The following is a 55,078-nucleotide window of genomic DNA, read 5'->3' as shown; positions in this document are numbered from 1 at the left end:
CCTTGATGGGTTTCAATGAGAATAATTCTTATTCAATGAATAGCAAGTGCCTATTGGCGGTTTCTGCTTTTTTCTGTGTGGAAATTGTTGTGGGTCAAAAGGGCTGGCCTTTTGATATATGGCGGGCGGGGTGGGGAATCGGGCGGGGGCGGGGAGGGCTTCACCCCGTGGCTGGCACGGGGCGACAGCCTGAATATCAGACCTTGCGGACGAACTCGGACTTGAGCTTCATCGGGCCGATACCGTCGATCTTGCAGTCGATGTCGTGGTCGCCATCGCACAGGCGGATGTTCTTGACCTTGGTGCCGACCTTGACCACCAGCGAGGTGCCCTTGACCTTGAGGTCCTTGATCACGGTGATGGTGTCGCCGTCTTGCAGGACGTTGCCGACCGAGTCCTTTTTCACGGTTTCATCGGATGCGACCTCGGCTTCGCCGTTGGCGGACCATTCGTGGGCGCATTCCGGGCAGACCAGTTGGGTGCCGTCTTCATAGGTGTATTCGGAATTGCATTTCGGGCAGGGTGGCAACGTGCTCACTAAGACTCCTCGGATTCAGGAAGGCTAAAAAAGCGCACATTATATAGGGTTTTGCGTGGGGAAGGGGGGATTCGGGGGAGTGGGCGAGAAAGCATCACGAACAAGCCCGCTCCTGCGCAGGGCAGGAGCGGGCTTGCTTGCAATCGACTCTTAGTGCGTGCGGGCTACAGCGAACTCGCTCAGTTCCACCAGCGCGTCGCGGTATTCGCTCGGCGGCAAGGCTTCCAGGCAGGCGATGGCGCGAGCGACATAGTCGCGGGCCAGTTGCGCGGTGTAGTCCAGGGAACCGGAGGCTTCCACGGCGGCGCGGATGCTTTCCAGGTCTTCGATACCGCCTTTCTGGATCGCCTGGCGCACCAGGGCCGCCTGTTCCGGCGTGCCTTCGCGCATGGTGTAGATCAGCGGCAGGGTCGGTTTGCCTTCGGCCAGGTCGTCGCCGACGTTCTTGCCCAGGGTTTCCGCGTCGCCACGGTAGTCGAGCAGGTCGTCCACCAGTTGGAAGGCCACGCCCAGGTGATCGCCGAAGGTGCGCAGGGCTTCGCTCTGCTCTTCGGTGGCGCCGGCCAGGGCGGCGGCGCTGTGGGTCGAGGCCTCGAAGAGCATCGCGGTCTTGCCGCGGATGACTTCCATGTAGGTTTCTTCGGTGGTGCTGGCGTCCCGGACTTTCGACAGCTGCAGCACTTCGCCTTCGGCAATGATGCGGGTGGCCTGCGAAAGGATCTTCATCACCGGCATCGAGCCCAGCTCGACCATCATCTCGAAGGAACGCGAGTACAGGAAGTCGCCCACCAGCACGCTCGGGGCATTGCCCCACATGGCGTTGGCGGTCGAGCGGCCACGGCGCATGCCGGACATGTCGACCACGTCGTCATGCAGCAGGGTGGCGGTATGCAGGAATTCGATGGTAGCGGCCAGCAGGCGCAGGTCGTCGCCTTCGCGACCCAGGGCCTTGCCACACAGCAGCACCAATAAAGGACGCAGGCGTTTACCCCCGGCCGAGGTAATGTAGTCGCCGATTTTCGATACCAGCGGCACTCGGGAGGTCAGCTGCTTCTTGATGATGCCGTCGACGGCGCTAAAATCGTCCGCCACCGCGCGGTAGAAAGCTTGGGGTTGCATCAGCGACAGGTGCTCCAGAAGGGTTGCGCGGCATGCTAGGACCCACGTCCGGGGCTGTCAAGGCGCGATGGACGGCCCCTTGCATCGCCAAGACAGCTTGCGTACAATCGCGCACCCTGAACTTCCTGGGCAGCACCTGCCTTACGCAATTGCACTTGGGCCGTTCCAGCCCCATGCAGCCATGCCAGCCAATACCTCTTCTTATAAAGAGCTGGGTGAGCAGGATTATCGGAGAAATACCATGTACGCAGTAATCGTTACCGGCGGTAAGCAATACAAGGTCGCTGAAGGTGAATACCTGAAGATCGAAAAACTGGAAATCGCCACTGGCGAATCCGTGACTTTTGACCGCGTTCTGTTGGTTGCCAATGGCGACGACGTGAACATCGGCGCACCTGTTGTTGCTGGCGCAACCGTCAAGGCTGAAGTGATCTCCCAAGGTCGTCACGATAAAGTCCGCATCATCAAGTTCCGTCGCCGTAAGCACCACATGAAGCGTATGGGCCACCGCCAGTGGTTCACCGAGATCAAAATCACCGGTATTCAGGCTTAATTTCAGCCTAATTCCTCACTAGGAGAATTGAACTCATGGCACACAAAAAAGCTGGTGGTAGTACCCGTAACGGTCGCGACTCAGAAGCCAAACGCCTTGGCGTGAAGATGTATGGCGGCCAGGTCATCAAGGCCGGCAACATCATCGTGCGTCAGCGCGGCACCCAATTCCACGCTGGCTACGGCGTTGGCATGGGTAAGGATCACACTCTCTTCGCGAAAATCGAAGGCGTGATCAAGTTTGAAGTAAAAGGCGCCTTCGGTCGTCGTTACGTGAGCGTCGTCGCAGCTTAATTGCGCGATCGCTGGAAAAGCCCTGTCTTGCGACGGGGCTTTTTCGTTTGTGGGGTGAGTCTCTTGCAAAACTGTTTGTATGGGCTGCCAGCGCTGGATGTTACGGCCGTTGATCGGGGTCGCTGCGCTCATTTTTGCAAGAGTCTTATATCTTAGTGTTTTTCGGCTCGCCCATGCGGCGAGAGGCGTTTTGTTATGAAGTTCGTTGATGAAGTTTCGATCCGAGTAAAAGCTGGCGACGGCGGTAATGGCTGCATGAGTTTCCGTCGGGAAAAGTTCATCGAAAACGGTGGTCCGAACGGTGGCGATGGTGGTGACGGTGGCTCGATCTACATGATCGCCGACGAAAACCTCAACACCCTGGTGGACTACCGCTACACTCGCCATTTCGACGCCGAGCGCGGCTCCAATGGCGGTAGTACCGATTGCACCGGCAAGAAAGGTGAGGATCTCGAGCTGCGTGTGCCGGTCGGCACCACGGTGATCGACGCCGGTACCCAGGAAGTGATCGGTGACCTGACCAAGGCTGGCCAGCGTTTGCTGGTAGTGCAGGGTGGCTGGCACGGTCTGGGTAACACCCGTTTCAAATCCAGCACCAATCGCGCGCCGCGCCAGACCACTCCGGGCAAGCCGGGTGAGCAGCGTGACCTCAAGCTGGAGCTGAAAGTGCTGGCGGACGTCGGTCTGCTGGGTTTGCCGAATGCTGGTAAGAGCACCTTCATTCGCTCGGTTTCCGCGGCCAAGCCGAAAGTGGCCGACTATCCGTTCACGACCCTGGTGCCGAACCTGGGCGTGGTCAGTGTCGACCGCTGGAAGAGCTTTGTGATCGCCGATATCCCGGGTCTGATCGAAGGTGCTTCCGATGGTGCGGGCCTGGGGATCCGGTTCCTCAAGCACCTGGCGCGTACCCGTCTGCTGCTGCACCTCGTGGACATGGCGCCGCTGGATGAAAGCAGCCCGGCCGATGCTGCGGAAGTGATCGTCAACGAACTGACCAAGTTCAGCCCGTCCCTGGCTGAGCGTGATCGCTGGCTGGTGCTGAACAAGTGCGACCAGATCCTCGAGGAAGAGCATGAGGCGCGGGTCAAGGAGATCGTCGATCGCCTGGAGTGGACCGGTCCGGTGTACGTGATCTCGGCCATTTCCAAAGACGGTACCGAGCGCCTGAGCCGCGACATCATGCGTTATCTGGAAGATCGCGCCGATCGACTGGCGGCCGACCCGGCTTACGCCGACGAGTTGGCTGAGCTCGATCAGCGCATCGAAGACGAGGCGCGTGCCCAGCTGCAAGCTCTGGACGACCAGCGTGCCCTGCGCCGCAGCGGCGTGAAGAGCGTGCATGACATCGGCGACGATGACTGGGACGAGGAAGATGTGGATGACGAAGATGGTCCGGAAATCATTTACGTCCGCGACTGATTCGTTGCAGTAAACTACAAGCGCCGCTCACTGAGCGGCGTTTTAGTATCCAGGAAACGTAGTATCAAGAAGCTTGGTATCAAGAAACGTAGCCACGAATAACTTATGGGCGCGCTCGGTCGCGTGGCTCTCAAGCTAAGGTTGAAGAAGATGCGGAGTAAGGTGACAGGTGCGCGGCGCTGGGTCGTGAAGATCGGCAGTGCACTGCTGACGGCGGACGGCAAAGGGCTGGATCGCGCGGCAATGAGTGTTTGGGTCGAACAGATGGTGGCCTTGCATGAGGCTGGCGTCGAGCTGGTATTGGTTTCCTCCGGCGCGGTCGCGGCCGGCATGAGTCGCCTGGGCTGGACCGCACGACCGAGTGCGATGCATGAGTTGCAGGCGGCCGCGGCCATTGGCCAGATGGGGTTGGTGCAGGCCTGGGAGTCGAGTTTTGCCGAGCACGGCCTGCACACCGCGCAGATCCTGCTGACCCATGACGACCTGTCCGACCGCAAGCGTTACCTGAACGCCCGCAGCACTTTGCGTGCGCTGGTCGAGCTCAAGGTGATTCCGGTCATCAATGAAAACGACACTGTGGTTACCGATGAGATCCGCTTCGGTGACAACGACACCCTGGCGGCCCTGGTGGCCAACCTGGTCGAGGCCGATCTGCTGGTGATTCTCACCGATCGCGACGGCATGTTCGATGCTGATCCGCGTAACAATCCCGATGCCCAGCTGATTTACGAGGCGCGCGCCGACGATCCGGCGTTGGACGCGGTGGCAGGCGGTACCGGTGGTGCGCTGGGGCGCGGCGGCATGCAGACCAAGCTGCGCGCGGCGCGCCTGGCGGCCCGTTCCGGGGCGCACACCATCATTGTCGGTGGGCGCCTGGAGCGTGTGCTGGATCGCCTCAAGGCGGGCGAGCGCCTGGGCACCTTGCTATCACCCGAGCGCGGCATGCTGGCGGCGCGCAAGCAATGGCTGGCTGGGCACCTGCAAACCCGTGGCACCCTGGTGCTGGATGATGGTGCGGTGTCGGCCTTGTCCCAGGGCAACAAAAGCTTGCTGCCGGTGGGGGTCAAGCTGGTGCAGGGTAGCTTCCGTCGTGGCGAAATGGTGGTGTGCGTGGCGCCGGATGGGCGTGAAATCGCTCGTGGCCTGGCCAACTACAGCGCCCTGGAGGCGCAGAAAATCATCGGTCAGTCCTCTGATGCGATTGTCGGTTTGTTGGGGTACATGGCTGAGCCCGAGCTGGTTCACCGTGACAACCTGATTCTGGTCTAAGGAAAAACCAATGGGTATGGCAAAAGGGTTGTTGGGGTTGCTGTTGTCAATGCCGCTGCTGGCCTCTGCTGAAGAAATCGGCCAGGTGTCGACGGTGTTCAAGTTTGTCGGCCCCAACGACCGCATTGTGGTCGAGGCCTTCGATGATCCGAAGGTGGAGGGTGTGACCTGCTACCTGTCGCGCGCCAAGACCGGTGGCGTGAAGGGTGGGCTGGGTTTGGCGGAGGATCGTGCCGAGGCCTCCATCGCCTGTCGTCAGGTCGGGCCGATCAGCTTCAAGGGCGAGCTCAAGGATGGCGACGAGGTGTTCAAGGAGCGCACTTCGCTGGTGTTCAAGACCATGCAGGTGGTGCGTTTCCTTGACAAGAAGCGCAATACCCTGGTGTACCTGGTCTATAGCGATCGGTTGATCGAGGGCAGTCCGCAGAATGCGGTGACCGCGATTCCGATCCTGCCTTGGGCGCAGAACCCGTAACGGTCTTCAGGGCTTGCTCCTGCAGTGGCTATGCCCTGCCGGGGCTGCCGGTTGATGTTCGATCGCATAACGGTTCGGTGGTCAGGGCGGCAAATCGCAGGCAATAAAAAACCGACCCTGGGGTCGGTTTTTTAACAAGCGTGTCGCTTAGGCTGCAGCAGCGAGCTTCAGAGCCTTGATGTGGCCATTCAGGCGGCCTTTATGGCGAGCAGCTTTGTTCTTGTGGATGATGCCTTTATCGGCCATGCGGTCGATAACTGGCACGGCCAGAACATAAGCAGCTTGCGCTTTTTCAGCGTCTTTTGCGTCGATGGCTTTAACTACATTCTTGATGTAGGTACGAACCATGGAACGCAGGCTGGCGTTGTGGCTGCGACGCTTCTCAGCCTGTTTTGCACGTTTTTTGGCGGAAGGTGAGTTGGCCACCGTCGAGCTCCTCGAAAGACTTTTTGGGAAATAGCAAACAAAATAGGCCGCGAATCATGCCGATGAGTTGAAGGCTTGTCAAGGGCAGCTGATGCGTTCCGCTGAGTGGTTGGATCTGAAGAGGCGGGATATTTATTTCCGGCGCTTGACCTGTAAACTCGCGAGCTTTGGCTCTGTGCTGTTGCGGCGCGGAGTATCGCACAAGTGGGCGCATTGTTCGCCTGCTGTTTATCTACAGGCAAAAAACCTTTCCATGAACCTGCTCAAGTCGTTGGCCGCTGTCAGCTCTATCACCATGCTTTCCCGGGTTCTGGGGTTCGTGCGCGATACCATCATTGCGCGTACGTTCGGCGCCGGCATGGCGACGGACGCTTTCTTCATCGCCTTCAAGCTACCCAACCTGCTGCGTCGCATCTTTGCCGAGGGCGCCTTTTCCCAGGCCTTCGTGCCGATCCTGGCGGAATACAAAAGCCAGCAAGGTGAGGAAGCGACCCGTACCTTTATTGCCTACGTCTCCGGTCTGCTGACGTTGGTACTGGCGCTGGTCACGGCGCTGGGGATCCTTGCCGCGCCCTGGGTGATCTGGGCAACAGCGCCAGGTTTTGTCGACACCCCGGAAAAATTCACGCTGACCACCGATCTGCTGCGCGTGACCTTTCCTTATATATTGCTGATCTCGTTGTCCTCCCTGGCGGGGGCGATCCTCAATACCTGGAACCGCTTCTCGGTCCCGGCGTTCGTGCCGACGTTGCTGAACGTTGCCATGATCGTGTTCTCGGTGTTCCTGACGCCTTATTTCGATCCGCCGGTCATGGCCCTGGGCTGGGCGGTTCTGGCGGGTGGCCTGGCGCAGCTGCTGTATCAACTGCCGCACCTGAAAAAAATCGGCATGCTTGTGCTGCCGCGCCTGAGCCTGCGCGATACCGGGGTCTGGCGGGTGCTGAAGCAGATGCTGCCGGCCATTCTCGGGGTCTCGGTAAGCCAGATTTCGCTGATCATCAACACCATCTTCGCCTCGTTCCTGGTGGCCGGCTCGGTGTCCTGGATGTACTACGCCGATCGCCTGATGGAGCTGCCCTCGGGGGTTCTGGGGGTAGCGCTGGGTACGATCCTGCTGCCGACACTGGCCAAGACTTACGCCAACAAGGACCGGCATGAGTATTCGCGGATTCTCGATTGGGGCCTGCGCCTGTGCTTCATGCTGGTGCTGCCTTGCGCGCTGGCGCTGGGGATTCTGGCCGAGCCGCTGACGGTATCGCTGTTCCAGTACGGCCAGTTCAGCGCCTTCGATGCGTCGATGACCCAGCGTGCGCTGGTCGCGTATTCGGTCGGCTTGCTCGCGATCATTGTGATCAAGGTGCTGGCGCCGGGCTTCTATGCCCAGCAGAACATCCGCACTCCGGTGAAAATCGCGATTTTTACCCTGATCGTCACGCAGTTGCTGAACCTGGCGTTCATCGGTCCGCTGAAACATGCGGGCCTGGCGCTAGCGATCAGCGCCGGGGCCTGTATCAACGCCGGTTTGCTGTTCTATCAACTGCGCAAGCAGCAGATGTTCCTGCCGCAGCCTGGGTGGGGCAAGTTTGCCCTCAAGCTGGTCGTTGCGGTGAGCGTGATGTCGGCGGTGTTGCTGGGGTTGATGCAATTCATGCCGGCCTGGGACCAGGGGCATATGCTTGCGCGTTTCCTGCGTCTGGGCGTGCTGGTGGTGGCGGGCGTAGTGGCCTACTTCGGCATGCTGGCCTTGTTCGGTTTCCGCCTGCGCGACTTCAATCGCAAGGCGTTGCACTGAGGTGCGGGGGCGCTTGAGCGTCAGCGAGGCAGTGGTTTTGTCGGTTCGATCACTTTGGCGCGTGCTGTTGCCTGTCACCGGCCGTCGGGTGTGGTTATAATCGACCACTTTATGAGCAAGAAGCGCGTTATGCAGCTGGTCCGAGGCCTTCACAACCTGCGCCCCCAGCATCGGGGCTGTGTCGCCACTATTGGCAACTTCGACGGTGTTCACCGTGGTCACCAGGCTATCCTGGGCCGGCTGCGTGAGCGTGCGCTTGAGTTGGGCGTGCCCAGCTGCGTGGTGATATTCGAGCCGCAGCCGCGCGAATTCTTCGCTCCGGATACCGCTCCGGCCCGTCTGGCACGCTTGCGCGACAAGCTGCAACTGCTGGCCGAGGCGGGCGTGGACCGGGTCTTGTGCCTGGCGTTCAACCAGCGCTTGAGCAAGCTCAGCGCCAGTGAGTTCGTCGAGACCATCCTGGTCGATGGCCTGGGTGTGCAGCACCTGGAAGTCGGCGACGATTTTCGCTTCGGTTGCGACCGGGTCGGTGATTTCGACTTCCTGCAAAAAGCCGGAATCACCCACGGTTTTACCGTAGAGGCCGCGCAGACTGTCGAGCTGGATGGCCTGCGTGTCAGCAGCACCCAGGTCCGCAATGCCCTGGCGGCTGCCGATTTCGTATTGGCCGAGCGTCTGCTCGGTCGCCCGTTCCGCATTGCCGGGCGGGTCCTGCACGGGCAGAAGCTGGCGCGCCAGTTGGGCACGCCAACCGTCAATGTGCAGCTCAAGCGCCGTCGTGTACCGCTGTCCGGGGTGTACCTGGTCAATGTCGACATCGACGGCAAGACCTGGCCGGGCGTCGCCAATATTGGCGTGCGGCCGACGGTAGCAGGTGATGGCAAGGCCCACCTGGAAGTCCATCTTTTAGATTTTGCCGGCGATCTGTATGACCGGCGTTTGACGGTGGTTTTCCACCACAAGCTGCGTGAAGAGCAGCGTTTCGCCTCTCTGGAGGCGCTGAAGACGGCGATCAACGCGGATGTCGCCGCCGCCCGTGCCGAAGTTGCACGTATCCATAGCGCCAATCGCTAATGAAGAGCCTTAAATGACCGACTATAAAGCCACGCTAAACCTTCCGGACACCGCCTTCCCAATGAAGGCCGGCCTGCCTCAGCGCGAACCGCAGATTCTGCAGCGCTGGGACAGCATTGGCCTGTACGGTAAGTTGCGCGAAATTGGCAAGGATCGTCCGAAGTTCGTTCTTCACGACGGTCCGCCCTACGCCAACGGCTCGATTCACATCGGTCATGCGGTCAACAAGATTCTCAAGGACATGATCATCCGCTCGAAGACCCTGGCGGGCTTCGACGCGCCTTATGTTCCGGGCTGGGACTGCCACGGCCTGCCGATCGAGCACAAGGTCGAGGTCACCCACGGCAAGAACCTGTCCTCGGACAAGACCCGTGAGCTGTGCCGCGCCTACGCCACCGAGCAGATCGAGGGCCAGAAGGCCGAGTTCATCCGCCTGGGTGTGCTGGGCGACTGGGCCAACCCGTACAAGACCATGGATTTTGCCAACGAAGCCGGGGAAATCCGTGCCCTGGCGGAAATGGTCAAGGGCGGTTTCGTGTTCAAGGGCCTCAAGCCGGTGAACTGGTGTTTCGACTGTGGTTCGGCCCTGGCTGAAGCGGAAGTCGAGTACCAGGACAAGAAGTCCTCGACCATCGACGTGGCCTTCCCGATCGCCGACGAAGACAAGCTGGCCGCCGCCTTTGGCCTGGCCAAGCTGAGCAAGCCGGCTTCGATCGTGATCTGGACCACCACCCCGTGGACCATCCCGGCCAACCAGGCGCTGAACGTTCACCCTGAGTTCAACTACGCCCTGGTCGATGCTGGCGACAAGCTGCTGGTCCTGGCCGAAGAACTGGTGGAGTCCTGCCTGGCCCGCTACAACCTGGAAGGCTCGGTGATCGCCACTGCCGCGGGTTCGGCGCTGGAGCTGATCAACTTCCGTCACCCGTTCTACGATCGCCTGTCGCCGGTCTACCTGGCTGACTACGTCGAGTTGGGCGCCGGTACCGGCGTGGTTCACTCGTCGCCAGCCTACGGCGAAGACGACTTCGTGACCTGCAAGCGTTACGGCATGGTCAACGACGACATCCTCAACCCCGTGCAGAGCAACGGCGTGTACGCCAGCTCGCTGGAGTTCTTCGGCGGCCAGTTCATCTGGAAGGCCAACCCGGCCATCGTCGACAAGCTGACTGAAGTCGGTGCGCTGCTGCACACCGAAACCATCAGCCACAGCTACATGCACTGCTGGCGCCACAAGACCCCGCTGATCTACCGCGCCACCGCGCAGTGGTTCGTCGGCATGGACAAGCAGCCAACCAGCGGCAACACCCTGCGCCAGCGCGCGTTGCAGGCCATCGAGGAGACTCAGTTCGTTCCAGCCTGGGGCCAGGCGCGCCTGCATTCGATGATCGCCAACCGCCCGGACTGGTGCATCTCCCGTCAACGCAACTGGGGCGTGCCGATCCCGTTCTTCCTGCACAAGGAAAGCGGCGACCTGCACCCACGCACCGTCGAGCTGATGGAGATCGTTGCCAAGCGCGTCGAACTGGAGGGCATCGAGGCCTGGTTCAAGATGGACGCGGCCGAGTTGCTGGGCGATGAAGCCGCGCAATACGACAAGATCAGCGACACCCTGGACGTTTGGTTCGACTCCGGTACCACGCATTGGCACGTACTGCGTGGCTCGCACCCGATGGGCCACACCAGCGGTCCGCGTGCCGACCTGTACCTGGAGGGTTCCGACCAGCACCGCGGCTGGTTCCACTCGTCCCTGCTGACCGGCTGCGCGATCGATGGCAATGCGCCGTATCGCGAGTTGCTGACCCATGGTTTCACCGTCGACGAGAACGGTCGCAAGATGTCCAAGTCCCTGGGCAACGTGATCGCGCCGCAGAAAGTCAACGACACCCTGGGTGCCGACATCATGCGCCTGTGGGTCTCGGCCACCGACTACTCCGGTGAAATGGCGGTTTCCGACCAGATCCTGCAGCGCAGCGCCGACGCCTACCGGCGTATCCGCAACACCGCGCGCTTCCTGCTTTCCAACCTGAGCGGCTTCAACCCGGCCACCGATATCCTGCCGGCCGAAGAAATGCTCGCCCTGGACCGTTGGGCCGTGGACCGTACCCTGCTGCTGCAGCGCGAGCTGGAACTGCACTACGGCGAATACCGCTTCTGGAACGTCTACTCCAAGGTGCACAACTTCTGCGTGCAGGAGCTGGGCGGTTTCTACCTGGACATCATCAAGGACCGCCAATACACCACTGGCGTCAACAGCAAGGCCCGTCGTTCGTGCCAGACCGCGCTGTTCCACATCTCCGAAGCGCTGGTGCGCTGGATCGCGCCGATCCTCGCCTTCACCGCCGACGAACTGTGGCAGTACCTGCCGGGCGAGCGCAACGAATCGGTCATGCTCAACACCTGGTACCAGGGCCTCAGCGAGCTGCCGGAAGGCTTCGAGCTGGACCGTGCCTACTGGGAGCGGATCATGGCGGTCAAGGTCGCGGTCAACAAGGAAATGGAAATCCAGCGCGCGGCCAAGGCCGTCGGTGGCAACCTGCAAGCCGAAGTGACCCTGTATGCCGAAGAAGCGCTGAGCGCCGACCTGGCCAAGCTGAGCAACGAGCTGCGTTTCGTGCTGATCACCTCCACCGCCAGCGTCGCGCCTTTCGCGCAGGCACCGGCGGATGCGGTGGAAACCGAAGTCGCCGGCCTCAAGCTGAAAGTGGTCAAGTCGAGCTTCGCCAAGTGCGCCCGTTGCTGGCACTGCCGTGAGGATGTCGGCGTGCACCCTGAGCACCCGGAAATCTGCGGTCGTTGCGTCGACAACATCAGCGGCGAAGGCGAGGTTCGTCACTATGCCTAATGCCGCGGGCCGTTTCGGCCGTCTGGGCTGGCTGTGGTTGAGCGTGCTGGTCCTGGTCATCGACCAGGCCAGCAAGCTGCACTTCGAAAGCTCGCTGTCGATGTACCAGCAGATCGTGGTGATCCCGGATTACTTCAGCTGGACCCTGGCCTACAACACTGGTGCGGCATTCAGCTTCCTGGCGGACAGCTCGGGCTGGCAACGCTGGTTGTTCGCCCTGATCGCGGTGGTGGTCAGCGCGGTGCTGGTGGTCTGGCTCAAGCGCCTGGGGCGCAACGAAACCTGGTTGGCGGTCGCCCTGGCACTGGTGCTGGGTGGCGCGCTGGGCAACCTGTACGACCGCATTGCCCTGGGCCATGTGATCGATTTCATCCTGGTGCATTGGCAGAACCGCTGGTATTTCCCGGCGTTCAACTTCGCCGACAGCGCCATCAGCGTGGGTGCGGTGATGCTTGCGCTGGATATGTTCAAAAGCAAGAAAACCGGAGAAGCCGTTCATGACTGAACAGGTATTGGCTGGGCAACGCATCGGCCAGAACACGGAAGTCACTTTGCATTTCGCATTGCGCCTGGAGAACGGCGACACGGTGGACAGCACCTTCGACAAGGCCCCGGCGACCTTCAAGGTCGGTGACGGCAACCTGTTGCCAGGTTTTGAAGCCGCCCTGTTCGGTTTCAAGGCGGGCGACAAGCGCAGCCTGACCATCGAGCCGGAAAACGCCTTTGGCCAGCCGAACCCGCAAAACGTGCAGATCATCCCGCGCTCGCAGTTCCAGGATATGGAGCTGTCCGAAGGCCTGCTGGTGATCTTCAACGATGCGGCGAATACTGAGCTGCCAGGCGTGGTCAAAGCCTTTGATGACACCCAGGTGACGGTTGACTTCAACCATCCGTTGGCCGGTAAAACCTTGACCTTTGATGTCGAGATCATCGACGTTAAAGCGCTTTAAAGGCATCGCGAGCAAGCTCGCTCCTACAAGGATCGTGGTTTTCTGTAGGAGCGAGCCTGCTCGCGATCAACCGCGAAGCGGTTGCCATGATTATTCCTTGCCCGCAAGACACGAGGCACAGCATGCAAATCAAACTCGCCAACCCCCGTGGCTTCTGCGCTGGCGTGGACCGCGCGATCGAAATCGTCAATCGCGCCCTGGAGGTCTTCGGGCCGCCGATCTACGTGCGTCATGAAGTGGTGCACAACAAATTTGTTGTCGAAGACCTGCGCGCTCGCGGAGCGATCTTTGTCGAGGAGCTGGACCAGGTGCCGGATGACGTCATCGTGATCTTCAGCGCCCACGGCGTTTCCCAGGCCGTGCGCAGCGAAGCGGCGGGCCGTGGCTTGAAAGTCTTCGATGCGACCTGCCCGCTGGTGACCAAGGTGCATATCGAAGTGGCGCGCTACAGTCGCGACGGTCGCGAATGCATCCTGATCGGCCATGCCGGCCACCCGGAAGTCGAAGGCACCATGGGGCAGTACGACGCCAGCAACGGTGGCGCGATCTACCTGGTGGAAGACGAGAAAGACGTCGCCGAATTGCAGGTGCGCAATCCTGAAAAGCTGGCGTTCGTCACCCAGACCACCTTGTCGATGGACGACACCAGCCGGGTCATCGATGCCCTGCGCCAGCGTTTTCCGGCCATCGGCGGGCCACGCAAGGACGATATCTGCTACGCCACGCAGAACCGTCAGGACGCGGTCAAGCAACTGGCCGACGAGTGCGATGTGGTGCTGGTGGTGGGCAGCCCGAACAGCTCCAACTCCAACCGCCTGCGTGAGCTGGCCGAACGCATGGCCACACCGGCATACCTGATCGACGGTGCCGAGGATATGCAGCGCAGCTGGTTCGACGGCGTCGAGCGCATCGGCATCACCGCCGGGGCTTCGGCTCCCGAGGTGCTGGTACGGGGCGTGATCGAGCAACTGCACGCCTGGGGTGCCACCGGCGCCGACGAACTGGCCGGTCGCGAAGAAAACATCACCTTCTCCATGCCCAAAGAGCTGCGCGTTCGTTCGCTGCTCTGATCAGCCCTGCCTGTCGCATAACGCCTGCGCGGCCTTGTCGTTGCGCAGGCTGACCCGCCCGCTGCGGGAAAGCACCACCTGGTGCTGGCTCGTTCCCGGGACGGCCCCGCAGATGTGTAGCGTCCCGGCCTGAAAGGCCCCGCTGGGCAGCAGCGGATCGCCCAGGCCACTGAAACGCACGAAATGCTGCACCGGGCGATTGCCGACAACCGCCACCCGGGCGTCTGCCCGGCGTTCAAGCAGCACCGGGTTATCGCTGTCCTGCGAGCCCTCGCCACTGATATCCAGAATGATCCGCCAACCCTGGCTCCAGTCATCGTTCAACCCGTGAATGACGATTCGCTGCTGGCGCAGGATGGCTTCGGTGCGCGCATTGCGGAGGCCGCTGGCAAGCATCTGTGCGGCATCCAGCCGGCATGTCGACTGCAACAGCTCCCCGAATGAGGTGGTGGCGAACAGCATCAACAGGCTGGCAAGCGCCAAGCCCACGATTATTTCGATCAGGCCGAAACCCTTCTGCGGCATGGTTCTCCCTCCATGGAGTGCGACAGGCCCGGACAATCCTTGTCCGGCTATTGAGCAAAACCGCGAACCTTCGGTCTATGAAGGTTCGAAGTGCTAGAGCCAGTTATAGCCGCTGGCCGCTCAAGGGGATGGCATGCGTTACCGCACAGAGGGGTTCACGCTGATCGAATTGCTGGTCGCCCTGGCAGTTTCGGCGGTTTTGTTGACCCTGGTGGTTCCGGCGTTCAGTCAGATGGCGCAGCGCGCCAAGGCCGACAGCGACCTCAGCGAACTGCTGCGCAGCTTGAATTACGCGCGTCTGGAGGCGATCGACCGTGGTTTGCCCATTTATCTGCGCCCGGCCGCCGTGGATTCGGACTGGAGCCGGGGGCTGTCGATTTATCAAGGCGACGGACCGGCGACGAATGTATTGCGGGTTGTTCCCGCGGTCAGTCGTGGCGCCCGGCTGACGCTAACCTCTGAGTTCGACAGCATTGGATTCAACGCGCTGGGTGGCGTATCGGCAGCGGTTCCGCCGGTCATGACCTATGTGCTGGGCGGGCAACACAGGACGATCACGCTGTGCCTGAACGGACGGATAGCGGTAAACGGGGAGTGCCAATGACGGGCAGGAGCGTGCAGGCCGGGATGACGCTGATCGAGGTGCTGGTGGCGGTGCTGATTCTCGGCGTGGGCCTGCTCGGTGCGGCGGCGCTCCAGCTCAATGCCCTGCGTTATACCGACAGTGCATTGATGACCAGCCAGGCCAGCTTCATCGCCTATGACATGCTCGATCGCATCCGCGCCAACAGCGCCGCGGACTACACAGTGGCGGCACCCGACACCGGCAATTTCAGCGTGGTTCGGGACCAGGACCTGTATGACTTCAAGCGCAATGTCGAGAGCTTTGGCGGGCCGAGCGCCGAGGGCCATATCAGCCTCAAGCAGGGCGTGTTCACCATCAGCATCACCTGGGATGACTCCCGCGCCGCCCATGCCTCCGCCCAGTCTGAAGGCTCCCGCAGTTTTGTCTTGAGCAGCCGGGTGGCGGTGGATCCAGGGGATAAGCGATGAGGCGCTGGAACAGCGGTTTCGGCCTGATCGAAATGCTGGTGGCGCTGGCGTTGAGCCTGATCGTGGCCTTGGGCGTGACGCAGATTTTCATCTCGGCCAAAAATACCTACCTCAGCCAGAGCGCCTCGGCCGGCCTGCAAGAGGACGCGCGTTTCGTGCTGAGCAAGATGATCCAGGAAATACGCATGGTCGGCATGTTCGGCTGCCTGCAGAGCATCGCCGATTCCAGCACCGCCTCGGACTTCGCCGGCCATGCACAGACACCGATCCGCTGGGACAACGCCAACCACCGGCTGACGCTGGTCACGGCCGATATCGGCGACAGCGGCGGCGCCCCGACCTGGACCGTGCTGAGCGATTGCCGCAACAGCGCCACCGCCTACACCGGTGCCCGCAAGGCCCCCATGGGGCAGCAGGCGTTTGCGGTGCGGCGCCTGGTGTACAGCCTGAAGAACGATCAACTGCTGATGGGCACCGGCACCGGCACCGGCACCGGCTCCAGTCAGGCGGTGCTGGTGAACAATGTGAGCGCTTTCGATGTGTCGTTCGGCATCGCCAGCACGGCCACGGATGTCGCGGCTTCCCGCTACAGTCGCGATCCAGGCGACCCGGCACGGATCCGCAGCGTGCGCTTGAGCCTGACCCTGAGCGATCCCCAGGCGCGCGTGCGGCCGCAGACGTTCAATGTGGTGGCTGCCTTGCGCAATCGCCTGTTGTGAGTGAGTTGCCGATGACTTCGTATCGAACGGCTCCGGGGGCGCAGCGCGGCATGGCGCTGCTGATGAGCCTGGTGTTCCTGTTGCTGCTGACCTTGATCGGCATTTCGTCGATGCAGAACGCCACGTTGCAGGAAAAGATGTCCGGCGGCCTGTGGCTGCGCAACCAGTCGTTCCAGGCGGCGGAGATGGCCCTGCGCATTGGCGAGAGCGCGGTGCAGCAGGACAGTTATTCGTTACCGGCCTGTACCGGCGGCCAGTGCGCGCCGCCCGGCGAGTCCGCGGTCATCGGCGCCGCGGGCCACAACAGCCATTCGGGCGTGACCTGGATCGCCACCGGTAACGGCTTTTACGGTGTGCAGAACATTGGTACGACGCTGGGGGCGGTCAATGTGCCGAGCAACACTTCCGCGACCCTGTACCGGGTGACCGCTGTCGGGCTGGCCGGCCATTCGCGCAGCGTGCTGGAGAGCATCTATGCCAAGTACTGAAAGGCCTGGGGGATTGCTGGCTGGCGCTTTGCTGAGCCTCTACCTGAGTGCCCCGGCCTACGGTTTCGCCCCGGCCCAGGCGCCCTTGGCGAATGCGGCGGCGGTGGCGCCGAATGTGATGCTGCTGCTCGACGACTCGCAGAGCATGAACAGCATCGTCTATGCCCCCGGCTTCGATCCCGGGCTGGCGCGGGCGCCGGTCAGGCCGTGCCGGATGCAGGCGGGCGAATGCCTGCCCGGAGCCAGTCCGAGCGCGGCGGATTCGATGGCCCTTTCAACGCTGAGCCAGGCGGGCTGTGCCAGCGGCTATGTCGGGTTCTATCGCGGCGCTGCTCGGCCACAGTGCCTCAAGCTGCCAGATCCGGCAGGGCGTGGCAGCACCCGTTATTCGGCTGCCTATTTGGCCTATCTGCTTGCCCTGGCCGACGGCCGCGACCGGGATTTCACCGATGGCTCGATTCCCGCTCAGGACCGGATGGCCCTGGTTCGTGAGGCCGCCAGCAAGCTGGTGGCTGACAACCGCGCGCTGCGCATCGGCCTGGCGAGCTTCAACCCGCCAGCGGGCGGCGATCTGGCGCCGGGTGGGCGTATCGTGCGCGCCATCAGCGATCTGGCACCAGTCAGCGACCAGGTCAGCCAGGCTCAGGCCGACGCTAACTACCAGGCATTGCTGTCCGCCATCGGTGGGCTCAGGGCCTCGGCCGAGGCGCCGCTGGCGGAAACTTATTACGAGATCAGTCGTTATTTTCGTGGCCTGACGCCTTACTACAACCGCACGCCGTCCACCTATGACAGCCCGATCCAGTACCGTTGCCAGCGCAATTACGGCCTGGTGGTGACCGATGGCCTGCCCAGTCATGACCACAGTTTTCCCTCCCGTGAACCCCAGGGGGCGGCCAGCCTGCCTGATTGGGATGGGGTGCCCAATGACGGTATTGATCCTGGCGGCAACGAGGAGGGCAGCAGCCTGTATCTGGATGACATCGCCAAGCTGGCGGTGGATATCGACATGCGCACGGCAGGCATGGATATCGCGGGAAAAAGCTGGGATTCGGCGGGTTTCGTGCAACAGCACATGAACACCTACACCATCGGTCTCAACGTGCAGTATCCGATGCTGGTGGATGCGGCGAACTATGGCCGGGGCAAGTTCTACCCGGTGACCGACAAGGTGGGGCTCGACGCAGCACTGGCCTCGGCCCTGGGCGAGGTTTCGGCTTCCGCGGCCCAGGCTGGGACCGCCACGGCGGGGGCCGCCGGGCTGGCCAGCGGTTCGAGTTATTTCCAGGCGTCTTACGACCCCGGCGATTGGCACGGCACCATCAGGGCGTACGGCATCAGCCCTGCCGGTGCGGTCGATACCGGAACGCCGCTATGGAGCACGGACTCGACCCTGGTTCCCGATGCGTCGCCGGGGATCTTCCAGACCTGGAACAGCGCCACCCGGACCGTCGTTGCCTTGCGCCATGACCAGCTCTCCGGCGTGCAGCTGGCCGCGCTCGCCCAGGATCTGCCGCCCGGTATCAGCGCAGCCGATTTACTGGCCTGGAGCCAGGGGGCCAGCCGGGCAGGGCTCAAGGTGCGTACCCGCTTGCTGGGGGACATCGTCAACTCGCCGCTGGTCATGGCGGAGCCGACCGCGCAGGGTGCCGCCGATCCGCAGGGCGACAGCGACTACAGCGCCTACCTGGCGAGCAAGGCCCAAGGCATGACCCCGAGCCTGTTGGTCAACGCCAATGACGGCCTGCTTTCGCTGATCGACGCGGCGAATGGCCGGCGCCGCTACGCCTATATGCCCTCCAGTGCCTTGCCGCTGCTGCATCACATCGCCGACCCCGGCTATGCCAATGGCGATCGTCACCGGTTCCTGGCCGATGGACCGGTGACGGTAGTCGATGCCCAGCTCGGCACGGCCTGGGCAACCCTGGCGTTGGCGGGCACGGGGGCCGGCGGCAAGGCGTTTTACGCGCTGCAGCTGTATGGCCAGGCCGGCAATACGCCCCAGGCGCTGTGGGAAATTGCCGCGCCTGCATTGGCCGATATCGACCATCCATTCAATGACCTGGGTTATGCCTACGCCCGCCCGGAAGTGGCACGCCTGGCCGACGGGCGCTGGGCGGCCTTCATCGGCAATGGTTATGGCAGCCATTCCGGGGTTGCCGCCTTGTATGTGGTGGATATTCGCGATGGCTCGCTGATCAGGAAAATCCCGGTCGATGGCAATGGGCAGGAGAACGGCTTGTCCTCGGTGAAGTTGCGGGTGGACAGCCAGAATAGAATCCAGGCGGCCTATGGCGGCGACCTCCAGGGCCATCTGTGGAAGTTCGATTTGAGCGGTTCGGCGCCGGACAGCTGGGGCCTGGCTTTTGGCGGTGCTCCGCTGTTCAGCGCTGCGGGCGGTGCGACCCAGCCGATCACCGCGCAACCGTTGCTGGTGGATCATCCCGAGGGCGGCAAGCTGGTGCTGTTCGGCACCGGCAAGCTCAGCGAGCTGGCCGACAAACGCAGCAAGGATGCCCAGGGCTTCTACGCGGTCTGGGATGCCCCGGGCGGGGTGGGCCGGATCACCGTGGCTGATCTGCAGGCGCAAGCGATCACCGGGCTGTTTGCCGGCAGCGCGGGTTCCTATATCACCAGCACCCAGGCGGACGTCAGTTATCCGGCGGAGCAGGGCTGGTACCTGCCGTTGGGGGAGGCTTCAAGCGGTGAGCGGGTGATCAATCCGGCCACGCTGGTGGCGGGTCGCATTGTCTTCAGCACCGCCGCTGTCGAGGCGGGCGACCCTTGTTCCAGCGCGGGCAACGGCAAATTGGTCGAGCTGGACGCATTCAGCGGTAAGATGCAGGGCGACGCCGTGCTCGACACCAATGGCGATGAAGTGGTCGATGGCCTGGACACGCCTTCCAGCGGTGTCATCTTCACCGGCGGCATTCCTGCGTTGAGTGCTGTGCTTAACCGTGCTACCCGAAAAATTGTCAGCGATTCCGGCGGCGGCATCGCCTCCCTGGTCGAGAAACCGGGCGGTGGCAGCCGCCGTATCATGTGGCGACAAATACAGTAAGTGAGAGTGAGGCATGCGTAGATCCAACCAAGGTTTTACCCTGATCGAAATCATGATCGTGATTGCGATCATCGGGCTCGTCGTCACCCTGAGCCTTCCCAGCATCACCGAGTACGTGAAGAAAACCCATCGCACGCAAATCGCCGGCCTGCTGTCGGAGCAGGCACAGAGCCTCGAGCGTTTTCACTCCAAGGGCGGTGTCTACAGCAACGCTCCGGGTCTCAGCGCCGGCAACGACGACTACAGCATCACGCCGGTGCTGGCCGACCAGAGCTTTACCCTGACCGCGACGCCGAAAAGCGAGGGCATGATGGCCGGCGACAAGTGCGGCGAGTTCACCCTTAGCCACACCGGTGCCATGGGCAACAACAACATGGCCGACGGGGTGACCAGCAAAGACTGCTGGGGACGCTGAGCAACCTTGTCGGGTGCGGGTGGCGCCCGGTGTTTTTATTTCCTGGACTGGACTATGGCAAAGCAACAGCAAGTGGTGATTGTCGGCGGTGGAGTGATCGGCCTGCTGACCGCGTTCAACCTGGCGTCCGCCGGGCAGCAGGTGGTGCTGCTCGAGCGCTCGAATGTCGGCCAGGAATCCTCATGGGCCGGCGGCGGGATCGTCTCGCCGCTGTACCCCTGGCGCTACAGCCCGGCGGTCACGGCGCTGGCGCACTGGTCGCAGGACTTTTATCCACAACTGGCCGAACGCCTGTTCGCCACGACCGGGGTCGATCCCGAAGTGCACACCACCGGCTTGTACTGGCTGGACCTCGACGACGAAGCCGAAGCGCTGGCCTGGGCCCGACGAGAACAGCGGCCATTGAGCGCTGTGGATATCTCGCTGGCTCACGACGCGGTGCCGGTGCTGGGCGGCGGTTTTTCGCGGGCGATCTACATGGCCGACGTGGCCAACGTGCGCAATCCGCGCCTGGTCAAATCGTTGAAGGCCGCCCTGTCGGCGTTGCCGGCGGTGACCATTCACGAGCACTGCGAAGTCAGTGGGTTTATCCGCGAAGGTGAACGAGTCCTTGGGGTACAGACCTCCCTGGGTGAAATCCGTGGCGATCAGGTAGTGCTGGCGGCAGGAGCCTGGAGCGGCGAATTGCTCAAGAGCCTGGGCCTGGCATTGCCGGTGGAACCGGTCAAAGGCCAGATGATCCTCTACAAGTGCGCCTCGGACTTTCTTTCTTGCATGGTCCTGGCCAAGGGGCGTTATGCGATTCCCCGGCGCGACGGCCACATCCTGATCGGCAGCACCCTGGAGCACGAAGGCTTTGACAAGACCCCGACCTCATCGGCCCTGGAAAGCCTGAAGGCTTCGGCCATCGAGTTGATCCCGGCAGTGGCGCAGGCCGAGGTGGTGGGGCATTGGGCGGGGTTGCGCCCGGGCTCGCCCGAGGGCATTCCCTATATCGGCCCGGTCCCGGGGCTGGAGGGGCTGTGGCTGAACTGCGGGCATTACCGCAACGGTTTGGTTCTGGCGCCGGCATCCTGCCAGTTGTTCGCCGACCTGATGCTGGGCCGGGAGCCGATCATCGACCCGGCGCCTTATGCGCCCAGTGGGCGCATCTAATCCAGGCCGAGTTTCTTCAGCCTGTAGCGCATCGAACGAAACGACAGGCTCAAGCGCTGGGCCGCCGCCGTGCGGTTCCAGCGGGTGTGCTCCAGGGCCTGGAGGATCAGCCGGCGCTCGACTTCCTGCAGGTAACCTTCAAGGTCGATCACCTGTGCCGGGCCGGGCGCGATGGCCGGGTGGGCGCTGTTCGGCGTCAGTTGCAGGTCGCGTGCTTCGATCTGCCCGTTCTCGCACAGGGTGTGCGCCCGCTCGAGCAGGTTCTCCAGTTCGCGCACGTTGCCGGGAAAATCGTAGCCCTGGAGTGCCAGCAGCGCGCCTGGCTGGAGCTGCGCCAATTGTTGGCCGTTGCCCTGTGCCAGGCGCTCGAGGATGGCGGTGGCCAAGGGCTCGATATCAGCCTTGCGCGCCCTTAGCGGTGGCACCGCCAGCTCGATCACGTTGAGGCGGTAGTAGAGGTCCTGACGAAAGCGCCCGGCATGCACTTCCGCCTGCAGCGTCTTGTGGGTGGCGCAGAGAATGCGCACATCGACCTGGACCTCCTGCTGCCCGCCGACACAGCGCACCGCCTTCTCCTGGAGCGCACGGAGCAATTTGACCTGCATCGCCAGCGGCAGATCGGCCACCTCATCGAGAAACAGCGTGCCGCCGTGCGCTGCCTGGAACAGGCCGGGCTTGTCTTCGATGGCGCCGCTGAAGCTGCCTTTGCGATGGCCGAAAAACTCGCTCTCCATCAGCTCCGGCGGAATGGCCCCGCAGTTGATCGGCACGAAGCCCTGGCTGGCCCGTGGTCCCTGGTCATGGATAGCGCGGGCGACCAGTTCCTTGCCGCTGCCGGATTCTCCGCTGATATAGACCGAGGCCTGACTCCGGGCCAGTTTGTGGATCTGTCCACGCAGTTTGTGCATGGCGGTCGAATTGCCCAGCAAGGGGCCAGTAACAGGCTTCGGTGGTATCGATTTGGGCAGGGGGCCGTTCAGTAGCTCGCGCAAGCGGGCCAGGGCCACGGGTTTGCTCAGGAAGTCGATGGCGCCAGCCTTCAGGGCGTGGACCGCGGTTTCCTGGCGGGCGCAGGTGCTGAGTATGGCCAGCGGCATTCGCAGCCGGTGGCGCTGGATATGCTCGAGCAATTCCAGCCCCGTGCCGTCGGGCAGATGCAGGTCGCTCAGGCACAGGTCGAAACCTTCCCGGGCCAGCCAGTGACGGGCTTCGCCCAGGGTGCGGACACTGCGGGTATGGCGTTGCATCCGGCCGAGGCTGATTTCCAGATATTCGCGAATGCCTGGATCGTCATCGACGATCAGGACTTTTTGCCGTGGGCCCATGCTGCTTACTGCTTCATCCGTGAGCGAAAGAGGTGTGAGAGCACCCGCCATCCTGGCGTGTCGTGAAGTCTAGGCAGGCTTGAGGTCGTTGGCCCTGCTCAAGGCCGGGTTGTTTGGCCGGGTTCAGGATGATGTGCAGGGCATATGCCCGGTTTGCCGAGGGTTGCCGGCCGGATATGAGACGAGGGTGGGCTGGAGGCTTTTTTGTAGCGAATTATTCAGCGGTGCAAACAACGCGCTTTCGACGTCATCTGCACCACTGCCGGTCGAGGCTCAGCGATCGCGGGAAATCGGACCTTGCTCCAGGTGGGCCTGGCTGCAATACCACTGTTGCTCGAGGCTCAGCGCCCGGTCACGGGGCAGGTGCACCCCGCAATGGGCGCAGCGCACCATGGGCGTGGTGCTGGGTTCGCGGGGAGCAGCGGTGCCGGAGGCGGGCTGCTTGAATTTGCGCCAGAGCCATACCGCAGCGGCAATCAGGGCGATCCAGAACAGTAAACGAAGCATGGTAGCCAGCTATGTGAGTGAGGAACCGGCAGTTTAGCCAAGGTCATGCCGGGCGCACAGTGCAATCGGCGCTGAAATCCGCGGACAAAAAAAGGGAGACTCGAAAGTCTCCCTTTTGGCTAACCGCGGCGGTGTCAGTCGAACACGCCGAAGGTCATGTAGCTGAACCACGAGCGATCGCTGTTGTTGCCTTCGGCTTCGTGCTGTTCTTCTTCGACAGCGTCGCCATTGGCGTCTTTAGGCTTGAGCTCGGCCGGAATCGCGTCCTTGGCGTCCTGGTATTGCTTCATCACGTCCTGGTTGGCGCGGGTTTCTCCCGGCGGCAGCGGTGGACGGGACTCGATCAGGCCCAGGGTGGCCTTGCTCAGCCAGGAGCGGTTGTCCGCCTCGGCGACCCGTGGCACGAACTGGCCGTCGACCAGGCTCGGGTGATCGGGGTAGTTGAGCTTCAGGGTTTCCAGGCTGGTGGCGGCCAGTTCGTCCAGGTGCAGACGCAGGTAAGCCTCGGTCATCACCGCCAGGCCATCGGCCACCGACGGGGTTTCCTGGAAGTTTTCCACTACGTAACGGCCACGGTTGGCGGCGGCTACATAGGCCTGACGGGTCAGGTAGTAGTCGGCCACGTGGATTTCGTAGGAGGCCAGCAGGTTGCGCAGGTAGATCATGCGCTGCTTGGCGTCCGGCGCGTAGCGGCTGTTCGGGAAGCGGCTGGTGAGCTGGGCGAACTCGTTGTAGGAGTCGCGCGCGGCACCCGGGTCACGCTTGGTCATGTCCAGCGGCAGGAAGCGCGCCAGCAGGCCGACGTCCTGGTCGAAGGAGGTCAGGCCCTTGAGGTAGTAGGCGTAGTCCACGTTCGGGTGCTGTGGATGCAGGCGGATGAAACGCTCGGCGGCGGACTTGGCGGCTTCCGGCTCGGCGTTCTTGTAGTTGGCATAGATCAGTTCGAGCTGTGCCTGATCCGCGTAGCGGCCGAACGGATAACGCGACTCCAGGGCCTTGAGCTTGGCGGTGGCGCTGGTATAGCTGTTGTTGTCCAGGTCGGTCTGCGCCTGCTGGTACAGCTCGACCTCGCTCAGGTTTTCGTCAACGACTTCCTTCGATGAGCAAGCAGCGGTCAGTGCGAGGATGGCGATCAGCAGCAGGTGTTTCACTTGCATGGCGGCTTGCGTCCCTATGACGGCCGCTGTCTTGGGCGGGGCCGTCCTGTTATGATGAGCGCCCCGTTGAAAAGCCTCGGGGCAAAAGACGCCGTATTTAACCACAAGCGTGCAGCCGAAACCAAAGGCTGTGCCGACGCCTAGTCTGAGCATGTCCGATAAAATTGAACTTCGCGCAGAGGTGCCGTCCGAACTGGGCGGCCAACGCCTCGATCAAGTCGCCGCCCAATTATTCGCTGAGCACTCGCGCTCGCGCCTTTCCGCCTGGATCAAAGACGGCCGCCTGACTGTGGATGGAGCGGTTATCCGCCCGCGAGACATCGTCCATGGCGGCGCGGTTCTTGAGCTGACCGCCGAGCAGGAAGCTCAGGGAGAATGGATCGCTCAGGACATCGAGCTGGATATCGTCTATGAAGACGACGATATCCTGGTCATCAACAAGCCTGCCGGCCTGGTGGTCCACCCCGCCGCCGGTCACGCCGATGGCACGCTGCTCAACGCCCTGCTGCACCATGTCCCGGACATCATCAACGTGCCGCGCGCCGGCATCGTCCATCGCCTGGACAAGGACACCACCGGTCTGATGGTGGTGGCCAAGACCATCCAGGCGCAGACCCAGCTGGTTGCCCAGTTGCAGAGCCGCAGCGTCAGCCGCATCTATGAATGCATCGTGATCGGTGTGGTCACCGCCGGTGGCAAGATCAATGCGCCGATCGGCCGCCATGGCCAGCAGCGCCAGCGCATGGCCGTGATGGAAGGTGGCAAGCAGGCCGTCAGCCATTACCGCGTGCTCGAGCGTTTCCGTTCCCACACCCATGTGCGGGTCAAGCTGGAAACCGGTCGTACCCACCAGATTCGCGTGCACATGGCGCACATCAACTTCCCGTTGGTCGGCGACCCGGCCTATGGCGGTCGCTTCCGCATTCCGCCGGCGGCGAGCCCGACCATGGTCGAATCCCTGAAACACTTCCCGCGGCAGGCGCTGCATGCGCGTTTCCTGGAGCTGGATCATCCGACCACCGGTGAACGCATGAGCTGGGAATCGCCGCTGCCGGAAGACTTCGTCTGGTTGCTGACCCTGCTCAAGCAGGACCGCGAGGCCTTCGTCGGATGAGTGACTGGCTGATTCCTGACTGGCCTGCGCCGGCCGGGGTCAAGGCCTGCGTCACCACCCGTGCGGGCGGCGTCAGCCTGGCGCCGTTCGACAGCCTCAACCTGGGCGATCATGTCGACGACGATCCGCGGGCAGTAGCCGAAAACCGCCGCCGCCTGACCGATCGGTTCTCCATACAGCCGGCCTGGCTGAAGCAGGTCCACGGTATTGATGTAGTGGAGGCGGATCCGTCCGTCGTCGCCACCGCCGATGCCAGCTGGACGGCCACGCCCGGCATCGCCTGTAGCGCCATGACCGCCGATTGCCTGCCAGCGCTGTTCTGCGACCGGGCCGGTACCCGTGTAGCAGCGGCCCATGCCGGTTGGCGCGGGTTGGCGGCCGGAGTGCTGGAGGCGACGCTCGATAGCCTGAAGCTTGCGCCTGAGGACGTACTGGTCTGGCTGGGGCCGGCCATCGGTCCGCAAGCCTTCGAGGTCGGGCCGGAAGTCCGTGAGGCGTTCGTCCGGCACTTACCGCAAACCGAGCAGGCCTTTGTGCCGAGCCACAATCCCGGCAAGCTCATGGCTGACATCTATACGCTGGCCCGCCTGCGCTTGGCGGCATGCGGCGTCACGGCCGTGCATGGCGGTGGTTTCTGCACCGTGAGCGATCCGCGTTTCTATTCCTACCGACGCAGCCCGCGCACCGGGCGCTTCGCTTCCCTGATCTGGCTGGAACGCTAGACTCTTCTGACCTGTGTCAAGCTCGACAGGCTTGAATCTTCCAGAATCGACCGCATCTACAGGGGTATCTGGCAGGTTTCTCTATTTAGGTGTGTCCATCGCTCCGACCTGCTCAAAAGGAAGGTGACTAATGCGTATAGACCGATTAACCAGCAAGCTGCAGCTGGCATTATCCGATTCTCAATCCCTGGCGGTCGGCCTCGACCACCCGGCCATCGAGCCGGCGCACTTGTTGCAGGCCCTGCTCGAACAGCAGGGCGGTTCGATCAAGCCGCTGCTGATGCAAGTGGGCTTCGATGTGAACAGCCTGCGCAAGGAGTTGAGCAAAGAGCTCGACCGCTTGCCGAAAATCCAGAACCCTACTGGCGACGTGAACATGTCGCAGGATCTGGCGCGCCTGCTGAACCAGGCCGATCGCCTGGCGCAGCAGAAGGGCGACCAGTTCATCTCCAGCGAGCTGGTGCTGCTGGCGGCCATGGACGAAAACAGCAAGCTCGGCAAATTGCTGCTGGGCCAGGGCGTCAGCAAGAAAGCGCTGGAAAACGCCATCAATAACCTGCGTGGCGGCGAGGCGGTGAATGACGCCAACGTCGAGGAGTCGCGCCAGGCCCTGGATAAATACACCGTCGACCTGACCAAGCGCGCCGAAGACGGCAAGCTCGACCCGGTGATCGGCCGTGACGACGAAATTCGCCGGACCATCCAGGTGCTGCAACGCCGGACCAAGAACAACCCGGTGCTGATCGGCGAGCCTGGCGTGGGTAAAACCGCGATTGCCGAAGGCCTGGCCCAGCGCATCATCAATGGCGAGGTGCCGGACGGCCTGAAAGGCAAGCGCCTGCTGTCCCTGGACATGGGCGCGCTGATTGCCGGCGCCAAGTACCGGGGTGAGTTCGAAGAGCGCCTGAAATCCCTGCTCAACGAGCTCTCCAAGCAGGAAGGGCAGATCATTCTGTTCATCGACGAACTGCACACCATGGTCGGCGCCGGCAAGGGCGAAGGCTCGATGGATGCGGGCAACATGCTCAAGCCGGCCCTGGCCCGGGGCGAGTTGCATTGTGTCGGGGCCACCACGCTCAACGAGTACCGCCAATATATAGAGAAGGACGCGGCCCTCGAGCGGCGCTTCCAGAAAGTCCTGGTGGATGAGCCGAGCGAAGAAGACACCATCGCCATCCTGCGTGGCCTGAAAGAACGTTATGAGGTGCACCACAAGGTGGCGATCACCGACGGCGCGATCATTGCCGCGGCCAAGCTCAGCCATCGCTACATCACCGACCGGCAGTTGCCGGACAAGGCGATCGACCTGATCGACGAAGCCGCCAGCCGTATCCGCATGGAGATCGACTCCAAGCCGGAAGTGCTGGACCGCCTGGAGCGGCGCCTGATTCAACTGAAGGTTGAGTCCCAGGCCCTGAAGAAGGAAGACGACGAAGCGGCGATCAAGCGCCTGGAGAAACTCCAGGAGGAAATCACCCGCCTGGAGCGCGAATACGCCGATCTGGAAGAAGTCTGGACCTCAGAGAAAGCCGAGGTGCAGGGTTCGGCGCAGATTCAGCAGAAGATCGAGCAGTCCCGCCAGGAACTGGAAGCCGCACGCCGCAAAGGCGACCTGAACCGTATGGCCGAGTTGCAGTACGGGGTGATTCCGGACCTGGAGCGCAGCCTGCAGATGGTCGACCAGCATGGCCAAAGCGAGAACCAGCTGTTGCGCAGCAAGGTGACCGAAGAGGAAATCGCCGAAGTCGTGTCCAAGTGGACCGGTATTCCGGTGTCGAAGATGCTCGAAGGCGAGCGCGACAAGCTGCTGAAAATGGAAAGCCTGCTGCACCAGCGCGTCATCGGCCAGAACGAAGCCGTGGTGGCGGTAGCCAACGCCGTGCGGCGCTCCCGCGCCGGGTTGTCCGATCCGAACCGGCCAAGTGGCTCGTTCATGTTCCTCGGCCCGACCGGTGTGGGTAAAACCGAGCTGTGCAAAGCGCTGGCCGAATTCCTTTTCGATACCGAAGAGGCGATGGTGCGGATCGATATGTCCGAATTCATGGAGAAACATTCCGTGGCTCGGCTGATCGGTGCGCCTCCAGGCTACGTCGGCTACGAGGAGGGCGGTTACCTGACCGAGGCGGTGCGGCGTAAGCCTTATTCGGTGATCCTGCTGGACGAGGTCGAGAAGGCTCATCCAGACGTATTCAACATCCTGCTGCAGGTGCTGGAAGACGGCCGCCTGACGGACAGCCACGGGCGTACCGTGGACTTCCGTAATACGGTGATCGTCATGACCTCCAACCTGGGCTCGGTGCAGATCCAGGAACTGGTGGGGGATCGCGAAGCACAGCGGGCGGCGGTGATGGATGCGGTATCGAGCCATTTCCGTCCGGAGTTCATCAACCGGATCGACGAAGTGGTGATCTTCGAGCCATTGGCCCGGGACCAGATCGCCGGCATCACCGAGATCCAGCTGGGCCGCCTGCGCGGCCGCCTGGCGGAGCGCGAGCTCAAGCTGGAGCTGAGTGGCGAGGCGTTGGACAAACTGATTGCCGTGGGCTACGACCCGGTCTATGGCGCGCGTCCGCTCAAACGAGCGATCCAGCGCTGGATCGAGAACCCGCTGGCACAGTTGATCCTGTCTGGCAGTTTCCTGCCAGGAGCCACTGTGACGGCCAAGGTGGAAAACGACGAAATCGTCTTTGTCTGAGCCGGATAGGGCGTCGTTATGAAGGAGGCCTCGCATTGCGAGGCCTTTTTTTGCATAGGGCGTTGAACTGTAAGGCAAAGGCTTGTAAAGTGCGCCCCGCAGTACGTCACCCCAAGGGTTTTTCCTCCCTGAGGAAAAAACTGAAATAAGTTGCAAATCATTGTCTTGAAAGCAATTTAGGGGGTTGACAGAGGTTTTTAAGATTGTAGAATAGCGCGCCTCAGAGACATGAACGTAGCGATACGGACCAGGTCGACGAGGAGGCTTCTAGAAATAAAAGCCTGTTGTAAAATTGAAATGTTCAGTTCCGTGATAGCTCAGTCGGTAGAGCAAATGACTGTTAATCATTGGGTCCCAGGTTCGAGTCCTGGTCACGGAGCCAATTTCAAACCGGGGTATAGCGCAGTCCGGTAGCGCGCCTGCTTTGGGAGCAGGATGTCAGGAGTTCGAATCCCCTTACCCCGACCATATTTGGGTCGTTAGCTCAGTTGGTAGAGCAGTTGGCTTTTAACCAATTGGTCGTAGGTTCGAATCCCACACGACCCACCATTTTTGAGACCAGCTCGCTGGAATCGAATCTTAAGATCAGACGCCAAAAGCTCTGTTCGCAGAAGGCGCCTCTAAAGGGTGCCTTTTTTTTACCGGGGTATAGCGCAGTCCGGTAGCGCGCCTGCTTTGGGAGCAGGATGTCAGGAGTTCGAATCCCCTTACCCCGACCATACTGAAAATCCTCGTATCGAAAGATGCGGGGATTTTTTTTGTCCGGAATTCGGCGTCGGTTGCGTCTTTCGCGTAAAGAAAAAAAGCCCCGATCGCTCGGGGCATTTTTATCTTGAACCACTGACTCAGTGCAGCTTGAGTCGTGGCTCGGTGCCGCGGCCGATCCGGCTGCCGAGCATCAGCATGGCGGTACGGAACGGGCCGTAGAGCGCCATCTGGTGCATGCGGTACAGCGACACATAGAACATCCGCGCCAGCCAGCCTTCGAGCATCACACTGCCGGTCAGGTTGCCCATGAGGTTGCCCACGGCGGAAAAACGCGACAGCGAGATCAGCGAACCGTAGTCGGTGTATTTGTATTCCGGCAGGGCCTTGCCTTCGATGCGCAGTTTCAGCGACTTGGTCAGCAGCGATGCCTGCTGGTGAGCCGCCTGGGCCCGCGGTGGAACGTTGCGGTCGGTGCCCGGTTGCGGGCAGGCGGCGCAGTCGCCAAAGGCGAAGATATTCTCATCGCGGGTGGTCTGCAGGGTCGGCAGGACTTGCAGCTGGTTGATGCGGTTGGTTTCCAGGCCGTCGATGTCCTTGAGGAAACCCGGTGCGCGAATCCCGGCGGCCCAGACTTTCAGGCTGGCGGAAATCACCTGGCCATCGGCGGTGACCAGGCTGTCGGCGGTCACTTCGCTGACCGCGGCATTGGTCATCACCTTGACCCCGAGTTTTTCCAGAGTCTTGTGTACCGGGCCGCCAATCCGCTCCGGCAGGGCTGGCAGTACCCGTGGCCCGGCCTCGATCAGGGTGATGTGCATGTTTTCCGGCTTGATCCGATCGAGGCCGTAAGCCGCCAGTTCGTGAGCGGCATTGTGCAGCTCGGCGGCCAGTTCGACGCCTGTGGCGCCGGCACCGACGATAGCCACGCTGATCTGCTCGACCACATCGGTCTGCCCGGCATGGGCGCGCAAGTAGTGGTTGAGCAACTGTTGATGGAAACGCTCGGCCTGCTTGCGGGTGTCGAGGAACAGGCAGTGCTGGGCGGCGCCCTGGGTGCCGAAGTCGTTGGTGGTGCTGCCTACGGCGATCACCAGGGTGTCGTACCCCAGCTCGCGGGCCGGCAGCAGCTCCAGGCCGTTTTCGTCGTAGGTGGCGGCCAGCTGGATTTTCTTCTGCTGACGATCGAGCCCGCTCATGCGGCCCAGCTGGAACTCGAAGTGGTTCCATTTGGCTTGGGCGACATAGTTGAGTTCGTCTTCGGAAGAGTTCAGCGAGCCGGCGGCCACTTCATGCAGCAAGGGCTTCCAGATGTGGGTCAGGTTCGCGTCGACCAGCATCACACTGGCGGTACCGCGCTTGCCCAGAGTCTTACCCAGACGGGTAGCCAACTCCAGACCGCCGGCGCCGCCGCCAACGATGACAATACGATGAGTCATGGGGATATCTCGCAAGGCTAAAAGAAATCGGTACGGTTACCCGAGCGAGCGCGATGCAGCTCATAGCGTCAGGTAACTGATAAGTCGGCTCAGCAGGCCCAGGCCAATGGTGATGGTCACGACTATCACGAGGAGCATCCACGGCCGGAAGGGCCGGCGCTCGACTCGGTGCTGGGCCAGTTGCAGGTATTCTTCGACACGGCGTTGGTCGTCGGGGTTCAGGCGGCTGGTCATAAAAAGCCTCGTCAGCTAGACGTTGCGAAAAGTATGAAGGTTACAGCGCAGTGCCATCTTGTCGGGCCATGCGGCATGGAACGGAGCATAGCTGCTCGCGGATACGGACCTTGTCAGCGCGCGGGTGATTGCGCTTTGTAACACTCGCAGGGTGTTTGCGCCATGCCACGAATGGCCTGAAGTGGGCCCGGGAAATTCCGCTCCAGGCGGCCTACAGGCTGATCCCGACGTCGAAGAGGATGCTGCGCCCCAGGTTGCCGCGCAGGAAGTCCGGTGCGTCGGGATGGGCGAACAGCACGCGGGCGAAGGTCGGCCCGACCAGCGACAACGAGCGCCAGCCCTGGCGCAGATACTCGGTCGGCGGCGGGAAATGGCTGTTGAGGTCGAGCACTTCGCGCTTGAGGCTGGCGAAGGCGATGATGTCCAGTTCCCCCAGGTCCATGCCGCGTTCTTTGTAGTTGTGGGCTTTCTTGCGCAGGGTCGGTGCCAGCCTGAGCAACAGTTCGTTGGCCGGAATGCGCTTGGGCTTGGCCTCGCGTCGCACCAACTGACTGAGGGAGAAGGCACTGCGGCGCCGTTGCAACTCGTCGCGCCATTCATCGTTGAGGCGACGGCCTTCGTCCAGCACGAAGAACACTTCGAAACAGGCCTCGCGAAACAGTACGTCCGGCGGCTCTTGCCCGGCGGGCGTGAATTCGTCGGCACGGTAGGGGATGTTCAAGCCTTGCAGCAGGCGCTGGCAAACCCAACGCTCACGCTCCCATTTGCGCGCATTGGACAGGAACGCATTGGCTTGTTCGGCCTGAATGGTGAGCAGGCGCAGGTAATCTGAGTCATCCATAGTCCAAGCTTAGCGTCCAAACGCTGATCCAAGAAATACACTCTGCCGGGTCGGCGGGGGCTGACTGCACTTATAACGGATAAGTGTGACATCAGGTCAACCCTCTGCCGCTGGTTCAAGCCCGCCAGGGTTTCAGCCAGAGGCCCAGGGCGATCAGCAGGAGCAGCCCGGCCACTGTGCTGAGCCCCAGTTGCAGCCAGGCATTCGGCAGCGGATGCAATAGCAGCGCCGCGGCACCCAGCAGAACGGCGCTGACGGCCCAGCGCACCGGCCAGCTGATGAGGCTGAGCAATTGTTGGCGCTGCATCAGCAGCAGGTTGGTCAGGATCACGCCGCCGAGGGCGGCCAGGGGAATCGCATTCAACCCCGCAACCAACGGCAAGCCTGCCAGCAGCAAGGCGTTGAGCAGGCTGCCGAGCAGTTCGCAGTGCAGCGGCGTTCGGGTATCGCCGGCGGCATAAGCGTAGCGCGCGAGCATGGCGTTCCAGGCGCCGAACACCAGGGACACGGCGAACCAGCTCAGCAGCGCCGGCAGTGGTCCGTCGGCACTCTGGGCGGGCAGCAACCAGTGGATCAGCGCCGGGCTGGCGCCCACCAGGCCGAGGGCGGCTGGCAGGCTCAGCAGGGTCGCGGCGTCGAGTCCGCGATGCAGCAACCCCAGGCGCTGATCGCCGGACTTGCCGCTCATCAGGCCGAGCAGGACCTGGTTCAGGCTCATCAAGGCGATCAACGGCAGGTTGATCAGCTTGCGCGCCAGGTTGACCCAGGTCACCGCGCCCTCGCCCAGGTAGCTGGCGACCACCCGCTCCACCAGCGCCAGGCCCTGGCTGGCCAGGTTGCTGGTCAGCAGCGGGCCGAGGCGCACGAGCAATTCACGGCTGGCTCCGGCGTCACCGCGGACCTGCCAGGGGCGCCAGCCGGTTTGCCAGATCGCTGGCACCAGCGACAGGCACATCAACAGGCTGCCGAGAAAAAACGCCAGCGAAAGGCCGGAGCCAAGGCTCGCCTGGCCGTAGAAAAACAGATAAAGCACCGGTGGCAGGTTGAACAGCAGCGAGCCCAGCCCCGGCAGGACAAAACGTTGCCGGGTGTGCAGCGGAATGCTGAACAGCGCATGCAGGAGCAGGCCGGGGATGCAGGCGGCCAGGCTGCGCAGGTTGGCGGCGGCTTCGGCCTGGGCTGCGCTGTCGAGCCCGGGACCGATCAGGCGGATCCACAGTGGCGCGCTCAAGGCCAGCAGGGCATACAACCCCAGTCCCAGGCCCAGCAGGCGCGGACTCAGGCCCGCCAGCCAGGCGTGCTGGCGCTGGGCGTCGCGCTCCTGATAGAGCGGCAGGGCCGCGGCCGCCAGGATACCGGCCGCCAGGGTCATGCGCAGGGCTTCTGGAATGAACACCGCGACCAGGAACGCATCGCTGCGGCTGCCCGCGCCCCAGGCCGCCACCAGCAGCCATTCGCGGGCAAAGCCGGCGAGCAGCCCGGCGAGGGTCGCCAGGGTCAGCAGCAGGGTGCTGCCGAGCATCAATAGAACAGGGTGAACAGGCCTTTGCCACCCACCTTGTAGTTCAGGTCGTGAGGGCGCTCGCCCATGGGTTTGGCACCGCTGCCACCGATGATCTTGTAGGGGGGAACGGCCTTGGCCACGAGGGTGTTGGCGGTCACTACCGCCCCGCGACCGATATGCGAGCCATGGGCAAGCAGCGCCCGGGTGGCGATCCAGGCGTAGTCATCGATGTAGATGGGCGCGGACACCGACCAGAACTCGGGGCTCATCGGGTCATGGCCGCCGGCGAGAATCAGCACGTGAGAGGCGATCGTCACATGATCGCCGATGATCAGCCCGGCCCGGGCGTCGACCTGACAATGCCAGGCGATCACACTGTCCTCGCCGATCACCAGGTTTTCCACCCCCAGCACCTCGGTGTTGCGCCAGATGCTCGAGCCCTTGCCGATTTTCGCGCCGCCCAGGCGCAGCCAGGCGATGCGCACGTGATGGCTGGGGATCTTGTTGATCAGGATGTTGTAGGCCTGCTCCCAGGCCCGCAGCCAGCGGTCCTTGAGGGTGGCCAGGTTCTTGCCGTAGCGCGGCACCAGGGTGGTGGGGATGTCCTGCTTCAAACGACCATACAGGCGTCGGGCCAGGGGATGCTCGATGATCTGTTCGATGTCCACCGAACAGACGCTGTAGCGCGCCTGCTCGCCGTCGCCCTCGACGAACAGCACGTCGTTGTTCAGCCCCCAGCTGTAGGCCTCGAGCAGTTCATCGTGGCTGACGCCCAGCTCCGAGGCCAGGGCAGGCAGGCGTTCCGGCAGATCCGCAGAGTGGAAAATACGGTGTTTCATGCTTGGCGATCCTTGGGGTTGACGAGGGGGAGGGTGATGGCCGGGCGTAACCGGACCTGTTGCAGGCTCATGCCCATCAACAGCCAGAACAGACCGATCAATACGAAAGTGAAGCTGAAGTAGTGGTCGAACAGGCCCGTCAGCAACGCCGCCAGCAGGCCGCAAATGCAGCCCAGCCACAGCGCGTTGTCAGCGGTCACCTGACGGATCGGCGCCAGCGGGCGCACCTCGCGCCACCACAACAGGGTGACGGCGATGAACAGCAGCATCCCCGGAATGCCGATCTTGTAGATGAAGTTCAGCCACAGGTTGGAGATGCCCGGCAGATCGGTGCCCGGTACCGGCGGGTCGACCTTGAAGCCGATGCCCAGCGGGTAGCGCATCATTGCCTCGGGGAATTTCGCGTATTCGTCGAAACGCACCTCGGTACTGGCGTTGGTCGCCGAGAACATGGTCATCAGGCGTTCCTGCAGCGGCGGATAGAACATCACCAGGGCCACCGCGAAGGCCGCCCCGAGGCCAATGATCCGGCCGCTGTAGGGCACGCGCTTGTAGGTCAGCCAGATCAGCACCAGGGCCAGGGCCAGGATCGCCCCGCGGGAAATACTCAGCAGCAGCCCGGCGCAACCCAGGATCGCCACCGCCAGCCCCAGGGCCCGGCGCGCGCCAGTCCGGGTCCAGCCATAGAGCAGCGCCAGGGGAATGAACAGCACCAGCACGCCGCCCGTGAGGTTGGGGTGGACCCAGGGCGATGCCATGCGCTGGTAGTTGGCGGAGAAGATGTCCTTCACCGCTTCCGGGTGGGCGTACTTGAGGTCGGTGAGGATCGGGATCATCGACATCGCGTTGCGCGACTTGATGAACATGCCGATCGACAACAGCAGCATCAGCAGAGTGCCCAGCAGCAGGGCGATCACCACTTTGTCGCGGTCGGCATCGGTACGCAGCAGCAACGGCACCATGAACAGCAGCGACAGGTTCATCAGCCAGCGCACCCAGTTCACCGGGCCGTTGCCCTCGGCGTGAATGATCAGCATGCCCCAGACAAAGGGAATGGCGCTGAACAGCATCAGCCAGGCCATGGCCCGTTCGGTGGGGCGCCAGAGCATGAGGTTGCGGGTCTTGCCGATGAACGATTGCCAGAACAACCCGACCCAGGTCAGGCCCAGCACCGCTTCACTGACCGTGGTGCGAATCCCCAGTTGCAGCGTGGTGTAAGGAATGCAGGTGGCCAGCACGGCGAAGATCAGCAGGCCCCACAGCGGCTTGCGGATCAGCGTCAGGGCTACGGCCAGGCCGATCACCACGAAGATGACTTTTGCCGGTGGCAGGGCCCACAACAGAATCCCGAAGATCAACCCCAGGGTCAGGCCAATGGATTTTCCTGGCAGCATCAGTGAAAGAGCCCTGTGAGCAAGGTATCGAGGCGCTGGCGGTAGGTCGGTTCGGCAAATTGCCGGGCCCAGTCGCGCAGGGTGTCCGGATCCGGTCTGTTGCTGTCCTGGGCCTGCTCGATCAGCGCGTTGCGCAGGCTGGCGCGATCACGGGCGTTGAAGCGTCGCGCGCCGGGCGGAGAGACCTCGTCGAGGGCCGAGCCCCTGGCCACCGCGACCGGCGTACCTTGCCACAGCGCCTCGACCACCGGCAGGCCGAAACCTTCGGCGTAGGAGGGTTGCCACAGGCAGTCGGCATGCTGGTACAGCGCCTGCAGCTGCTCGTCGCTGACACCACTGACCCAATGCAGGCCGGGCAACTGGCTCAGGTTCGCCGGCAGGTCGCTGGCGTGGCCGACCAGGACCAGCTTCGGTACTTGCGGGTTTTCCTGGCGACAGCGCTGCCACTGTTCGATGAAGAACGGCATGTTCTTGCGCGGCTCCCGCGTCCCGACGGCCAGCCAGTAGCGCTCGGGCAGGCCCGCCGGCAGCGGGCCGATGGCGCCCTGGAACTCCGGCACCAGGTTGTTCAGTACACGGAATTTCGGCCGTGCCCAGGGAAATAGCCGGGCCGCTTCGCTGCAGGAAAACCGCGAAGGGCACCAGACTTCGTCGGCGATCCGGATCGACCAGGCGATCGACACGGCATCGATCAGCCGATAGGCCAGGGCCTTGAGCGGCGAGCGGTGGAAGTTGCGCTGGGTCAGTTGGAACAGGTCATGCAGGATCAGCACATAACGGGTACCTGCCGGCTTGTGGCCGATGGGCAGGCCCATGTTGGCGGTGGCGATGTACAGGTCGACCGACTGCTCGCGAATGGTCGCCGGCAAGAATTTGCGTTCGAAGCGCAGGCGCACGCCGGGGCGTTGCACGCCATCGAGGGGGCTCGGCCAGGCCGGACAGAAGGCAGTCTGGCGTTGTTCATGCTCCAGTGGCGCTTCGCTCACCAGCAGCAATTCGGTGTCTTCACGGGCGCGCAAGGCCTGTTCCAATGCCTTGACCTGACGGGCGATGCCCGAGGAGGGAGCGACCGTGGCCGGACGATAATCGAGGGCTACACGCATGCGGGATGCTCCTGTGTGGAGGGCAGAGTCCGGTAGATCTGTTCCAGCTCATCGCCGGCCACGGCCCAGTCGTGATGCTGGCGGGCATACAGGCGGGCGGCGCCGGCCAGTTGGGCGGCGAGGGTCGGCTCGCTCAACAGGCGAATCACGGCATCGGCCAGGGCCTGGGCATTGTCGCCTGCCAGGTAATGTTCCTCGGGGCGGATGGCCAGGCCCGAGGCGCCTTGCGCGGTGCTGACCAGCGGCAGGCCGGCGGCCATGGCTTCGAGCACCTTGAGCTTGGAGCCGCCGCCCTGGCGCAACGGCGCGATGAACAACGCGCAACGTCGTTGCAGGTCGGGCAGGTCCGGCACGAAGCCGACCCACTCGACGCGGCTGTCGGTCCAGCGTTCGGGCCAGTTGGCCGGCAAGGCGTACCCGGCCACCGCCAGGCGCGCTTCGGGGCACTGGCTCCAGACCCGCGGGAAGATCTCGTCGAGCATCCACTGCACGGCGTCCAGGTTCGGCGCGTATTCGTAGTTGCCGACAAACAGCACCCGCTGGCTCTGCGGGTCGGCCGAGACTTCGGCAAAGCTGCGACTGTCGACGCCGTTGACCACCACCTCGACCGGGGTACGGGTCAGCTGGCGCATGGCCTGGGCATCGCTTTCGGTCACCGCGACCACCTGGCGGGCCGAATCGAACGCCTTGCGTTCCCACTGCCGGCAGCGCCATTGGTCATAGCGCACGAAGAGGCTGGCCCAGGCCGGGAAGCGGTCATAGGTCGCGCCGCCCAGGCTGGATTCGAGGTTGTGCTCGGTGAGCACGAAGTCCCGGCCGGCCCGCAGCAGCGGTTGCAGATAGGGTTGCAGGCTGTAGCTGTGCTCGACCTGGATCACATCCCAGGGCTCCTGCAGCAGGCTGTCGAAGCGCTCGCGCAACGGGCGCGACACGCCGTTGACCGTGGTCAGCAGCGGCCAGGGCGCGAACAGTCCGGCCAGCAGCGTGACCGGGTGTTTCAGCGGGCGCCGGGGCACCACGATCAGGCGTTCCAGCCAGGGCTCGAGGGCGGCGCGGGTGGCGGCATCGGCCTCGGTCTTCGACTGCACCAGCAAGGTAATGCGGTGGCCCCGCTCGCTCAAGGTCCGCAGCAAGTGAAACTGGCGAGTCTTGCCTCCGCTGGTCATGGGCCAGGGCAGGTAGGGGAGAATCCAGAGAATCTTCACGTACGGCACTCCAGGTCGAGATCGATTACCACACGAGAATCTGCAGGGACGATTTCACGGCCGGCTGGATGCCGTCCGCGGCCTCGAGGCTGGCCCGGGTCCCGCTGAGCGGATCGTAGAGTTCGGCCTGGTGCACCTGCGGCAATTTGATGGTGCCGGCCTTGGCGCTCCAGAACATCAGCAGGCGCTTACCGTCGTCGCGGGTCCAGGACACGCTGTAGAAGGTGTCGGGCAGGTTTTCCAACACGGGCGTCTTGCCGGGTGTGAGGCGCGCGCCGGTGATCTCGAGAAACCGCGCGAGTGCCTTGTACACCGGCTTGGGTTCGCCGTTGAGGTCGAGCAGGCCGTAATGCTGGTCGCGGGCCGAGGCGCGCGAGTCGAGATCGGAAAGGGCGAACAGGAAGATCCGCTCGTAGTCCTGATCGCTCATCAACGCCAGGCGGCGCAGGGTGTAGTCGGCCTGGCCGTCGACGCCGATCAGCCGCTGCATCTCCTTGGGCCCGGCGTAGCTCGACCAGCCCCACTCGGTGGCCCAGACCCTCTTCAGGCCGGCGCCGTGCAGCATGTCGTTGAGCTGCTTGCCGCGCAGCAGCACTTCGTTCTTGCCTGGCTCATCCGTTTCCGGGGTTTGCGAATACGGGTGGTAGGCGGCGACCATGCCCAGGCTCTGCACGCCCAGTTCGCCGAGCTTTTCGAACATCAGCGCGTTGCGCTGGGTCGGCATCTGGCTGTAGTAAGCCATGCCACCCATGACCTGGGTCTTGTCCGGCGCCACCTGGTTCAGGGCCTGGTGAGTCGCCAGCAACAGCTCGCCGTAGCCTTTGGCATCGGGTTTCGGCCGCCAGTTGTTGGGGATGTTCTGTTCGTTCCACACCTGCCAGGCGTCGATGTCCGGGTAACGCTGGGCCAGCATCGCCATGCGCGTGGCAAAGACTTTCGGATCCCGCGGCGGGTACTGATCCTGGAAGGGCCCGCCCTTGGGAGCGGTGGTCACGAAGGGCGCCGAGCCCACCAGGTAGAACAGCGACTTGAGTTTCGCGTCGCTCAGGGTCCGGTCCAGTTCGTCGAGGGTGCTGAGCTGGTAACCCTCTTCGGTGGGCTCGAGCCGGTCCCAGTGCAGGTCGACCCGCACCCATTGCAGGCCGAGCTGCTTATAGGCGGCGATCTGTTTGCGGTATTGCTGCGGGGTGAACCACAGGAAATGCGCGTTGACCCCCAGGTAGTCCTTCCACACCAGGGTGCGATCGGGGGCCAGGTTGATCGGCGTGGCATCGACCTGTTCGCTGAGCAGCAGGGCGCCGCCCACCGCCAGCGCGGCCACCAGCGGCAGATAGCGCAATAGAGGGCGACGTTCGAGGCCTGGTCGGGTCTTCATTTCGATCGCTCCTGGCACACTTCATTGAACAGTTCGGCGAAGCGGCGCGCGGTCGCGCTCCACTCGCGCTGTTGCCCGGCCTCGCTGGCCCGCGCGGCCCACTGGCGGGCCAGTTCGGGCTCCAGCACCAGGCGGCTCAGGTGCTGGCTCAGCGCTTCGACATCGCCTTGCTGATAGGTCACGCCATTGCCGCCGGCAACCTCCTCGGCAAAGGCCCGGGCATTGGAGGTGACGACCCCGCGACCGCAGGCATTGGCCCAGGACAGGGCACCGCTGGTGCCGCGCATCTGGCCGAGCCAGGCGAGCTTTTTCGATTCGCGGTACGGCAGCACCATCACGTGGTGGGCCTGGATGGTGCGGGCGATCTCGGCGGACGGCAGGTCCAGTTGCCAGTCCACCACATCGTCCAGTTGCAGTTCGCGGATGCGCTGGCGCAGGCCGTCGAGGTAGTTGCCGGCCGGGTCGAAGGTCATTTCCGGGGCGGTGCCGCCGGCCAGGGTCAGGCGTACCTGGCCTCGGCACTGCGGGTTGGCCGCCAGGGTCCGGGCCAGGGCTTCGATCAGGTCCTCGATGCCCTTGCCGCGATAGATGAAGCCGAAGTACAGCAGGCGCAATGGCACCAGTGGCGGCAGTTCGGCCGCAGGGATCGGCAGGTTGCCATGGGCGATCACCGCCACCTGTTGCGGTTGCAGGCCCATGCGCTGGCGCAGGCAGTCGCCGCCCAGCCGGGTCAGGGTAATCAGTCGGCGCATGCCACGGGCCAGGCGCCGCTCTTCACGCAGGGTCAGCGGGTCGGCGAGCAGCGCCGCCGCTTGCGGCAGCGGGTGCGGCAGGCGTTCGAGCAGGGTCAGCGGCCAGAACAGCCGGGCGCGCCGCCAGATCAGGCGCTCCGGGTCATGCACGGTGGCCGTGCGCGGGATCCGCGGTTGTTCGGCGCTCAGGTAGTCCAGCGCCTGGAATTCACCGAAGCGGCCACCCCCGAGTTCGGCGTGCACCAGGTCGACGCCCGTCCAGTCGAAGGCGCGCAGGCGCGTCAGCTGTTCCGCTGGGTCGTGACAGCCGGCCAGCGGCGTCAGCACTTCGATGCCAAGGCCGCGCAGCGCATTGCTGAAATGCGCGGCGTAGTCGGCGATACCGGTCTGTTCCGGCGGCAGCGGGGCCAGCAAGGCAATACGCATCAGGCTGCACCGCGCCAGCTGTTGATCCGCTCCAGCACCCTGGACGGTACTTCGAAGCGGCGACGGTTGAGGATCAGCCCGTCGACCTTGCCGAAGGCGGTGGTCAGCAGCGACATCGCATTTTCGATCATCGGTACGGTGCTGGTCCGGGCTTCGATCACCAGGGCGATCAGGTCGGCGCGACGCAGGATCAGGAAGGCCTCCTGGTTCGACAGCAGGGCCGAGGCATCCAGCAGCAGGACTTCACCGGGCTGGGCCGGTGCGCTGTCGTTGACCCGCACGCGATGGCCGCGTTCTTCCAGCAAGCGGCGCAGGCGTTCGAGGATGAAATTCACGCCTTCGCCATGGCGCGCCGAGGTCAGGCCCAGGGTCAGGCCCTGGCTCTCGATGCGGTCCATGGGCAACAGGCTGTAGAGCCGGTAGATGCTTGCGGTCATCGCCGCGGGCGTAGCGTCCTCGAGGTCCGGCACGCTGCCCCACAGCGGCACCTGGAACATATCCGGCAGGCGCGAGCCGTCGTGGATGCGCTGGTCCAGCAGGTAGCAGACATAGATGGTCAAAAGACCCACGGCGATCCCCGCGGGAATGGCGAACAGCAGGATCAGCAGGCTCTTGGGGAAGACCCGCGCCGGGTTGAAGGTAGCGTGCTCGATGATCGCGATGTTGCTGATCTGGCTGCTGTCGAGCTCGTGGTCGATACGCGCCTGTTCCAGGTTTTCCGAGTACAGCGCGTAGCTCTTTTCAGCGGTGCGCAACTGCTGGGTCAGGCGGTTGAGTTCAGGCTCGTCGGTCAGCACCCGGTCGCGCTCGGCGCGCAAGGTGGCCAGGGTCTTGTCGTAGTTCTCGATCTGCCCGGTCAGCCGGCGTTGTTGCAGCTGGGCATCGATGACCTGTTGCTTGACGTTGGTCACCAGGCTATTGGGCGCGATGTTCTTCGAGCGTTCCAGGCGGGTCTCTTCCTGTTCGCTGAGGGCCTGCAGGTCATGGATGTTCTGTTCGATCTGCCTGACCGCCGGCGCCTCGGGCAAATAAGTGCGCAGCAAGCGCGCGCGTTCCACCTGCAGGGTGTTGAGCTGGCGCTTGAGGTCGAGCTGGGTCGGGTTGAGGCTGGTCTCGCGGCTGGTCACCACTTCGCCGGGCTGATCGAGGATCTGCTGGCGGGCGTTGATCAGGAAGTTGCTGATCCCGGACAGCTGGTTCTGCGCATCGACCCGGGCGTCGGTCAGCCGGTCGATCTGGCTGGTGAGGTTTTCCAGGCGGGCATCGACGCTGATCGAATCGATCTGCTTCAGGCGGCCCTGCAACTGCTCCTTGAGGCTGAGGATCTGCGCGGCCACCTTGTTGCCTTCGCCCTCATAGAAGGCGTAGAGGCTCTTGCGACCGAGCACCCGGGCGCGTTCCTCGAGGAAGGTGTCGACCCAGATCTTCACCACTTGCTGCGCGACTTCCGGGTCGTCCCAGGTAAAGCTGATATCGATCACCGACGAGCCCGGTTCATGGCTGGCCTGGAAGTTCTTTTCCAGGCGGGTCGCCAGGCGGTCCAGCGGGCTCTGCGGTTCCGACAGACCGACCAGTTGCAGCAGACTGCGCAGCGCATCGATGGCCGTGCCCATGGCCTTCTTGGCGTAGAACTTGAGGGTCTTCCAGAAACCCTGGGGTTCGGCGGCCGCGCTCAGTTCCAGGTAGCGCTGGGCGACGATGTGCACGATGGGCCGGCCGGTGAGCATCTTTTCCTCATCGACGATCGGGTCGTGCTGGGTGCTGGGCGAGATCAGTGTCTGGCGATTGCTGGCCTCGATCGGCACCGTGGTGCTGTCGCGCCCGGGCTTGACCAGCAGGCGCGCGTCCGACTCGTAGCGCGTCGGCAGCAGGAAGGCGCCCAGCACCGCGACCACGATGGTGGTGATGACCGCCAGCTTGAACTCGCGGCGGAATATGAAGAACAGGCGCAACAGATCACGTAGAGAGCGTATTTCGATCACGGGATCACTCCGTTGAAAGTACTTGTAGCAGTGGCTGATGGAGGCCGATCAAACGTATCGATCCTGTTCATTGTCCCGACGAACTACTGCTGGGAAAGTTGTTGATCGTGTTGCCGCTGTTTTTCACGTCTTGTTCATTCAGGTCGTAGTTGAAGCCCAGGCCAATCCCCTTGTTGATCGGGAACAGCTTGGTGAAGTACATGTCCACCGCTTCCACCGTGCTGCCGATGGTCGATTGCGGCACGTAGATCAGGTCGCCGCGCTGCAGGGCGACCAGCGGATGGTTGGGGTTGCTGAGCATGCTGCCGAGGTCGACGAAATACATCTTGTACTTGCCGTCGGGGCCGGTCCTGAGCAGGGCGATGTTGGAGCTGTCGGCCGACGGCAGGACGCCGCCGGAGCTGAGCAGGGCCTGCTCCACCGACACGGTGCCGGCCAGGTTGAAGAACGACGGGTTGGCCACCGCGCCGCCGATGAACACCCGGTTGCTCGGGGCAATGGCGATATTCACCGTCACTTCCGGCTCGCGGTAGATGCGCTTGTAGCGCCCGGTGATTTCCTTGCCCAGGCCTTCCGGGGTCAGCAGCGCGGCCTTGATCCGGCCGATGCCGGGCATCGAGATAAAGCCGTCCGGGCGCACCACGAACAGCGTCATGTCGTCGGTGGCGGCCGGCTCCTGGGCATCGCGCACGATGCGCAGGGTGTCGCCGCTCTGGATCAGCACCTGGGCTGGCGGCAGGTCGGCCAGGGTCAGTGCCGCCGCGTGGCGAGCCTTGAGGGTGTCGCTGTCGGGGAGCGCGACATGGGCGGGGGTCGAGCAGCCGCCCAGCCACAGGGAGGCGGTCAGGATGCTCAACAGACAAAGCCGGGAAGGTCGGTTAATAGTCATCATGACAGCTCAGGTCCAGTAGTTTGAGAACATGCTCAAGCGACGCTTGAGCGGTGTCGGCAGATGCTGTTCGGCGTGGCCGAGGCGATAGCCCAACAGTTTCAGCGCGCTGCGCAGCAGCACTTCGGGTACGCGTTGCAACTGGCCGGCGTCACGCAAGGCGCGCAACTCGGCCTGGACGTAACGCTTGCCTTCCCCGCCCGCGCTGCCGAAGGCTTCGCGGATCCAGGGTTCGCGGCCATAAAACACGCCGATATCGAAATAGCGGCGGAACTCCTGCATCAGACTGTAGCTGTGCGAATGCTGCACGCAGGCGCTGGCGGCGTAGCGCACCAGATAACCGTTGAGCAGCATGCGCGCCGCGACGTGGGCGTCCTCGCTGCCGATGACGTCCTCGGGAAAGCCGCCCACCGCTTGCAGGGCGCTGCGCCGGTAGACGGAAAACGAGTCCGAACTGAAGCAGGTCTTGATCCCCAGTTCCTCGGCGTCGGCCAGGCTTTTGCTGCGGCTCTGCGGGCTGTAGTTGAAGTGGCGCGACTGCGCCTCGAGAATCCCGGCGCCGGGGTGCGGTAGCTGACGACCGTAGGCGAGGCCGATCCGTGGGTCTTCTTCCAGCTCCTGGATCAGGTTGGCGAAGGTCTGGGGCGTGGCCGGGATCGCATCCTGGGTCAGCAGGATCAGCGCGTCGGCGTCCACCTGTTCGCTCGCCCAGCGGCGGGTGCCGCCATGGTTGAACTGCCGGGCGGCGATGACCTCCACCCGGGCACCGAACTGCCGGAAGCGGCTGACGGTATCGTCCGTCGAGCTGCTGTCGACCACCAGCACGGTGTCCGGTTGCAGCGTCTGGGCGGCCAGCGCCGGCAGCAGCCGGTCGAGGTGCGCTCCGGCGTTGCGGGCGGGAATGATCAGCGCCACCTTCATCATGGTTTTACCTGCGCCGGGGCACGGCCGTAGACGTCCTCGAAACGCACGATGTCGTCTTCGCCCAGGTACTCGCCGCTTTGCACTTCGATCATCACCAGGTCGATGATCCCGGGATTGCTCAGGCGGTGTTTATGGCCGGCGGGAATATAGGTGGATTCGTTGCTGTTGAGCAGCACCTCCAGGTCGCCATTGGTGATCAGGGCGGCGCCGCTGACCACGATCCAGTGCTCGCTGCGGTGATGGTGCATCTGCAGCGACAGCGACTCCTTGGGCTTGACCATGATGCGCTTGATCTTGAAGCGGCTGCTTTCCTCCAGCACGGTGTAGGTCCCCCATGGCCGGGTGACCGTGCGGTGCAGGCTGTAGGCGCTGTGGCCCAGGCGCTTGAGTTCGGTGACGATATGGCGCACGTCCTGGGTCCGCGAGGCATCGGCTACCAGCAGCGCGTCCGGGGTGTCGACGATGATCAGGTCGCTGACGCCAACGGCGCCGAGCACACGCTTGGGCGAGTCGATGTAGCAATTGCTCACGTCATGCAGGATGGCTTCGCCGTTGACCTGGTTGCCGGCGGCGTCGCTCGGGGTCAGCTGGCGCAGCGCATCCCAGGAACCGATGTCGCTCCAGCCGAGGTCGCAGGGCACCACGGCGACCCGTTCGGAGCGTTCCATCAGGGCCACGTCGATCGAAACGTCCGGGGCGCGGGCCAGGCCGTCGGCGTCGAGTTCGCGCTGGCGGCAGTGCTTGTTGTCCAGGGTCATGCCTTGTTCCAGGCAGGCCTGGGCGGCCCCCAGCACTTCGGGAGCGTGCAGGGTCAGCTCCTGCAGCAGGGTGTCGGCACGGAAGCAGAACATCCCGGCGTTCCACAGGTAGTTGCCGCTGTCGACGTAGGCCTGGGCGGTGGCCAGGTTGGGTTTTTCGACGAAACGCGCGACCTTGAAACCCTCCTTCAGCGCCGGGCCCTGTTCGATGTAGCCGAAACCGGTCTCGGGTTTGTCGGGCTGAATGCCGAAGGTCGCCAGGTAACCGGCTTCGGCGAGGCTGCGCGCCTTGCCCACGGCTGTGGCGAAGGCATCCTGGTCGAGGATCAGGTGGTCGGCCGGAAGGATCAGCAACTGCGCCTCGTCGCCCCAGTACTCGCGCACATGCAGGGCCGCCACGGCAATGGCCACGGCGGTATTGCGCCCGAACGGCTCGAGCAGCAGGTCGAGGTCCAGCTTGCCTTGATTGACGCTGCGGTACTCGTCCAGCGAGCGGAACAGCAGGTCGCGGTTGGTCACCGTGACCACGCAACTGACGTCCGCCAGGCTGCTGGCGCGGACGAAGGTTTTTTGCAGCAGGCTTTGCCCATCGCGCATGCGTATGAATGGCTTGGGCATGTTCTGCCGAGAGACTGGCCACAGACGCGAGCCCGAGCCGCCGGAAATAATGCAGGGGATCAATCCAGTGAATGCGCTCATCAGTAGACTTCCTTCGTCGAGAGGACGGCCGGAACCGTCATGAAAACGATGTACAGATCCAGCCAGACCGACCACTTGGAGATGTAATCGAGGTCGTACTCCACTCGTTTCTGGATTTTCTGCAGGGTGTCGGTTTCTCCCCGGTAGCCATTGATCTGTGCCCAGCCGGTGATACCGGGCTTGACCCGATGGCGCGAGCTGTATTCGCGCACCGCCTGTTCGAACGGCACTCCCGCCGCCTTGGTGGCGGTGGCATGTGGGCGAGGCCCGACGATCGACATGTTGCCCATCAGCACATTGAACAGCTGGGGCAGCTCATCAATGCTGGTCTTGCGAATGAAGCGTCCGACCCGGGTGATCCGCGGGTCTTCGCGAGTGGTCTGCCGTTCGGCATTGAGGTCCGCCTGCTCGACATACATCGAGCGGAACTTGAACACGCGGATCAACCGGTCGTTGTAGCCGTAGCGCTTTTGCCGGAACAGCACGGGGCCCTTGGAGTCGAGCTTCACCGCCACGGCGGTGGCCAGCAGCACAGGGGACAACAGGACCAGGCCCAGCAGGGCGAGCACGATGTCCTCGCAGCGCTTGATCAGCGGCGCCCAGCCGCGCAATGGCAGCTCGGAGGTGTTGAACATCAGGATGCCGCCGACATCGGTCATGCGGTTGTGGCCGAAGCGCAGGGTGGTGATGTCGGGCACCAGGGCGACATTCACCGACAACTGCCGCAGCCGCTGCACCAGCCCGCCGATGCGTGCGTGCGCGGCCCAGGGCAGGGCGATCAGTACCTGGTTGACCTGCTCGGAACGGATCAGCTCTTCCAGGTTCTGGGTGTTGCCCAGAAAGGGCAGGTCGCAGAAGGCCTTGGGCACGCGGTCGCTGCGATCGTCGATGAAGCCGATCAGGCCGGAGCGGATATCGCCGTGGCGCTGCATGTGTTCGGCAAGGAACAGCGCGCTCTCGCTGAAACCGAGGATCACCGTGCGTTGCAGGTATTTGCCACTGGCCATCCACGAGTGGAACAGGCGCAGCAGAAACAGGCGCTCGATGCCAAACAGCACGAGGCTGGCGATGAACCAGACAGCCAGGTCCCGCAGGCTGAAGACCGGCAGCAGGTGCAGCCCCAGGTACATGACCAGCAGGATGCAGAAGGCGGAGGTCCAGGCCACCAGCATCGTGCGCAGGCGCAGGCGATTGCTGAAGAACTCTTCGGAGTAGACCCCCTGGGCCTGGAACAGGATGACGGTGATCACGGCAAAGAACAGCAGCAGGCCAAGGACGGTTGGCCAGACATCCGCACTGGCGGATTCAAGACTCAGGAGCAGCAGGATTCCAGGCAAGGCGGCGGACAGGGCGTGCGTCAGTTTTACCCCCGAAATGAAGAGCTCCATGAACCCGGTTCGGGTCAGAAACCTGCTATCAATCGATTTCGTAAGCATCGAATCCCGTCGCTGCCAGGTAAAAACCCAGCTCTGTTAAGGGTAAAGCCAGTACAGAGGCAGGCTGAAAAAACTAAGGCTTACTGCAAAAGTCTGTTTTTTGGCGGCCTATGATGGCCATATAATACTACTTTTCTACTTTTATAGTCAACTAATTGACTGATTCTAGCGGGTTAACTTTTTTTTGCATTATACATCGGTTTTTTGACGGTTTTGTGCGTGTGTGACGAATGGAAGCCTGGGAATGTGTCATGAAGTTGGCTCATTCGTGAGCGAGGGGGTGACGGATAAATGGAGTGTTGTGCAGGGGGGAACTCTTGTCCAACCCGTGGCGATTTATTCCTTTTCGCCCGTGATTGCGGGGGGCTCGCTCACTGGCGCGGCCCTCGGGCGGTGTGCTCTGGCGGTGTAGACTGGGCGCTTGCGGATTAACCGAAGGAAGGGGAAGAAGCTGTGAGGTATTGGTCATTGCTGTTGCTGGGTTTCATGCCATTGCTGGCACACGCGGTGGAGGTCGGCGAGCGTCTGGCGCCCTGGACCTTGCTCGATCAATTCGACCGGGCCTATAGCCTCGACGGGCAGACCCGGACCCTGCTGGTGGCGCGCAGCATGGACGGCGCCAAGTTGGTAAACGCGGCCTTGCAGGATCGTCCTGCGGGTTATCTGGAAGCACGACACACAGTATTCGTCGCGGATATCCAGCGCATGCCGGCGGTGATCGCCAGGATGTTCGCGGTGCCGGCGATGCGTGATTATGGCTACCGGGTCATGCTCGACCGTGACGGACGAGTGGCGCCGCGCTACGCCGGGGCTGTGGATAAAGTCCTGTGGTTGCAACTCGAGGATGGCCGGCTGGTCGCTCAACGGGAGTACGGCACGGCCGCCGAACTGCGCGCGGCGCTGGAGCAGGCACAACCATGATCAGCGCCGCGCTGCTGTCGCCGCTCACCCTCGGCGTCGGCTGGCTGATCTATGTGCCGGTGCTGGTCTGGGCCGCCTGGCGCGCGTCCTGGGTCGAGCTGTTCAGCGACAGCCGGCGTCAGCATCTGCTGTTCGGTACGGTGTTCGCGTTGTTCATGCTGTGGCTGGTGCGCCGGGATTTCGATACCGGCGTGTCCTATCACTTCATCGGCATGACGGCCGTGACCCTGTTGCTGGACTGGCCGCTGGCGATCGTCGGCGGGCTGATTGCCCAGGTGGGGCTGGTTGCGCTGGGCCGCCAGGACCTGGCGGCGGTCGGCATCAACGGCGCCTTGCTGATCCTGCTGCCGGTGCTGGTCACCGAATGCTGCGCGACCCTGGTGGAGCGCGCGCAGCCGCGTAATCCCTTTGTGTATATCTTCTGTTCCGGTTTTTTTGCCGCCGCGCTGTCGGCCTTGCTGTGCCTGTTGGTGGGCCTGGGGCTGCTGTGGTTCGACGGGCGTTTCGCCATGCCGGAATGGCTGGAAGACTTCATCGGCTACCTGTGGCTGATCATCTTTCCCGAGGCCTTCATCAACGGCATGGTAGTCAGCGCCCTGGTGGTGTTCTGCCCCGAATGGCTGGAAACCTTCAACCGCACCCGTTACCTCTCGGCGCCGTGGAAGGATGACGATCCGCGTTCTTGATCCATATCAAACACGTTCGGCAGGCGCGGTCCCATGCTCGGCAAAAAACCGTTCGGGAGCAGGGTCATGAGTGTGTATGAATGGGCGCGGCAGGAAGTACGCAGGAGCCTGGATACTGCGCAGGAAGAGGGTTTCGAACCAGGCTTGAGCCTGCGCGCCCTGCTCAGCGCGGTGGTGCAGGAGAGTCGGCGGGTGCGCAGCGCCGAGGATCTGGCCGACGAGTTGCAGTTTCTCGCGGAGAACCTCGACGATACGCAGGACTACGGTTTCATGCGGCCTTGAAGCGTTAGTGGGCGCGAGGCGGCAGGTCGTCGGAAAACAGATCGTCCTCGGCATCCGGGCTGACCGGAATCTTGTGTTCTTCGGCGGCCCAGGCGCCGAGGTCGATCAGTTTGCAGCGGTCCGAGCAGAACGGACGGTTGACGTTGCTCGCGGTCCACTCCACGGGCGCACCGCAGGTTGGACATTCCACGGTCAGGGGTTGGCTCATGACTGGCCTCCACGCAAGGTAAGGTAAAAGTGATGCAGGCGTTCGACCTCGCTGTGCAGCCAGGCGAGGTCACGGTCGTTGACCAGCACATCGTCGGCATGGCTCAGGCGATCTTCGCGGGTCGCCTGGGCCTTGAGAATCGCCTGGATCTGCTGTTCGCTGATCCGGTCGCGTTGCAGGGTCCGTTCGATCTGCAGTTGTTGCGGCACATCGATCACCAGGATCCGCTGGGTCATCGCGTATTGCCCGGATTCGATCAGCAGCGGTGACACCAGAATCGCGTAGGGCGACTCGGCGCGGGCCAGGTGCGCGGCGATCTCATCGGCAATCAACGGATGCAGCAAGGCCTCCAGCCAGAGGCGTTGTTGCGGCACCTCGAAGATCAGCGTGCGCAGCGCGGCGCGGTCCAACTGGCCATCGGCCTGCAGCACGCCGTCGCCGAAATGTTCGGCAATGCGGGCCAGGGCCGGACGGCCGGGTTCCACCACCCAGCGGGCGGCGTGATCGGCATCCACCACATGGATGCCCAGGTCGATGAAGTGCTGGGCCGCGGCACTTTTGCCACTGCCGATACCGCCGGTAAGGCCGAGGATCCAGGGTTTGAAAACAGGCTTGGTCATCTGAAACCGACAAACTGCAAATAAGAGACGGTTATTTGACCACCCCAGAGCAAGGCAATCCAGCCGGCAATCGCCAGAAAGGGGCCGAAAGGAATAGGCGTGGACATTTGCGCGCGGTTGCGACGCAGCAGGGCGATCCCGGCCAGGGCTCCTGTCAGTGAGGCCAGCAGCAGGGTCATCGGCAGAATCTGCCAGCCGCCCCAGGCGCCGAACATGGCCAGCAGCTTGAAATCGCCGTGCCCCATGCCTTCCTTGCCGGTCAGCAGCTTGAACAACCAGTACACCGACCACAGGCACAGGTAGCCGGCCACGGCGCCCCACAGCGCATCGTGGAGGCTGACGAACAGGTCGAAGCCATTGACGATCAGGCCCAGCCACAACAGCGGCAGCACCAGTACGTCGGGCAACAGTTGATGATCGGCATCGATCAGGCTCATTGCCAACAGGCCCCAGCTCAGGAGCAGCATCAGGACGGCCTGCCAGCCAAAGCCGAAATGCCAGGCCACGAACGCCGAGGCCAGGCCGCAGCTCAGCTCCACCAGCGGGTAGCGCCGGCCGATCGGTGCCTTGCATGCGGAGCAGCGTCCGCGCAGCAGCAAGTAACTGAACAGCGGGATGTTTTCCCAGGGGCGGATCGGGTGGGCGCAGTGGGGGCACTGGGAGTGCGGGAGCAACAGGTTGTAGGTCGGTCCGGCAGGCTCGACGGGCAGCCCCAGGATGTCACGGGCCTGGGCGTGCCAGTCGCGCTCGAGCATCTTTGGCAGACGCCAGATCAGCACATTGAGAAAGCTGCCGACAATCAGGCCCAGGACCAGCATCGATGCTACGAAGACCAGCGGATAGCTGGCCAGGACCTCAGTCAATGACATGTTCAGATCGCTGTGCCGAGTTGGAAGATGGGTAAGTACATGGCGACCACCAGGCCGCCGACCAGGGTGCCCAAAACTACCATGATCACGGGCTCCATGAGACTGCTCAGGGTGTCGACCAGGGTATCGACCTCTTCCTCGTAGTGGATCGCGACTTTTTCCAGCATGCCATCCAGGGCCCCGGATTCTTCGCCGATGGCGGTCATCTGGATCGCCATGCCGGGAAATATGCCGGATGCGCGCATGGAAAAGTGCAATTGCATGCCGGTCGCCACGTCCTGCCTGATGCGGTTCACCGCATGCTTGAACACCTGATTGCCGGTGGCTCCGGCGACCGAGCTCAAGGCTTCCACCAGCGGTACCCCGGCTGCGAAGGTGGTGGACAAGGTGCGGGCGTAGCGGGCCACCGCGGACTTGTACAGCAGCGGCGCCACCAACGGCAGTTTCAGCAGGCCCGCGTCCAGCCAGTGGCGAAAGCGTGGTGAGCGCCGGTGGGCATGGCGCAGGCCGAATGCGCTGAGCAACAGAGCGCCCGCCAGCAGCCACCACCAGTGCTGCACGAATTCCGAGAGGGCGATGACCAGTTGGGTGAACACCGGCAGTTGCGCGCCGAAGCCTTGGAACATCGACTGGAATTGCGGCACCACCTTGACCAGCAGGATCCCCGTCACCACCAGCGCCACGCAGATCACCGCCAGGGGATAGGTCATGGCCTTGCGGATTCGCGTCTTGAGGTTCTCGCTTTTTTCCTTGTAGGTCGCCACCCGCTCCAGCAGGGTTTCCAGGGCGCCGGCCTGTTCGCCGGCATCCACCAGGCTGCAGTACAGCTCGTCGAAATACCGCGGCCTCTTGCGTAATGCGCCAGTGAAGCTGCTGCCGGCGGCGATGTCCTGTTTCAGCTCGGCCATCAGTTTGCGCATGTTCGGGTTATCGAAGCCCTCGGCAATGATGTCGAACGACTGCAGCAGCGGCACGCCGGCCTTGATCAGGGTCGCCAACTGCCGGGTGAACAGGCTGATGTCGCGAGCCTTGATCGGGGGCGTGCGCTGGAACAGCGAGCTGGATTTCTTCCTGACCCTGGCCGGGCTGATGCCTTGCTTGCGCAGTTGGGCCCTGATCAGCGAAGGGGTATGGCCGCTCAATTCGCCGCGCAGTTTGCTGCCTTGCCTGTCGGTGCCTTCCCACAGGTAAACACTGACTTTTGCTGCTTTGACCGCCATGGTGTCGAGTCCCCGGGTAATGATGGATCCTCAGGGCCGGCAATGCCCTGTGCGTTAGCGAATGGATCGCCGTGTGGGCGCGGCGTCCGGCTCATAGAGTTTGAATGGCCCGATACGTTCCTTGGATAGGGAGGGCCGTGAATGGAATCGATGGTCGAGTGACAGCGTAGCCCGTCACGGCGAGTGGCTCAGGGCACTTGGCTGACAAAAAGTGTCAGATAGTGCGACTTCTGGCGCTCACTGCTGCAGGTCCGCGTCGCTAAGCTCCCGTTTTCCCGGGGGCGCAGGCGCTGGCACAGGCTGTGCTATGGCTGTCTGGTGAGTGCCCAGACCCCTGGATATCCCCTGCTTGGAGCAGATAAATGAAGTATCAGAAAGGTTTTACCTTGATCGAGTTGCTGGTCGTCGTGGCGATCATCGGCATCCTGGCCACCTTTGCCATGCCGCTGTATTCCAAATACCAGGCGCGGGCCAAGGTCACCGCGGCGTTGGCCGAAGCCTCGGCGCTGAAGGTCAACTTCGAGGACGTGCTGAACCAGGGCAGCGACCCGACCCTGGAGCTGGTGGGGGGCAAGGCGGCGACATCGAACTGCACCATGACCGCCGCGGGTTCTGCCTCGACCGGGGCAGGAACCATTGGCTGCACCATCCTCAATGCACCGGCGCCGGTGTTGAACAAGACCGTCACCCTGACCCGCACCACGGCCGATGGCTGGGTCTGCACCACCACGGTCCCCGCGGATTACTCCCCCAAGGGTTGCACCGCCAGCGGCAGTTGAGCCCGGTTCTCGCTGGCTCGGTCCGTGAAACGCCACGCGCCGCTGCGCCTTTTGGGAAAGTATCGAGAATTCAGGAAGTTAGCTCTCCAGCGGGAAATGCAACTTGCATGCAGATTATTCGCCGGTCATGCATTTTGCATGATCGAAAGTGCTCTGTCAGTTTTATAACTCATTGATATTTAAAGGCTTTATTGTTTTTATGAACTTGGCATAACGCCTGCAATCTACTTAAGTAACCCTGCTGCCAGGACTTGGAGCAGGTTTTCCAGAAGAACAGGAGTTACTCGTATGAAGACGTTCGCTATCGCTGCTGCAACTGCTACCGCTCTGACCCTGACCATGGCTAACGTTGCATTTGCCCAGACCTCTCAAGCTACTCAGGCGCCAATGGTGCTCGCGGCGGGTGAAGTGACCAAGGCCAAGGAAGCCACTTCCGACACCTGGATCACCACCAAAGTCAAAGCGGATCTCGTAACTGAAAAAGGCATTCCTGGTACCGACATCAAGGTCGAAACCAACAAGGGCGTGGTTTCCCTGTCCTCCACCACTGCTCTGACCGCGGCGCAGAAAGAAACCGCAGTCAACATCGCCAAGAATATCAAGGGCGTGAAGGCGGTATCGGCTGACGGTTTGAAAACCGAGTAGGCCTCAAGCTTCTTTCCGGGACAGGGAGAGGATGCGGTAGATGACTTATCTACCGCTTCCCTGAAGGTTCATGCGAATGGCCACAGGGAGGTGGCTCCTCTGCAAACAGAACAGGCCCCGGCACAGTGTGTCGGGGCCTGTTCTGTTTGTGGCGGGAAAACCGCAGGGCCGACCCGTTCCCGGGGCGGCGGGAAGGGCGGTTATTCGGCGTCCAGGTGCATGGGGGTAATGACCCGACCGTCGCTTTCGGCCTGGCCGAGGTTGGCATCGATGAAGTAGACCCGGTCGTCCGCCAGTTGGCCCTTGTCCACCAGGAAGTCCTTGATGCTGCTGGCCCGTTCCTGGCCCAGCTGGCGCAACAGCACATCGCTGCCACTCCAGAACTTGATCACGCCTTCACGCATTTTCGCGGTGCGCTCTTCCTTGCCCAGATCCTTCCATTCGGCTGGTGGCTGGGTCTTGAGGCGCGTGCGATAGATGCCTTCCAGCAGCGGGCCTTTCTCGCCCTCCGGCACCTTCAGCAGCGAGGCCTGGGCCGGTACCTTGTCGCCGCGGCGCTGGAGCATCTTGTAGTAGTTGTACTGGTATTCCCGCTCCAGGCGTTGCTCGGCGATCAGCGGACCATCGCTGCTCTGCGCGGCGGTACCTTCGATCTCCAGGCGCAGGGCCGGACGCTCCTTGAGCGCGTTGGACAGCTTGACCAGCGCCGCTTCCGATTCCGGGCTCAAGTCACTCGAGCCCGGGGCGAACGAGACGCTGCCCAAGTCTTCCGAACCACTGCCCGCGACCAGCCCGCCAATCAGTTTGAACGGCGCGGCGGCCGCCTTGACGATCAGGTTGCGCAGGGTCTGCCAGACAATCGGCATGACGCTGAATTGCGGGTTGTTGAGGTCGCCGGTCACCGGCAGTTCGATGGAAATCTTGCCGTCGACATCCTTGAGCAAGGCAACCGCCAGTTTCAGGGGCAGGCTCACGGCATCCGGGCTGTCGACTTTTTCCCCCAGCTCCAGTTGTTCGACCACCACTTTGTTCTCGGCCTTGAGCTGGCCGTTGGTGATGACGTAGTGCAGGTCGAGGTTGAGCCGGCCCTTGCGGATACGGTAGCCGGCGAACTTGCCGGAGTAGGGGGTCAGGGTGGTCAGTTCGACGCGTTTGAAACTGGTGGCGATGTCCAGCGCGGCCATTGGATCGAAGGGGTTCACGCTGCCCTTGATGGTGACCGGCGCATAACGATCGACCTTGCCCTTGATATCGACGCTGGCCGGTTTTGCCTGGCGGCTGTCGATGGTGCCGATCTGGCCATTGAGCTGCTGGACGGCCGTGGCGAAGTTGGGGGTCAGGCTGAAGTCGGCGAAGTTGGCCGAACCGTCGTTGATGGCGATCTGGCCGATATGGATGCCCAGGGGTTTTTCCTTGGTGGCCGGCTTGGCGGCACTTTTCGGCGCGCTGTCGGCCGGTTGCGGGATCAGCAGGTCATCGATGTTGGTGGTGCGGTCATCGTTGATCATGAAGCGCGCATAGGGCTGCATCAGGTTGACCTTGTTGATCGTCAGGCTGTCACCGTGCTGATAGTTCAGGCCTTCG

The 55,078-nt window shown here is 62.9% G+C and carries 53 protein-coding genes and 4 tRNA genes (1 of these 57 running past the window's edge); 30 read left to right on the top strand and 27 right to left on the bottom strand.

Going from position 1 to position 55,078, the window contains the following annotated elements:
- Window positions 1-196: 196 nt before the first annotated feature.
- Together IF690_RS25680 and IF690_RS25675 are read right to left on the bottom strand one after the other, a co-directional pair.
- Entirely contained in the window at window positions 197-538 is a 342-nt protein-coding gene (locus IF690_RS25680; RefSeq protein WP_202697958.1) for a zinc ribbon domain-containing protein YjdM, read from the bottom strand.
- 150 nt (window positions 539-688) lie between these two features.
- Window positions 689-1,657, bottom strand: a complete 969-nt coding sequence (locus IF690_RS25675) for a polyprenyl synthetase family protein (RefSeq protein ID WP_009045711.1) — start codon at window positions 1,655-1,657, stop codon at window positions 689-691.
- A gap of 241 nt (window positions 1,658-1,898) precedes the next feature.
- Between IF690_RS25675 and rplU the strand changes: the two genes are divergently transcribed.
- The 5 genes from rplU to IF690_RS25650 all read left to right on the top strand — a co-directional run bounded on the left by rplU (window position 1,899) and on the right by IF690_RS25650 (window position 5,666).
- Window positions 1,899-2,210, top strand: a complete 312-nt coding sequence (rplU, locus tag IF690_RS25670; RefSeq protein WP_007924746.1) for a 50S ribosomal protein L21 — start codon at window positions 1,899-1,901, stop codon at window positions 2,208-2,210.
- A 35-nt stretch (window positions 2,211-2,245) separates the two neighbouring features.
- Window positions 2,246-2,503 carry a 50S ribosomal protein L27 gene (gene rpmA / locus IF690_RS25665; RefSeq protein WP_003228360.1) on the top strand — a complete coding sequence of 86 codons (258 nt, stop codon included), beginning with the start codon at window positions 2,246-2,248 and terminating at the stop codon, window positions 2,501-2,503.
- A gap of 195 nt (window positions 2,504-2,698) precedes the next feature.
- The gene (gene cgtA / locus IF690_RS25660; RefSeq protein WP_007924745.1) at window positions 2,699-3,922 is read left to right on the top strand and encodes an Obg family GTPase CgtA; all 1,224 of its coding nucleotides are present in this window, start codon (window positions 2,699-2,701) and stop codon (window positions 3,920-3,922) included.
- 150 nt (window positions 3,923-4,072) lie between these two features.
- Window positions 4,073-5,191 carry a glutamate 5-kinase gene (gene proB, locus IF690_RS25655; RefSeq protein WP_202697957.1) on the top strand — a complete coding sequence of 373 codons (1,119 nt, stop codon included), beginning with the start codon at window positions 4,073-4,075 and terminating at the stop codon, window positions 5,189-5,191.
- A 10-nt stretch (window positions 5,192-5,201) separates the two neighbouring features.
- Entirely contained in the window at window positions 5,202-5,666 is a 465-nt protein-coding gene (locus IF690_RS25650; protein WP_202697956.1) for a CreA family protein, read from the top strand.
- A gap of 147 nt (window positions 5,667-5,813) precedes the next feature.
- Here IF690_RS25650 and rpsT read toward each other — a convergent pair whose 3' ends face one another.
- The gene (rpsT, locus tag IF690_RS25645; protein ID WP_009050949.1) at window positions 5,814-6,092 is read right to left on the bottom strand and encodes a 30S ribosomal protein S20; all 279 of its coding nucleotides are present in this window, start codon (window positions 6,090-6,092) and stop codon (window positions 5,814-5,816) included.
- A 253-nt stretch (window positions 6,093-6,345) separates the two neighbouring features.
- Here rpsT and murJ point away from each other — a divergent pair, with 253 nt between their 5' ends.
- From murJ to ispH, 6 genes are all read left to right on the top strand, one after another.
- Entirely contained in the window at window positions 6,346-7,884 is a 1,539-nt protein-coding gene (gene murJ / locus IF690_RS25640) for a murein biosynthesis integral membrane protein MurJ (RefSeq protein ID WP_202697955.1), read from the top strand.
- Between the two features lie 129 nt (window positions 7,885-8,013).
- Window positions 8,014-8,958, top strand: coding sequence for a bifunctional riboflavin kinase/FAD synthetase (gene ribF, locus IF690_RS25635; RefSeq protein WP_202697954.1), 945 nt, complete (start codon window positions 8,014-8,016; stop codon window positions 8,956-8,958).
- 13 nt (window positions 8,959-8,971) lie between these two features.
- Window positions 8,972-11,803: an isoleucine--tRNA ligase gene (ileS, locus tag IF690_RS25630; protein WP_202697953.1), complete on the top strand. Its 2,832-nt coding sequence runs from the start codon at window positions 8,972-8,974 to the stop codon at window positions 11,801-11,803.
- Window positions 11,796-12,308, top strand: coding sequence for a signal peptidase II (gene lspA, locus IF690_RS25625; protein WP_025807545.1), 513 nt, complete (start codon window positions 11,796-11,798; stop codon window positions 12,306-12,308). Before ileS ends, lspA begins: the two co-directional genes overlap by 8 nt.
- Complete coding sequence (fkpB, locus tag IF690_RS25620; RefSeq protein WP_202697952.1) at window positions 12,301-12,753, top strand: FKBP-type peptidyl-prolyl cis-trans isomerase; 453 nt, start codon at window positions 12,301-12,303, stop codon at window positions 12,751-12,753. The genes lspA and fkpB overlap by 8 nt, the downstream gene beginning before the upstream one ends.
- Window positions 12,754-12,875: 122 nt before the next feature.
- Window positions 12,876-13,823 carry a 4-hydroxy-3-methylbut-2-enyl diphosphate reductase gene (gene ispH / locus IF690_RS25615; protein ID WP_202697951.1) on the top strand — a complete coding sequence of 316 codons (948 nt, stop codon included), beginning with the start codon at window positions 12,876-12,878 and terminating at the stop codon, window positions 13,821-13,823.
- Here the strand turns inward: ispH and IF690_RS25610 are convergent, their stop codons facing one another.
- Window positions 13,824-14,348, bottom strand: a complete 525-nt coding sequence (locus IF690_RS25610; protein ID WP_202697950.1) for a GspH/FimT family pseudopilin — start codon at window positions 14,346-14,348, stop codon at window positions 13,824-13,826.
- A gap of 133 nt (window positions 14,349-14,481) precedes the next feature.
- On the opposite strand from IF690_RS25610, the gene IF690_RS25605 reads away from it, so the two are divergent.
- Genes IF690_RS25605 through thiO form a run of 7 tightly spaced genes read left to right on the top strand, consistent with a single transcriptional unit; the run spans window position 14,482 to window position 21,239 of the window.
- On the top strand, window positions 14,482-14,952 hold the full coding sequence (locus IF690_RS25605) for a GspH/FimT family pseudopilin (RefSeq protein WP_202697949.1): 471 nt from the start codon (window positions 14,482-14,484) through the stop codon (window positions 14,950-14,952).
- On the top strand, window positions 14,949-15,401 hold the full coding sequence (gene pilV / locus IF690_RS25600; RefSeq protein WP_202697948.1) for a type IV pilus modification protein PilV: 453 nt from the start codon (window positions 14,949-14,951) through the stop codon (window positions 15,399-15,401). The genes IF690_RS25605 and pilV overlap by 4 nt, the downstream gene beginning before the upstream one ends.
- Entirely contained in the window at window positions 15,398-16,120 is a 723-nt protein-coding gene (locus tag IF690_RS25595; RefSeq protein WP_202697947.1) for a PilW family protein, read from the top strand. The genes pilV and IF690_RS25595 overlap by 4 nt, the downstream gene beginning before the upstream one ends.
- An 11-nt stretch (window positions 16,121-16,131) precedes the next feature.
- On the top strand, window positions 16,132-16,608 hold the full coding sequence (locus IF690_RS25590) for a pilus assembly PilX family protein (RefSeq protein ID WP_252189518.1): 477 nt from the start codon (window positions 16,132-16,134) through the stop codon (window positions 16,606-16,608).
- Entirely contained in the window at window positions 16,595-19,669 is a 3,075-nt protein-coding gene (locus IF690_RS25585) for a pilus assembly protein (protein WP_202697946.1), read from the top strand. The genes IF690_RS25590 and IF690_RS25585 overlap by 14 nt, the downstream gene beginning before the upstream one ends.
- A 13-nt stretch (window positions 19,670-19,682) precedes the next feature.
- Window positions 19,683-20,084: a type IV pilin protein gene (locus IF690_RS25580; protein ID WP_202697945.1), complete on the top strand. Its 402-nt coding sequence runs from the start codon at window positions 19,683-19,685 to the stop codon at window positions 20,082-20,084.
- A 54-nt stretch (window positions 20,085-20,138) separates the two neighbouring features.
- Window positions 20,139-21,239, top strand: a complete 1,101-nt coding sequence (gene thiO / locus IF690_RS25575; protein ID WP_202697944.1) for a glycine oxidase ThiO — start codon at window positions 20,139-20,141, stop codon at window positions 21,237-21,239.
- Here thiO and IF690_RS25570 read toward each other — a convergent pair.
- The 3 genes from IF690_RS25570 to IF690_RS25560 form a co-directional block, all read right to left on the bottom strand.
- Entirely contained in the window at window positions 21,236-22,564 is a 1,329-nt protein-coding gene (locus IF690_RS25570) for a sigma-54-dependent transcriptional regulator (protein ID WP_202697943.1), read from the bottom strand. The two genes, thiO and IF690_RS25570, sit on opposite strands and share 4 nt — an antisense overlap.
- 273 nt (window positions 22,565-22,837) lie before the next feature.
- Window positions 22,838-23,071 (bottom strand): PP0621 family protein, encoded by a 234-nt coding sequence (locus tag IF690_RS25565; protein ID WP_007924721.1) that lies wholly within the window; start codon window positions 23,069-23,071, stop codon window positions 22,838-22,840.
- A 134-nt stretch (window positions 23,072-23,205) separates the two neighbouring features.
- Window positions 23,206-24,228, bottom strand: coding sequence for an outer membrane protein assembly factor BamD (locus IF690_RS25560; RefSeq protein ID WP_202697939.1), 1,023 nt, complete (start codon window positions 24,226-24,228; stop codon window positions 23,206-23,208).
- A 151-nt stretch (window positions 24,229-24,379) separates the two neighbouring features.
- On the opposite strand from IF690_RS25560, the gene rluD reads away from it, so the two are divergent.
- From rluD to IF690_RS25525, 7 genes are all read left to right on the top strand, one after another.
- On the top strand, window positions 24,380-25,342 hold the full coding sequence (rluD, locus tag IF690_RS25555) for a 23S rRNA pseudouridine(1911/1915/1917) synthase RluD (RefSeq protein WP_009050933.1): 963 nt from the start codon (window positions 24,380-24,382) through the stop codon (window positions 25,340-25,342).
- Window positions 25,339-26,064, top strand: a complete 726-nt coding sequence (pgeF, locus tag IF690_RS25550; RefSeq protein ID WP_202697937.1) for a peptidoglycan editing factor PgeF — start codon at window positions 25,339-25,341, stop codon at window positions 26,062-26,064. Before rluD ends, pgeF begins: the two co-directional genes overlap by 4 nt.
- A 130-nt stretch (window positions 26,065-26,194) precedes the next feature.
- Window positions 26,195-28,759 (top strand): ATP-dependent chaperone ClpB, encoded by a 2,565-nt coding sequence (gene clpB / locus IF690_RS25545; RefSeq protein ID WP_202697897.1) that lies wholly within the window; start codon window positions 26,195-26,197, stop codon window positions 28,757-28,759.
- A 306-nt stretch (window positions 28,760-29,065) separates the two neighbouring features.
- Window positions 29,066-29,141 (top strand) — tRNA-Asn (locus IF690_RS25540).
- A 9-nt stretch (window positions 29,142-29,150) separates the two neighbouring features.
- Window positions 29,151-29,227: transfer RNA gene (locus IF690_RS25535), tRNA-Pro, on the top strand.
- Window positions 29,228-29,232: 5 nt separating this feature from the next.
- A tRNA-Lys gene (locus IF690_RS25530) sits at window positions 29,233-29,308 on the top strand.
- A 93-nt stretch (window positions 29,309-29,401) separates the two neighbouring features.
- Window positions 29,402-29,478 (top strand) — tRNA-Pro (locus tag IF690_RS25525).
- A gap of 126 nt (window positions 29,479-29,604) precedes the next feature.
- On the opposite strand, the gene IF690_RS25520 is transcribed toward IF690_RS25525, so the two are convergent.
- The 15 genes from IF690_RS25520 to IF690_RS25450 form a co-directional block, all read right to left on the bottom strand.
- A complete protein-coding gene (locus tag IF690_RS25520) occupies window positions 29,605-30,903 on the bottom strand; it encodes an NAD(P)/FAD-dependent oxidoreductase (protein WP_202697895.1) in 1,299 nt (432 codons plus the stop codon).
- Window positions 30,904-30,963: 60 nt separating this feature from the next.
- Window positions 30,964-31,137, bottom strand: coding sequence for a DUF3094 family protein (locus IF690_RS25515; protein WP_202697894.1), 174 nt, complete (start codon window positions 31,135-31,137; stop codon window positions 30,964-30,966).
- Between the two features lie 211 nt (window positions 31,138-31,348).
- The gene (locus tag IF690_RS25510; RefSeq protein ID WP_007924708.1) at window positions 31,349-31,978 is read right to left on the bottom strand and encodes a DUF1780 domain-containing protein; all 630 of its coding nucleotides are present in this window, start codon (window positions 31,976-31,978) and stop codon (window positions 31,349-31,351) included.
- 115 nt (window positions 31,979-32,093) lie between these two features.
- Window positions 32,094-33,500 carry a lipid II flippase MurJ gene (locus IF690_RS25505; protein WP_202697892.1) on the bottom strand — a complete coding sequence of 469 codons (1,407 nt, stop codon included), beginning with the start codon at window positions 33,498-33,500 and terminating at the stop codon, window positions 32,094-32,096.
- A complete protein-coding gene (locus IF690_RS25500) occupies window positions 33,500-34,321 on the bottom strand; it encodes an acyltransferase (RefSeq protein WP_202697890.1) in 822 nt (273 codons plus the stop codon). Before IF690_RS25500 ends, IF690_RS25505 begins: the two co-directional genes overlap by 1 nt.
- Complete coding sequence (locus tag IF690_RS25495) at window positions 34,318-35,715, bottom strand: O-antigen ligase family protein (RefSeq protein ID WP_202697885.1); 1,398 nt, start codon at window positions 35,713-35,715, stop codon at window positions 34,318-34,320. Before IF690_RS25495 ends, IF690_RS25500 begins: the two co-directional genes overlap by 4 nt.
- A complete protein-coding gene (locus IF690_RS25490) occupies window positions 35,715-36,818 on the bottom strand; it encodes a glycosyltransferase family 4 protein (protein ID WP_202697884.1) in 1,104 nt (367 codons plus the stop codon). The genes IF690_RS25495 and IF690_RS25490 overlap by 1 nt, the downstream gene beginning before the upstream one ends.
- Window positions 36,809-38,023, bottom strand: a complete 1,215-nt coding sequence (locus IF690_RS25485) for a glycosyltransferase family 4 protein (RefSeq protein WP_202697882.1) — start codon at window positions 38,021-38,023, stop codon at window positions 36,809-36,811. Before IF690_RS25485 ends, IF690_RS25490 begins: the two co-directional genes overlap by 10 nt.
- A gap of 25 nt (window positions 38,024-38,048) precedes the next feature.
- The gene (locus IF690_RS25480) at window positions 38,049-39,398 is read right to left on the bottom strand and encodes a glycoside hydrolase 5 family protein (RefSeq protein ID WP_202697880.1); all 1,350 of its coding nucleotides are present in this window, start codon (window positions 39,396-39,398) and stop codon (window positions 38,049-38,051) included.
- A complete protein-coding gene (locus tag IF690_RS25475; protein WP_202697877.1) occupies window positions 39,395-40,576 on the bottom strand; it encodes a glycosyltransferase in 1,182 nt (393 codons plus the stop codon). Before IF690_RS25475 ends, IF690_RS25480 begins: the two co-directional genes overlap by 4 nt.
- Entirely contained in the window at window positions 40,576-42,558 is a 1,983-nt protein-coding gene (locus IF690_RS25470) for a GumC family protein (RefSeq protein WP_202697874.1), read from the bottom strand. The genes IF690_RS25475 and IF690_RS25470 overlap by 1 nt, the downstream gene beginning before the upstream one ends.
- 67 nt (window positions 42,559-42,625) lie before the next feature.
- On the bottom strand, window positions 42,626-43,450 hold the full coding sequence (locus tag IF690_RS25465; protein WP_202697872.1) for a polysaccharide biosynthesis/export family protein: 825 nt from the start codon (window positions 43,448-43,450) through the stop codon (window positions 42,626-42,628).
- A gap of 6 nt (window positions 43,451-43,456) precedes the next feature.
- A complete protein-coding gene (locus IF690_RS25460; protein ID WP_202701732.1) occupies window positions 43,457-44,368 on the bottom strand; it encodes a glycosyltransferase family 2 protein in 912 nt (303 codons plus the stop codon).
- Window positions 44,368-45,828: a mannose-1-phosphate guanylyltransferase/mannose-6-phosphate isomerase gene (locus IF690_RS25455; protein WP_202697869.1), complete on the bottom strand. Its 1,461-nt coding sequence runs from the start codon at window positions 45,826-45,828 to the stop codon at window positions 44,368-44,370. The genes IF690_RS25460 and IF690_RS25455 overlap by 1 nt, the downstream gene beginning before the upstream one ends.
- Complete coding sequence (locus IF690_RS25450) at window positions 45,828-47,264, bottom strand: undecaprenyl-phosphate glucose phosphotransferase (RefSeq protein ID WP_202697863.1); 1,437 nt, start codon at window positions 47,262-47,264, stop codon at window positions 45,828-45,830. Before IF690_RS25450 ends, IF690_RS25455 begins: the two co-directional genes overlap by 1 nt.
- A 453-nt stretch (window positions 47,265-47,717) precedes the next feature.
- Between IF690_RS25450 and IF690_RS25445 the strand changes: the two genes are divergently transcribed.
- From IF690_RS25445 to IF690_RS25435, 3 genes are all read left to right on the top strand, one after another.
- A complete protein-coding gene (locus tag IF690_RS25445; protein ID WP_202697857.1) occupies window positions 47,718-48,185 on the top strand; it encodes an FAD/FMN-containing dehydrogenase in 468 nt (155 codons plus the stop codon).
- Window positions 48,182-48,871, top strand: a complete 690-nt coding sequence (locus IF690_RS25440; protein ID WP_202697853.1) for an energy-coupling factor ABC transporter permease — start codon at window positions 48,182-48,184, stop codon at window positions 48,869-48,871. Before IF690_RS25445 ends, IF690_RS25440 begins: the two co-directional genes overlap by 4 nt.
- A 66-nt stretch (window positions 48,872-48,937) precedes the next feature.
- Window positions 48,938-49,153 carry a hypothetical protein gene (locus tag IF690_RS25435; RefSeq protein ID WP_202697847.1) on the top strand — a complete coding sequence of 72 codons (216 nt, stop codon included), beginning with the start codon at window positions 48,938-48,940 and terminating at the stop codon, window positions 49,151-49,153.
- Between the two features lie 4 nt (window positions 49,154-49,157).
- On the opposite strand, the gene yacG is transcribed toward IF690_RS25435, so the two are convergent.
- The 4 genes from yacG to IF690_RS25415 are packed head-to-tail and all read right to left on the bottom strand — an operon-like array spanning window position 49,158 to window position 52,070.
- On the bottom strand, window positions 49,158-49,361 hold the full coding sequence (yacG, locus tag IF690_RS25430) for a DNA gyrase inhibitor YacG (RefSeq protein ID WP_009045670.1): 204 nt from the start codon (window positions 49,359-49,361) through the stop codon (window positions 49,158-49,160).
- A complete protein-coding gene (gene coaE, locus IF690_RS25425) occupies window positions 49,358-49,981 on the bottom strand; it encodes a dephospho-CoA kinase (RefSeq protein WP_202697845.1) in 624 nt (207 codons plus the stop codon). The genes yacG and coaE overlap by 4 nt, the downstream gene beginning before the upstream one ends.
- On the bottom strand, window positions 49,978-50,850 hold the full coding sequence (locus tag IF690_RS25420) for a prepilin peptidase (protein WP_202697844.1): 873 nt from the start codon (window positions 50,848-50,850) through the stop codon (window positions 49,978-49,980). Before IF690_RS25420 ends, coaE begins: the two co-directional genes overlap by 4 nt.
- A gap of 2 nt (window positions 50,851-50,852) precedes the next feature.
- Entirely contained in the window at window positions 50,853-52,070 is a 1,218-nt protein-coding gene (locus tag IF690_RS25415) for a type II secretion system F family protein (protein WP_202697843.1), read from the bottom strand.
- A 362-nt stretch (window positions 52,071-52,432) separates the two neighbouring features.
- On the opposite strand from IF690_RS25415, the gene IF690_RS25410 reads away from it, so the two are divergent.
- Window positions 52,433-52,849: a pilin gene (locus IF690_RS25410; RefSeq protein ID WP_007924673.1), complete on the top strand. Its 417-nt coding sequence runs from the start codon at window positions 52,433-52,435 to the stop codon at window positions 52,847-52,849.
- Between the two features lie 288 nt (window positions 52,850-53,137).
- A complete protein-coding gene (locus IF690_RS25405; RefSeq protein ID WP_202697842.1) occupies window positions 53,138-53,494 on the top strand; it encodes a BON domain-containing protein in 357 nt (118 codons plus the stop codon).
- Window positions 53,495-53,694: 200 nt separating this feature from the next.
- On the opposite strand, the gene IF690_RS25400 is transcribed toward IF690_RS25405, so the two are convergent.
- Window positions 53,695-55,078 carry the 3' end of a DUF748 domain-containing protein gene (locus tag IF690_RS25400; protein ID WP_202697841.1) on the bottom strand. It continues 1,535 nt past the right edge of the window, so the window shows 1,384 of its 2,919 coding nt (coding positions 1,536-2,919); its start codon lies beyond the right edge, outside the window — the gene reads right to left on this strand; the stop codon is at window positions 53,695-53,697.

The sequence above is a fragment of the Pseudomonas sp. SK3(2021) genome (assembly GCF_016772375.1).
GTDB lineage: Bacteria > Pseudomonadota > Gammaproteobacteria > Pseudomonadales > Pseudomonadaceae > Aquipseudomonas > Aquipseudomonas chlororaphis_I.
This window is presented reverse-complemented; position numbering and strand designations above follow the sequence as displayed.

Excerpts from the sequence above, each read along its gene's own strand:
- IF690_RS25570 (WP_202697943.1), bottom strand. The coding sequence starts at position 22,564 with ATGGGCCCACGGCAAAAAGTCCTGATCGTCGATGACGATCCAGGCATT.
- lspA (WP_025807545.1), top strand. The coding sequence starts at position 11,796 with ATGCCTAATGCCGCGGGCCGTTTCGGCCGTCTGGGCTGGCTGTGGTTG.
- IF690_RS25435 (WP_202697847.1), top strand. The coding sequence starts at position 48,938 with ATGAGTGTGTATGAATGGGCGCGGCAGGAAGTACGCAGGAGCCTGGAT.
- IF690_RS25605 (WP_202697949.1), top strand. The coding sequence starts at position 14,482 with ATGCGTTACCGCACAGAGGGGTTCACGCTGATCGAATTGCTGGTCGCC.
- cgtA (WP_007924745.1), top strand. The coding sequence starts at position 2,699 with ATGAAGTTCGTTGATGAAGTTTCGATCCGAGTAAAAGCTGGCGACGGC.
- IF690_RS25490 (WP_202697884.1), bottom strand. The coding sequence starts at position 36,818 with ATGCGTGTAGCCCTCGATTATCGTCCGGCCACGGTCGCTCCCTCCTCG.
- IF690_RS25420 (WP_202697844.1), bottom strand. The coding sequence starts at position 50,850 with ATGTCATTGACTGAGGTCCTGGCCAGCTATCCGCTGGTCTTCGTAGCA.
- IF690_RS25565 (WP_007924721.1), bottom strand. The coding sequence starts at position 23,071 with ATGCTTCGTTTACTGTTCTGGATCGCCCTGATTGCCGCTGCGGTATGG.
- pilV (WP_202697948.1), top strand. The coding sequence starts at position 14,949 with ATGACGGGCAGGAGCGTGCAGGCCGGGATGACGCTGATCGAGGTGCTG.
- IF690_RS25595 (WP_202697947.1), top strand. The coding sequence starts at position 15,398 with ATGAGGCGCTGGAACAGCGGTTTCGGCCTGATCGAAATGCTGGTGGCG.
- IF690_RS25465 (WP_202697872.1), bottom strand. The coding sequence starts at position 43,450 with ATGATGACTATTAACCGACCTTCCCGGCTTTGTCTGTTGAGCATCCTG.
- pgeF (WP_202697937.1), top strand. The coding sequence starts at position 25,339 with ATGAGTGACTGGCTGATTCCTGACTGGCCTGCGCCGGCCGGGGTCAAG.
- IF690_RS25475 (WP_202697877.1), bottom strand. The coding sequence starts at position 40,576 with ATGCGTATTGCCTTGCTGGCCCCGCTGCCGCCGGAACAGACCGGTATC.
- IF690_RS25520 (WP_202697895.1), bottom strand. The coding sequence starts at position 30,903 with ATGACTCATCGTATTGTCATCGTTGGCGGCGGCGCCGGCGGTCTGGAG.
- IF690_RS25560 (WP_202697939.1), bottom strand. The coding sequence starts at position 24,228 with ATGCAAGTGAAACACCTGCTGCTGATCGCCATCCTCGCACTGACCGCT.
- IF690_RS25675 (WP_009045711.1), bottom strand. The coding sequence starts at position 1,657 with ATGCAACCCCAAGCTTTCTACCGCGCGGTGGCGGACGATTTTAGCGCC.
- IF690_RS25510 (WP_007924708.1), bottom strand. The coding sequence starts at position 31,978 with ATGGATGACTCAGATTACCTGCGCCTGCTCACCATTCAGGCCGAACAA.
- IF690_RS25505 (WP_202697892.1), bottom strand. The coding sequence starts at position 33,500 with ATGCTCGGCAGCACCCTGCTGCTGACCCTGGCGACCCTCGCCGGGCTG.
- ispH (WP_202697951.1), top strand. The coding sequence starts at position 12,876 with ATGCAAATCAAACTCGCCAACCCCCGTGGCTTCTGCGCTGGCGTGGAC.
- IF690_RS25610 (WP_202697950.1), bottom strand. The coding sequence starts at position 14,348 with ATGCCGCAGAAGGGTTTCGGCCTGATCGAAATAATCGTGGGCTTGGCG.
- IF690_RS25650 (WP_202697956.1), top strand. The coding sequence starts at position 5,202 with ATGGGTATGGCAAAAGGGTTGTTGGGGTTGCTGTTGTCAATGCCGCTG.
- ileS (WP_202697953.1), top strand. The coding sequence starts at position 8,972 with ATGACCGACTATAAAGCCACGCTAAACCTTCCGGACACCGCCTTCCCA.
- rpmA (WP_003228360.1), top strand. The coding sequence starts at position 2,246 with ATGGCACACAAAAAAGCTGGTGGTAGTACCCGTAACGGTCGCGACTCA.
- IF690_RS25580 (WP_202697945.1), top strand. The coding sequence starts at position 19,683 with ATGCGTAGATCCAACCAAGGTTTTACCCTGATCGAAATCATGATCGTG.
- IF690_RS25460 (WP_202701732.1), bottom strand. The coding sequence starts at position 44,368 with ATGAAGGTGGCGCTGATCATTCCCGCCCGCAACGCCGGAGCGCACCTC.
- proB (WP_202697957.1), top strand. The coding sequence starts at position 4,073 with ATGCGGAGTAAGGTGACAGGTGCGCGGCGCTGGGTCGTGAAGATCGGC.
- IF690_RS25410 (WP_007924673.1), top strand. The coding sequence starts at position 52,433 with ATGAAGTATCAGAAAGGTTTTACCTTGATCGAGTTGCTGGTCGTCGTG.
- IF690_RS25415 (WP_202697843.1), bottom strand. The coding sequence starts at position 52,070 with ATGGCGGTCAAAGCAGCAAAAGTCAGTGTTTACCTGTGGGAAGGCACC.
- yacG (WP_009045670.1), bottom strand. The coding sequence starts at position 49,361 with ATGAGCCAACCCCTGACCGTGGAATGTCCAACCTGCGGTGCGCCCGTG.
- IF690_RS25440 (WP_202697853.1), top strand. The coding sequence starts at position 48,182 with ATGATCAGCGCCGCGCTGCTGTCGCCGCTCACCCTCGGCGTCGGCTGG.
- fkpB (WP_202697952.1), top strand. The coding sequence starts at position 12,301 with ATGACTGAACAGGTATTGGCTGGGCAACGCATCGGCCAGAACACGGAA.
- IF690_RS25590 (WP_252189518.1), top strand. The coding sequence starts at position 16,132 with ATGACTTCGTATCGAACGGCTCCGGGGGCGCAGCGCGGCATGGCGCTG.
- rplU (WP_007924746.1), top strand. The coding sequence starts at position 1,899 with ATGTACGCAGTAATCGTTACCGGCGGTAAGCAATACAAGGTCGCTGAA.
- IF690_RS25455 (WP_202697869.1), bottom strand. The coding sequence starts at position 45,828 with ATGAGCGCATTCACTGGATTGATCCCCTGCATTATTTCCGGCGGCTCG.
- coaE (WP_202697845.1), bottom strand. The coding sequence starts at position 49,981 with ATGACCAAGCCTGTTTTCAAACCCTGGATCCTCGGCCTTACCGGCGGT.
- IF690_RS25450 (WP_202697863.1), bottom strand. The coding sequence starts at position 47,264 with ATGCTTACGAAATCGATTGATAGCAGGTTTCTGACCCGAACCGGGTTC.
- IF690_RS25500 (WP_202697890.1), bottom strand. The coding sequence starts at position 34,321 with ATGAAACACCGTATTTTCCACTCTGCGGATCTGCCGGAACGCCTGCCT.
- IF690_RS25515 (WP_202697894.1), bottom strand. The coding sequence starts at position 31,137 with ATGACCAGCCGCCTGAACCCCGACGACCAACGCCGTGTCGAAGAATAC.
- murJ (WP_202697955.1), top strand. The coding sequence starts at position 6,346 with ATGAACCTGCTCAAGTCGTTGGCCGCTGTCAGCTCTATCACCATGCTT.
- IF690_RS25480 (WP_202697880.1), bottom strand. The coding sequence starts at position 39,398 with ATGAAGACCCGACCAGGCCTCGAACGTCGCCCTCTATTGCGCTATCTG.
- rluD (WP_009050933.1), top strand. The coding sequence starts at position 24,380 with ATGTCCGATAAAATTGAACTTCGCGCAGAGGTGCCGTCCGAACTGGGC.
- IF690_RS25585 (WP_202697946.1), top strand. The coding sequence starts at position 16,595 with ATGCCAAGTACTGAAAGGCCTGGGGGATTGCTGGCTGGCGCTTTGCTG.
- ribF (WP_202697954.1), top strand. The coding sequence starts at position 8,014 with ATGCAGCTGGTCCGAGGCCTTCACAACCTGCGCCCCCAGCATCGGGGC.
- clpB (WP_202697897.1), top strand. The coding sequence starts at position 26,195 with ATGCGTATAGACCGATTAACCAGCAAGCTGCAGCTGGCATTATCCGAT.
- thiO (WP_202697944.1), top strand. The coding sequence starts at position 20,139 with ATGGCAAAGCAACAGCAAGTGGTGATTGTCGGCGGTGGAGTGATCGGC.
- IF690_RS25495 (WP_202697885.1), bottom strand. The coding sequence starts at position 35,715 with ATGCTGCCAGGAAAATCCATTGGCCTGACCCTGGGGTTGATCTTCGGG.
- IF690_RS25405 (WP_202697842.1), top strand. The coding sequence starts at position 53,138 with ATGAAGACGTTCGCTATCGCTGCTGCAACTGCTACCGCTCTGACCCTG.